Annotated in this window: 29 protein-coding genes and 2 pseudogenes; 21 read left to right on the top strand and 10 right to left on the bottom strand. The window is 58.2% G+C overall.

Going from position 1 to position 42,301, the window contains the following annotated elements:
- Positions 1-68: 68 nt before the first annotated feature.
- Together B3C38_RS00780 and B3C38_RS00775 are read right to left on the bottom strand one after the other, a co-directional pair.
- Positions 69-326, bottom strand: coding sequence for a hypothetical protein (locus tag B3C38_RS00780; protein WP_022331825.1), 258 nt, complete (start codon positions 324-326; stop codon positions 69-71).
- A 140-nt stretch (positions 327-466) separates the two neighbouring features.
- Positions 467-649 carry a hypothetical protein gene (locus B3C38_RS00775; RefSeq protein ID WP_286724290.1) on the bottom strand — a complete coding sequence of 61 codons (183 nt, stop codon included), beginning with the start codon at positions 647-649 and terminating at the stop codon, positions 467-469.
- Between the two features lie 668 nt (positions 650-1,317).
- Between B3C38_RS00775 and B3C38_RS00770 the strand changes: the two genes are divergently transcribed.
- From B3C38_RS00770 to B3C38_RS00730, 9 genes are all read left to right on the top strand, one after another.
- Positions 1,318-2,568, top strand: a complete 1,251-nt coding sequence (locus B3C38_RS00770) for an IPT/TIG domain-containing protein (RefSeq protein ID WP_286724297.1) — start codon at positions 1,318-1,320, stop codon at positions 2,566-2,568.
- Between the two features lie 33 nt (positions 2,569-2,601).
- On the top strand, positions 2,602-5,709 hold the full coding sequence (locus B3C38_RS00765) for a SusC/RagA family TonB-linked outer membrane protein (protein ID WP_286724288.1): 3,108 nt from the start codon (positions 2,602-2,604) through the stop codon (positions 5,707-5,709).
- Between the two features lie 30 nt (positions 5,710-5,739).
- Complete coding sequence (locus B3C38_RS00760; protein WP_286724285.1) at positions 5,740-7,740, top strand: RagB/SusD family nutrient uptake outer membrane protein; 2,001 nt, start codon at positions 5,740-5,742, stop codon at positions 7,738-7,740.
- Between the two features lie 22 nt (positions 7,741-7,762).
- Positions 7,763-8,752 carry a BT_3987 domain-containing protein gene (locus B3C38_RS00755; RefSeq protein ID WP_018694625.1) on the top strand — a complete coding sequence of 330 codons (990 nt, stop codon included), beginning with the start codon at positions 7,763-7,765 and terminating at the stop codon, positions 8,750-8,752.
- 18 nt (positions 8,753-8,770) lie between these two features.
- The gene (locus B3C38_RS00750; protein ID WP_018694624.1) at positions 8,771-10,153 is read left to right on the top strand and encodes a DUF5005 domain-containing protein; all 1,383 of its coding nucleotides are present in this window, start codon (positions 8,771-8,773) and stop codon (positions 10,151-10,153) included.
- A 72-nt stretch (positions 10,154-10,225) separates the two neighbouring features.
- Entirely contained in the window at positions 10,226-13,111 is a 2,886-nt protein-coding gene (locus B3C38_RS00745; RefSeq protein WP_286724272.1) for a discoidin domain-containing protein, read from the top strand.
- A 26-nt stretch (positions 13,112-13,137) separates the two neighbouring features.
- Complete coding sequence (locus tag B3C38_RS00740) at positions 13,138-15,855, top strand: alpha-L-rhamnosidase (protein WP_286724269.1); 2,718 nt, start codon at positions 13,138-13,140, stop codon at positions 15,853-15,855.
- Between the two features lie 192 nt (positions 15,856-16,047).
- The gene (locus B3C38_RS00735; RefSeq protein ID WP_117507167.1) at positions 16,048-16,542 is read left to right on the top strand and encodes a hypothetical protein; all 495 of its coding nucleotides are present in this window, start codon (positions 16,048-16,050) and stop codon (positions 16,540-16,542) included.
- Between the two features lie 12 nt (positions 16,543-16,554).
- Positions 16,555-17,541 carry a DUF4961 domain-containing protein gene (locus tag B3C38_RS00730; protein ID WP_117507168.1) on the top strand — a complete coding sequence of 329 codons (987 nt, stop codon included), beginning with the start codon at positions 16,555-16,557 and terminating at the stop codon, positions 17,539-17,541.
- Positions 17,542-17,768: 227 nt separating this feature from the next.
- Here the strand turns inward: B3C38_RS00730 and eno are convergent, their stop codons facing one another.
- Positions 17,769-19,070 (bottom strand): phosphopyruvate hydratase, encoded by a 1,302-nt coding sequence (eno, locus tag B3C38_RS00725; RefSeq protein WP_237957528.1) that lies wholly within the window; start codon positions 19,068-19,070, stop codon positions 17,769-17,771.
- A 196-nt stretch (positions 19,071-19,266) separates the two neighbouring features.
- Here eno and B3C38_RS00720 point away from each other — a divergent pair, with 196 nt between their 5' ends.
- Both B3C38_RS00720 and B3C38_RS00715 read left to right on the top strand, forming a co-directional pair.
- Complete coding sequence (locus B3C38_RS00720; protein WP_286724262.1) at positions 19,267-20,451, top strand: sodium:proton antiporter; 1,185 nt, start codon at positions 19,267-19,269, stop codon at positions 20,449-20,451.
- 51 nt (positions 20,452-20,502) lie between these two features.
- A complete protein-coding gene (locus B3C38_RS00715; protein ID WP_286724260.1) occupies positions 20,503-21,003 on the top strand; it encodes a DMP19 family protein in 501 nt (166 codons plus the stop codon).
- 101 nt (positions 21,004-21,104) lie between these two features.
- Here B3C38_RS00715 and B3C38_RS00710 read toward each other — a convergent pair whose 3' ends face one another.
- The 3 genes from B3C38_RS00710 to B3C38_RS00700 all read right to left on the bottom strand — a co-directional run bounded on the left by B3C38_RS00710 (position 21,105) and on the right by B3C38_RS00700 (position 25,399).
- Positions 21,105-21,578: a YbaK/EbsC family protein gene (locus tag B3C38_RS00710; protein ID WP_055204208.1), complete on the bottom strand. Its 474-nt coding sequence runs from the start codon at positions 21,576-21,578 to the stop codon at positions 21,105-21,107.
- 55 nt (positions 21,579-21,633) lie between these two features.
- On the bottom strand, positions 21,634-22,845 hold the full coding sequence (locus tag B3C38_RS00705; RefSeq protein WP_286724215.1) for an S-adenosylmethionine:tRNA ribosyltransferase-isomerase: 1,212 nt from the start codon (positions 22,843-22,845) through the stop codon (positions 21,634-21,636).
- 232 nt (positions 22,846-23,077) lie between these two features.
- Positions 23,078-25,399, bottom strand: coding sequence for a family 20 glycosylhydrolase (locus B3C38_RS00700; protein WP_286724212.1), 2,322 nt, complete (start codon positions 25,397-25,399; stop codon positions 23,078-23,080).
- 191 nt (positions 25,400-25,590) lie between these two features.
- Between B3C38_RS00700 and nadB the strand changes: the two genes are divergently transcribed.
- Positions 25,591-27,159, top strand: coding sequence for an L-aspartate oxidase (gene nadB, locus B3C38_RS00695; protein ID WP_286724211.1), 1,569 nt, complete (start codon positions 25,591-25,593; stop codon positions 27,157-27,159).
- A gap of 171 nt (positions 27,160-27,330) precedes the next feature.
- A complete protein-coding gene (locus B3C38_RS00690; RefSeq protein ID WP_286724208.1) occupies positions 27,331-28,914 on the top strand; it encodes a peptide chain release factor 3 in 1,584 nt (527 codons plus the stop codon).
- Positions 28,915-29,117: 203 nt separating this feature from the next.
- Here the strand turns inward: B3C38_RS00690 and B3C38_RS00685 are convergent.
- The 4 genes and pseudogenes from B3C38_RS00685 to B3C38_RS00670 all read right to left on the bottom strand — a co-directional run bounded on the left by B3C38_RS00685 (position 29,118) and on the right by B3C38_RS00670 (position 34,484).
- Positions 29,118-30,143: pseudogene (locus B3C38_RS00685) on the bottom strand (family 43 glycosylhydrolase).
- A 179-nt stretch (positions 30,144-30,322) separates the two neighbouring features.
- Positions 30,323-31,036 (bottom strand): pirin family protein, encoded by a 714-nt coding sequence (locus tag B3C38_RS00680; RefSeq protein WP_286724207.1) that lies wholly within the window; start codon positions 31,034-31,036, stop codon positions 30,323-30,325.
- A gap of 90 nt (positions 31,037-31,126) precedes the next feature.
- Positions 31,127-32,227 (bottom strand): acyltransferase family protein, encoded by a 1,101-nt coding sequence (locus tag B3C38_RS00675; RefSeq protein ID WP_032135381.1) that lies wholly within the window; start codon positions 32,225-32,227, stop codon positions 31,127-31,129.
- Between the two features lie 160 nt (positions 32,228-32,387).
- On the bottom strand, positions 32,388-34,484 hold the full coding sequence (locus tag B3C38_RS00670) for a KamA family radical SAM protein (protein ID WP_286724205.1): 2,097 nt from the start codon (positions 34,482-34,484) through the stop codon (positions 32,388-32,390).
- 663 nt (positions 34,485-35,147) lie between these two features.
- On the opposite strand from B3C38_RS00670, the gene B3C38_RS00665 reads away from it, so the two are divergent.
- The 8 genes and pseudogenes from B3C38_RS00665 to B3C38_RS00630 all read left to right on the top strand — a co-directional run.
- Positions 35,148-36,422 carry a site-specific integrase gene (locus B3C38_RS00665; protein ID WP_281511971.1) on the top strand — a complete coding sequence of 425 codons (1,275 nt, stop codon included), beginning with the start codon at positions 35,148-35,150 and terminating at the stop codon, positions 36,420-36,422.
- 40 nt (positions 36,423-36,462) lie between these two features.
- Positions 36,463-37,230 carry a type IV toxin-antitoxin system AbiEi family antitoxin gene (locus tag B3C38_RS00660; protein WP_286724201.1) on the top strand — a complete coding sequence of 256 codons (768 nt, stop codon included), beginning with the start codon at positions 36,463-36,465 and terminating at the stop codon, positions 37,228-37,230.
- On the top strand, positions 37,223-38,128 hold the full coding sequence (locus B3C38_RS00655) for a nucleotidyl transferase AbiEii/AbiGii toxin family protein (protein WP_286724199.1): 906 nt from the start codon (positions 37,223-37,225) through the stop codon (positions 38,126-38,128). The genes B3C38_RS00660 and B3C38_RS00655 overlap by 8 nt, the downstream gene beginning before the upstream one ends.
- A gap of 754 nt (positions 38,129-38,882) precedes the next feature.
- A complete protein-coding gene (locus B3C38_RS12560; protein WP_349677379.1) occupies positions 38,883-39,233 on the top strand; it encodes a helix-turn-helix domain-containing protein in 351 nt (116 codons plus the stop codon).
- Positions 39,230-39,661, top strand: a complete 432-nt coding sequence (locus B3C38_RS00645) for a DUF6291 domain-containing protein (protein WP_286724197.1) — start codon at positions 39,230-39,232, stop codon at positions 39,659-39,661. The genes B3C38_RS12560 and B3C38_RS00645 overlap by 4 nt, the downstream gene beginning before the upstream one ends.
- A gap of 96 nt (positions 39,662-39,757) precedes the next feature.
- A complete protein-coding gene (locus B3C38_RS00640) occupies positions 39,758-40,741 on the top strand; it encodes a PriCT-2 domain-containing protein (protein WP_286724195.1) in 984 nt (327 codons plus the stop codon).
- Between the two features lie 438 nt (positions 40,742-41,179).
- Positions 41,180-41,512 carry a hypothetical protein gene (locus tag B3C38_RS00635; RefSeq protein WP_286724193.1) on the top strand — a complete coding sequence of 111 codons (333 nt, stop codon included), beginning with the start codon at positions 41,180-41,182 and terminating at the stop codon, positions 41,510-41,512.
- Between the two features lie 28 nt (positions 41,513-41,540).
- A pseudogene (locus tag B3C38_RS00630) lies at positions 41,541-42,301 on the top strand (hypothetical protein); the annotation flags it as partial.

Here is a 42,301-nt window from a genome sequence, read left to right as displayed (position 1 = left end):
AACCGAGAAAAATCTAAAATAAATAATTTTAGTTATTCGAGCGATATTGCTCACTAAAATTTACGCAATTAATTGCGGTTCAGGTTAAAAGAGAAGTCCCTTAATTCTTCGCGCGTGGAAAGTCTGCAAAACAGGTATTCGGCGGGCAGAAAAGTCCAATGATTATACTTTTTCAGATCCGCCGAGGAAGTTTCCAGACAGATGCGGCCATCGGTGTCCCGGTCGTTGACGATTCCCCACAGCGACGTTCCGCTTTCGCAACCGGGGTCGGTCGCATGGAACAAATAGACATCGCCAATACGAAATTTGCAGGTTTTTATAGTCATATCAGGTTCGTTAGATTTCTATGGCGGCAAAGGTGATAATCATAAAACGAATCTCCAAGCCGTGTAGTAACTGTAACGATATTAAAAGGAGCGAGGGGGTTAAATGAAAAATCCGGATGCGAATTGCATCCGGATTTTTATTATTCGGCCGACCATCTGCGATTGAATTCTTCGGTCAGGCGGACGACCTGCCCAAACAAGAGCGTCAATTCCTGAGTATATTTCTCCAGCCGTGCCAGTAAACCCACAGCACGGCGGTCGTTGAAATTGGTGTGGATGGCTTTGACGGTCTGGTTGTAGTTGACCCCGACTCCTTTCCCCAAGCTGCGCAGGCAAGAGGCCAAAATTGCAGTCGCCCCGGTGCCCGGACAATAGCTATCAGTGTCCGATCCTCCCAATCCCACAGGCGGGGCAAGCCGTCAAAACGCCGGATATTGAATCCGCATACCCAGAGGCAACTCTAATTCCCGTTTACCAAAACGGCAAACAGCCGAATACTCAACGCACTGAAAAACAATATGTTGTTTTTCAGTGCGAGTTAACATACATCTCATTTCAACCCCGGCGGACTTGAATTACACCCGCAATTAGGTAATTTTGTATGAGCACAAAAAACTCCCGGCGAACGAATGCTCCGACGGGACTTGCGGAACTTGCGAAACGAATGAACCTGACCTACCAACCTGCGGAGAAACCGTCGATGCAGCTCATACGCCCTTTCCCGAGCGGCGGGACGACCCGTTCCGCATCGGGTTCGGGCCGCATCTCCCGCACCGTGGGACACACCCGGGGAATTCCGGATAAAAACCACCGCAAACCACGCGTCAACCTATTAAATATATACCCTACTAAAACCAACATTCATGAAAAACTTCTACTGCAAATGCCGGTTACACTTATGGCTCGCCTGCCTGACGGCAGGAATCGGGCTGTCAGCGTGCTCTGACGGCGACGAGGGGGGGGGAATTCGGGATACCAGCCCGACAAACCCATCGAACTCGAATCGTTCTATCCTAAAACCGGGCCGATAGCGACCCAGGTAATCATCAAGGGCAAGAACTTCGGCACCGACGCCAAAGCCCTCAATGTCTATTTCAACGAAAAGCGCGCAGCCGTAATCTCCTCGACGGGAGACCGCATGCTCGTCCTTGCACCCAAGCTCCCGGGCGAAGAGTGCGTCATCTCGGTCTCCGTGGGTGAGAACGAGCAGAACAAGGTACAGTTCGACGAACTGTTCGACTACATCATCCAGACCAATGTTTCCACGATCGCCGGGGGCATGAAGGGCACTACCATGCCCGAAGGAACCACCTCGCTGATCGGGTCGTATTTCTCGTCGAAGCCCGAATCGGGAATCGCCGTCGACAAGCACGACAACCTCTACGTCCGCTTCAGCATAGACGACGGAGGCAAGCACCGCATCTACATGATGAACGAGGAGGCCGGAAATATCAAAGTCCTCAACGATTTCGGCATCCTCGTAACGGGTATCCTCCTGAGCACCGACCTGGCCACAGGCAATGTATATTGGTACCACACCAACATCGGGAACAAGGGATACGGTTATTTCGACCCCGTCGCCGACTACGCCAACACGAACATGGGAGACATCAAGTGGGATCACGACCTGTTCTATACCGACGGCAATTTCGCTCCCGTGTGGAATGCCATCCAGACCTTCACGATGTGCCCAGCCGACAATAAATTCTACTTCTACACCAACGAGGGCGTCGTGGCCCGCTGGGATCCCGCCACCGGAAAGGGCGAGGATCTCACGCCTCCCGGCCGCTTCATAGACTCCCAGGGCGACATCATGGGCGTCGTCTTCGATCCGCGCGACCCCAACATCGTCTATTTCGCCAACCAGGGCCAGCACTGCATCTACAAACACGACATCGCCGCTGGCACCATCGAATTGTGGGCCGGGCGGAAAAACACGGCGGGCTATCTGGACGGGCCGCTCGCCGAGGCGCAGTTCAACTACCCCTGCCAGATGTGCGTAGACCCCGAAGGCGAGGCCATCTACGTAACGGACAGGGAGAATCACTGTATCCGTAAGATCACGCTCTCGAACGGCTACGTCTCCACGTTTGCAGGGACGCCCAAATCGTCCGGCTATGTGAACGGCCCTGCCGACGCGGCCAAATTCAACAAACCGGTCGGCCTGGCCATCACCGCGGAAGGCAACCTCTACATCGGCGACAGCGAGAACTATGCCATCCGCCGCATAGCCATCGAATAAGTAGGTTTATTCACCTAACAATCCTAAACAGACATGAAGCGAATTCTATTGATATGCGCCTTCCTGTTCGCCCTCGCGGTGCAGGCAGGTGCCCAGAGCAAACAGCAACAGCAGCAGCCGGTCGAGGTGAACGGACTGGTCGTGGATTCGGACGACGTTCCCATCGTCGGCGCCACGGTCTATATCAAGGACGAGCCGGGCATCGGCTCCATCACCAATTCGGAAGGCCGGTTCAAACTCACCGCCAAACTGTACAATACGCTGGCCGTATCGTTCATGGGGTACGAAACCGCCGAACAGATCATCACTTCGGCGGCCGACGTCAAGATCACCCTCCGGGAAGGCAACCAGATGGAAGAGGTCGTCGTCATCGGTATGGGTACGCAGCGCAAAGTCAGCGTGACGGGCGCCGTGGCGGTGGTCGACACCAAAGACCTCGAACTGCCCGCGACGAATATCGTCAACACGCTCGGCGGCCGCGTCCCGGGCGTGATTTCCATCCAGTCGAGCGGTGAGCCGGGGCGGAACATCTCCGAATTCTGGGTGCGCGGCATCGGCACGTTCGGCGCCAACAGCGGCGCCCTGGTGCTGATCGACGGCCTGGAAGGCAACCTGAGCCAGATCGACCCGGCCGACGTCGAGAGCTTCTCGGTGCTCAAGGACGCCGCCGCAACGGCCGTCTACGGCAGCCGCGGTGCGAACGGCGTGGTGCTCGTGACCACCAAGCGCGGAAAACAGGAGCAGCTCAAAATCACCTTCCGCTCGAACTACACCATCTCCGAGCTGCGCCGCCTGCCCCGCTACGTGGGTGCCACGCAGTATGCCGAAATGGCGAACGAAGCAGCCGTAGCCTCGGGCATGAGCCCGATCTACAACGACACGCAGATGGACATCATCCGCTACGGGCTGGATCCCGACCTCTACCCCGACATCGACTGGCAGGACGTGATCCTCAACCCCACCTCGTTCCAGCACACGCAGTATGTCAGTGCACAGGGCGGCGGCAACATCGCCCGCTATTTCGCCAGCCTGGGCATGTCGCAGGAATCGTCGGCCTACAAGAGCATGGACGACAGCAAATACAACAAGGGTGTCGGCTACGACACCTATAATTTCCGCACCAACATCGACATCAACCTGACCAAGACGACGCAGATCTACCTGGGTGCCATGGGCTTCATGTCGGTGAACAAGCGTCCGAGCATGGGTAAGAAATACAGCCGCACCGACACGTCGCTCACCGACTGGATCTGGGATTCGCAGTCCAAAACGACCCCGCTGATGTACCCGCTGCGCTATTCGAGCGGCGAGCTGCCCGCCTCGGGTTCGGACAGCGACATCCCGCCCCACGTGCTGCTCAACTACACGGGCAACACCGTGGAGAACAAAAGCCGCACGCTCTTCAACATCGGCATAAAACAGGATTTGTCGATGCTCACCGAAGGGCTGAACATCGAGGCCACCGGTTCGTGGGATTCCCAGTCGCTCTACGGCGAAAGCCGCTACTCCATGCCGGCCCTCTACCTGGCACGCGAGCGCAACCAGAAAGGCGAGCTGATCCTTTCGGAACAGGTCACCGAGGCTTCGGTGCAGTATAACTCCGAGGCATGGAACTGGCGGAAACTCTATTTCGACGCCAAAGTCAACTACGACCGCACCTTCGGGAACCACCGCGTAGGCGGCTTGTTGTTCTACTACCTGGAAAGCACGACCGAATCGGGTGCCGACAGTTCGATGAACGCCATCGCAAGGCGTTACCAGAGCCTCTCGGGGCGCTTCACCTACGGCTTCAAGGATACCTATTTCCTCGACGTGAACTTCGGCCTGAACGGTTCGGAGAACTTCCAGAGCGGCCGGCAGTACGGATTCTTCCCGGCCGTGGCCGTGGGCTGGGTTCCCACGCAGTACGAATTCATGAAGCGGATCAAGTGGATCGACTTCATGAAGATCCGCGCCTCGTACGGTATGGTGGGTAACGACCGGATTTCCAGCGTGCGCTTCCCCTACCTGACGATCATCGAAGAGAAGACCGACGGCACGCCGTGGGGCGGTTCGGGCGTACTGACCGAGAACCGCGTGGGCGCCGACAACCTGGCGTGGGAGAAAGCCAAGAAATTCGACATCGGTATGGATCTCCACCTCTTCGGCGACCGCTTCACCATGACGGTGGACTATTTCCGCGACCGCCGTGAGGGCATCTTCCAGGAACGCGCCCAGATTCCGGACTACGTGGGCGTCATCAGCATGCCCTACGGGAACGTCGGCAGCATGACCAGCTGGGGCGGCGACGGAAACTTCGAATATTTCCAGCCCCTCGGCAAAAACTTCCACTTCACGCTGCGCGGTAACTTCACGCTCTCGAAGAACAAGATCAACAACTGGGAAGAGGCCACGCAGCCTTATCCCTACCTGAGCAAGACCGGGTTCTCGAACGACGTGCAGCGGGGATTCATCTCCCTGGGACTCTTCAAGGATCAGCAGGACGTGGACATGAGCCCCGAGCAGTTCGGCACGGTACGCCCGGGCGACATCAAGTACAAGGACGTGAACGGCGACGGCGTGATCACCGACGACGACAAGGTGCCCCTGTTCGCCTATTCCGGCATCCCGCAGTTCATGTACGGATTCGGCGCCGAAGTCCGCTACAAGAACTGGACGCTCAACGTCCTGTTCAAAGGTACGGGCAACAACTATTTCCTCTACGGGGACAAGGACGGCTCGAAATTCGACGGTTACATTCCCTTCAACGGCGGATACAAGGGCAACGTACTGGCCCTGGCCTACAATCCGGCCAACCGCTGGACTTCGGCCGACTACTCGGGCAACCGGGCGACCGAGAACCCCAATGCGCGGTTCCCGCGCCTTTCCTACGGCAACAACGCCAACAACACCAAACCCTCGACCTTCTGGAAAGGCAATGCCCGCTATCTGCGCCTGCAGGAGCTGAGCCTGAACTACAACCTGCACACGCCGGGACTGCGCAAAGCGCTCGGCCTGCAATCCATCGACTTCCAGATCATGTGCGAGAACCTCGCGGTATGGGACGGCGTGGAGATTTTCGACCCCGAGCAGGCCATGCAGACCGGGCACGCCTACCCGATCCCGCGCCGCTTCTCGTTGCAGATTTACCTGAACTTCTAACCCGAATCTCTCCTAAGAACATAAACTACCATGAAAAAATCATTCATCATACCCCTCGCGCTGGTCGGCCTGCTCACCGCGTCGTGCAACTTCCTGAACGTGGACGACTACTTCGAGGACACCTTCTCCGAAGAGCGTATCTTCGAGAGCCAATACAACATCGAGCGCTATTTCAACGGTGCGGTGAACCAGCTGCCCAAAGAGGGCCGCATCTACTACTGGTGCAGCGTCCCCGGCGCCACCGGGTCTGACGAGGCCGTCAGTTGCGGGACATTCTACAACGGCATCCTGGACGTCTCCTTCCCCGGCACGGAGCTGACCACCGACAAGATCACCGACACCGAGACGGGCGGCTGGGACTGGAATTTCAATGTCTGGCCCAACTGCTACAAGGTCATCCGCAAGGTGAACACCATCCTGCCCCACATCGACGAGGTGCCCGACATGAACGCCTTCGACAAAATGGAGTTCCGTGCACGCGCACGTTTCCTGCGGGCTTATGCCTACTACTGGATACTCCAGAACCAGGGCCCCATGATCCTCGTGGGCGACCAGGTTCTCAACACCAACGAAACGCCCGACTATTACCAGGCCGAGCGCAGCACCTACGACGAATGCGTGGATTACATCTGCTCCGAGCTCGAAGCCGCTGCGGAAAGCCTCGAAACCGAGCAGCCGTTGGATCTCTTCGGCAGCCCGACCAAAGGCGCCGCGCTGGCGCTGGTCGCACGCCTGCGCCTGCAGGCCGCGAGCCCGCTCTTCAACGGCGGCGCCGCCGCACGCCGTTATTTCGGGGCTTTCAAGCGTAAATCCGACGGGGTGCACTACATCTCCCAGACCTACGACGAAAGCAAGTGGGCCGTGGCAGCCGCCGCGGCCAAGCGCGTCATCGACCTGGGCATCTACCGCCTGCATACGGTTCCGGCCGACGAATACACCCTGCCACTGCCCTCGAACGTCCCCTCCGATCCCTTCCCTGCGGGTGCGGGCGGCATCGACCCCTTCCGTTCCTACTCGGAAATGTTCACCGGCGAAACGACGAACGTGACCAACCCGGAGCTGATCTGGGGCACGATGCAGAACATCACCGACCAGCAGGACGTCGTATTCCCGCTCAAGTTGGGCGGCAACAGTTCGATCAGCATCCCGCAACGCATCGTCGACGCCTACCGCATGGCCGACGGCCGCGACATCAACAACGCGAGCGCCGAGTACCCCTACGAGGATCGCCCCTACGACCAGACCTGCGTCACCGCAGCCGACAAGCAGATATCGAAGAACTACACCCTGCCCGGCGGCACCTACAAGGCCTATGACAACCGCGAGCCGCGGTTCTACGCGAGCATCGGTTTTTCGGGTACCCTGTGGCAGATGCAGTCTACGACCTCGGAAGAGATGCGGAACAAGATCGTCGAGTACTACAACGGCGCCAATGCCGGTAAAAACCAGGCGGGCGTAACCAACATCTACAACCTGACGGGATACACCTGCTACAAGTACGTCCACCCGCGCGACGCGCGTACGGGCAGCAACGCCCGCACGGTTCAGAAGACCTTCCCGCTGATCCGCTACGCCGAAATCCTGCTCTCGTACGCCGAGGCGCTGAACAACCTGACGAAGACCCACGAGATCAACGGCCAAAGCTACTCGCGCGACCTGACCGCCATGGCCGGGGCTTTCAACCAGGTGCGTTACCGCGCCGGGCTCCCGGGCGCCGATGCCGGCGAACTGGTGGACGCCACCAATTTCAACGAGCTGATCCGGCGCGAACGCATGGTCGAGTTCCTCCACGAAAACCGCCGCTACTACGACATCTGCCGCTGGGGCATTTTCGAGGAACTGGAACGCGAGCCGCTGACGGGACTGAACGTCGATGCCGGGAAATGGGAGGGATTCTACGCCCCGACGGTCATCTCGTACCGTACGATCCGCGAACGGACATTCAAGTCCAAGTACATGTTCATGCCGCTGCACCGCAACGAGCTGCGCAAAGTACCGAGCCTGGATCAGAACCCGGGCTGGGAGAAATAGTCAATTCCAAAAAATTCAGAAGATGAAAGCATTCAGCAAAATAACGATACTCGCCGCCGCGGCCGCCTTCCTCTGCTCCTGTGAAATGGAGTATTACAAGGAGGAGCTTTACCGCAAGGAGATATTCATTGTCAGCGGCGAAAACAACATCCTCGGGCAGGAGTTCGAATACGGCGAGAAGGGCTTCCAGGGAGAGCTGGCCATCTATGCCAGCGGCACGACGGGGCTCGACCAGAATGTCACCGTCAAACTCGGGCTGGACTTCGAGGCAATCGGCGAGTACAACAAACGCAATTTCGACACGAAGTTCGAGGAATACGCGATGGAGCTTCCCGCCGAATACTATACGATCGACCCCATGAGCGTCGAGATGGAGGCCGGCAGCTGTTCGGCGAGCCTCCCGATCAACGTCAGGGTCGACGAGCTGCTCCCCGACCAGACCTATTTCATTCCGCTGCGCATCGAGTCCGTATCGTCCTGTATGCCCTCGGCCACCAAGAATTTCGTACTTTTCGAGATCCAGCGCAGGAACGACTACGCCACGACCAAGAGCAGCACCTACTACACCATGACCGGCACCACGCAGACCGGCTGGATCGTCGACAACATCTTCGGCTCGAACACCCGGCGCCAGGCGATCAACTCCTCGAAGCTGGTCATCCCCGTGGGTGAGCGCTCGGTGCGCATCCTCCCGGGCGCCACGGCCGCCAACGACAAGGTGACGACCCGCAACAACAGCCTGCGCGTGACGGTCGACCCCGAATCGTGGGTGAACGTCCCCGTCTACGTCGAAGGCGAAATCACGGACGAGGTCGTACCCATGCAGCGAGTCTCCATAACCCCCTATCTCGACAGCCAGGATGCCATCCGGGTCTCGGCCTCGCCGCTCAACGACTCTACCTACGACCCTGCGACCGGCACGTTCTACCTCTACTACCGTTACCAGCTCGCCACCGAAAGCGGGAATACCTGGCACGAAGTACGCGAGACGATGACCCGCTCCCAATACTAATCCTTATCGCAACGAACCATGAAAAGAAATATCATAGCATTCTGCATATTCTGCCTGTGTACGGGCTCCCTGGCCGCGTGCAACGACTTCGACAACCCGGCGATCCCCGACGACGAGGCGCCTGAAGTTACCCCGGCCCCCGTTCCGCCCGCCATCGACCCGTCGTGGAATTTGGTACAGATGCCCGACGAGGGAGGGCAGAATCCCCGCGTCTTCGTCTACAAGGACAAGAAATACGATGCCCTCTTCACCCGTACGCTGGGCTGGAACGGCGGCGACGGCGTGCTCACCACGGCACTGCCCGGCGGCCATGTCTTCTGGTCGTTCAACGACAGTTTCTACGGCGTGGTGGACGGCAAGACCCGCGCCCGAGGCAGTTGCAGCTTCCCGCGCAACAGCCTGATGATCCAGAAAGGGGCGACGATCGCCTCCGGACAGGAGAGCGACGACGACCTGGTATGGCTGGCCGACTACGTGCAGACGGACAACCCCTCGGGCGAACGCTACTACCAGGCCCGCACCCACATCCGCCATCCGAAAGCCTCCCTCTCCGATGCCGAGATCCAGAAAGGCGAAATCGACCAGGACTACTGCTACTGGGCCGGCGATGCCGTCGTATATGACGACCCCGCGCACGGAAAAATCCTGCAAATGCTCTGGACGGGCGTGGAACCCGGGTCGCTGAAAAACATCGACGGATGCCTGCGCGAGTACAGCCTCGAAGGCGAGCCGGGCGACGGGCAATACATGTCGGTGCTTTCGACCGACTACAATTTCAAATCCGACGGCCTGGGTTACGGCTCGACCATGTTCGAAGACACCGAAGGGGGACATATCTACCTCTATACGACCAAACAGGTGAACCTCGTTTCGCGCGTGCTGGTGGCCCGCACAGAGACGCTCGACCTGGGCAGCCCGTGGTCGTACTACATCCGCGACCTGAGCGGCGACTACCATTGGCAGAGCTCCGTGCCGAGCAACGAGGAGATGGAACGTTCCTACATCACGGCCGAATCGGGTTCGATGCCGTGGGTCTTCGAAAAAGACGGCGTCTACTACATGTGCATGGAGGCCTTCCCCTTCGGCCGCGACATCTACCTCTTCCGCAGCCAGACGCCTTACGGCCCCTTCACCGACCGGACGCTGCTTTTCACGCTGCCCGCGACGCTCGACAAGCTGGGCAGTCCCTACCACCAGCGCTGGTACATGATCAACCTCCACCCGGCGCTTTCGCGCCAGGGCGAGCTGGTATTCTCGACCAACAGCGACCCGGCCAACTTCTGGGACAATTTCAACCGCGTCGGCAGCGCCGATTTCTACCGGCCCTACTTCTTCCGCGTATATAACTGGGAACACGTTTACGACTCGGACGACGATTCCGGCACGGGAACGGAGGAATAGCGATCCGCGCGCACTCCGTTCCCCCGCCGGAGCGGAGTGCGCACCCTCCCCCGTCCGAAAAAAACGCACGCCATGATAAAACGAATTTTCGCACTCTGCCTTTCGCTGCTCGCCGCCGGCGTCAGCGCACAGGAATGCATCCCGCTCGACAGCCGCAGCGGACATATCCGTTGGGAGGTACGGCCGTCGGAAGGCGACGCCCTGCCCGCCGTCCCGGCCATCGTGCCCGGCTGCGTCTTCGCGTCGTACGTTGCGGCCGGCGTGGAAGCAGACCCCAATTTCGGCGACAACGCCTACCGCACGGACAAGAGCCGCTACGACCGCAATTTCCGCTACACGGGGCTCTTCCCAACGCCCCCGGTCGGCGAAGGCCGCACCCTGTGGCTCCGCTTCGAAGGGGTGAACCGCAAGGGTACCGTCCGCCTCAACGGCCATCAGTTGGGGCACCTCGACGGCTTCATGCAGCCGGGGGACTACGACATCACCCGGCTCGTGGCACCCGACGGGGAGAACCGCCTCGAAGTCGAGGTCGAATGGGTGGGATACCCCGTGCCCAATTTCCGCAGCCCGACCTATATCTCCAGCGCCGGGTGGGACTGGATGCCCTATGCCCCGGGGTTGCTGAGCGGCATCACCGACGATGTCTACCTGTCTCTCTCGGGCGACGTACGCCTCGTCGAACCGTGGGTGCGCACGAAGGTTCCCGACCGCGAACATGCGAAGGTCGAACTCCTTACCGACGTGGAGAACCGCTCTGACAAGGCCTGCGAGGGCGTGCTGCGGGGCGAGATCCGCCCCGGAGGCATCGCCTTCTCGCACCCCGTCCGCCTCGAAGCGGGCGAACGGCGGACGATCCGGCTCACGGAGCGCGAGGTTCCCGGTCTGGCCGTAGAGCATCCGCAGCTCTGGTGGCCCAACGGCATGGGCGACCCCGCGTTGTACACCTGCTGCCTGGCGTTCGAAACCGACGGGCGGCAATCGGACGCACGGACAGTGACGTTCGGCATCCGCGAATACGGCTACGAGTGGCACGACGGCATCTTCCGCCTGAAGATCAACGGCGAACCGGTCTATGTCAAGGGCGGCAACTGGGGCATGAGCGAATGGCTGCTCCGCTGTCGCGGCGAGGAGTACGACACCCGCGTCGCACTCCACCGACACATGCATTTCAACATGATCCGCAACTGGATCGGCTCGACGACCGACGAAGAGTTCTACGATGCCTGCGACCGCCACGGCATCATGGTATGGGACGACTTCTGGCTCAACTCGCACCCCAACCTGCCGCACGACCTGGGGGCCTTCCAGCAGAACGCCGTGGAGAAGATCAAGCGGCTGCGCAACCATCCTTCGATCGCCGTCTGGTGCGGCGACAACGAAGGCGTACCGCAGGCCCCGCTCGACGACTGGCTGCGCGGCGACGTCGCCCACTACGACGGCGGCGACCGCCTCTACCAGTCCATATCCAATGCGCAGGGACTTTCGGGAAGCGGGCCGTGGGCCAATTTCCACCCCGGCTGGTACTTCACCGCCTACCCGATACCCTACGGTTACAAAGGCCGCCCGGCATGGGGTTTCCGCACCGAAATCGGCACGGCGGTATTCACGACGTTCGAGAGTTTTCGCAAATTCATGCCCGAGGAGTCGTGGTGGCCCCGCAACGACATGTGGGACAAACATTTCTTCGGCAAGTCGGCGGCCAACGCCGCCCCGGACAAATATTTCGAGACCGTGGCCGAAAACTACGGCGAGGCAGACGGGATCGCGGATTTCTGCCGCAAGGCGCAGTTGCTCAACCTGGAGGTCAACAAAGCCATGTACGAAGGCTGGCAGCACCACATGTGGGACGACGCCACGGGCATCATGACCTGGATGAGCCAGCCGGCCTACCCGTCGCTCGTATGGCAGACCTACGACTATTACCTCGACCCGACGGGTGCCTACTGGGGCATACGCAAGGCGTGCGAACCGGTGCATATCCAGTGGAGCCATGCCGACAATTCGGTCAAGGCGGTCAATACGACGCGCGAACCGCTCGAAGCGACGGCCACGGCACGGGTCTACGACCTCGACGGGCGGCTCCTGCCGCAATTCACGCAGCAGCTCAGGGTCTCGCTCGCGGCCAATACGACCCGCAGCCTGTTCGACCTGAATTTTTCGGAGGGCAACCTGGCCCGCAACCGGCCCGTGAAAGCATCCTCATCATCGCCCGACGGCGCAGGTGCCGGGGCTCTCACCGACGGCAACGATTCGAGCCGCTGGGCGAGCGAGTACAGCGACGACCAGTGGATCGAGGTCGACCTGGGCGAGCGCCGCGCCTTCACCGAAGTCGTGCTCCGCTGGGAGGACGCCCACGCCGCAGCCTACAAACTGCAACTCTCGGACGACGGCCGCACGTGGCGCGACGTCTATGAAACGCAGGACGCGCAGGGCGGCGAACAGACGATCCCGCTACCGTTGCAGCAAGCCCGCTATGTCAGGATGCTCGGACTCCGGCGTGCCACGCAATGGGGCTACTCGCTCTATGAAATGGAGGTCTACCGCCGCGACGCGAAAGCGCCGAAACTCTCGCCCGTGCATTTCATCCGGCTGGAGCTCACCGACCGCGACGGGCGCCTGCTCTCGGACAACTTCTACTGGCGTGCGACCCGCCGCGGCGACTACACGGCGCTCAACACGCTCGCCCCTGCCAAGCTGCAGGTACGTTCGCAGCTGACCGCCGCAGGCGGCCGCAAGGTCATCCGCACGACAGTCAGGAACGTCGGACGTTCGGTGGCCTTCGCCGTGCACGTGCAGCCCTACCGCCGATCCGACGGCGAGCGCATCCTGCCCTACGTGGCCGACGACAACTACTTCACGCTCCTGCAGGGCGAAAGCCGGCAGATCGACTTTGAATTCGATGCCGGCCTGCTTCCCGACGACCGCTACACGGTTCGGGCCGAGGCTTACAACCGCTGAAAACGACAGCACAAAATTTCGAACCCATGAAAAGAACCCTGCTATACCTGCTCCTGCTGCCCGCGCTCCTTTCCGGCACCTGCCTCCTGGCGGCCGATCCGGCCGGCAATGCCGGGCACGGCGCGAAGCCCTGCCTGCGGCGGCTGACCTGCGAAGGGCTGACCGATCCGCTCGCCATCGACACGGCGACACCCCGCTTCGGGTGGCAGCTCCGCTCCGGGCGCCGGGGCGATGCCCAGCGCAGCTACCGGATCGAGGTTGCCTCGGACAGCCTGCAGCTGCTGGCCGGAGACGCCGACTTGTGGGACTCGGGCTGGGTACGGTCGAAGCGTTCGGTGGGAGTCGCCTACGAGGGGCTTCCGCTGACGGCCCGGACGCAATGCTGGTGGCGCGTCACCGCGCGCACCGAAAAGGGCAACCGGAAAGCCGTCTCCCCCGTCGCCCGCTTCGGCATCGGCCTGACCGACCCGGCATCCGTCTCGGGTGAATTCATCGGCTGCGCGAAATCGGGCACCACGGCCGTGCTCCTGCGCCGGGCATTCACCCTCCCGGCATGCGGAGACGAAGCGTTGCTGCACGTCAATTCGCTGGGATACCACGAAATATGGGTCAACGGCCGCAAAGTCGGCGACGCCTGCCTCGCCCCCGCCCTCTCGCAGCTCGACAAACGCTCGCTGTGGGTGACCTACGATGTCCGTCCCTACCTGCTCGAAGGCGACAACGAGCTGGTGATCTGGCTCGGGCAGGGTTGGTACAAGCGCGGCACGTTCGGACGCTGGCAGCCCGACGAACCCTACACCGAACCGCTTGTGCGGGCACAGCTGGACATAGGCACCGCAAACACCTGGCAGACCGCCTGCCGCACGGACACCGCATGGCGTGCCGCGCTGAGCGGCTACCGCGACACGGGGTCGTGGAACGCCCTCGACTTCGGAGGCGAAGAGATCGACGCCCGGCGCAACCCGCGCTCGATGTCCCCCTCCGACCTGGACGCGCTGGCATGGCAGCCGGTAATCACGGCCCGGAAGCCCGGGCACCGGGCGACGCCGCAAATGGTCGAGCCCGACCGCATCCAGGAGCGGCTGACCGCCCGCGTGCTGGACGAGGCGGCACCCGGCGTATGGCGGATCGACTTCGGCAAGGTCGTCACCGGCTGGCTGGAGGCTCATTTCTCGGGGCTTCCGGACGGGGCGCGCGTCGAGATCGAATACAGCGACGAGACGGACGGCGACGGCAACCTCATCGACCAGCGGCAGCGCGACACCTACATCGCCCGCGGCGACGGCCGGGAGCGGTTCTGCAACAAGTTCAACCACCATGCTTTCCGTTACGCCGAGGTGCGCGGACTGGCGCAGAGGCCCCGCCGGGAGGATTTCCGGGCGCTCGCCATCCACACCGACTACCGGCCCGAGGCGACGTTCACTTCGTCGGATAGCGACCTGAACGCCATCCACGACATGATCGCGCACACGCTGCGCTGCCTGGCCTACAACGGGTACATGGTCGACTGCCCCCACCTCGAACGCGCCGGATACGGCGGCGACGGTAACTCTTCCACCGAGATCCTGCAAACCCTCTGCGGTGCGGCCCCGCTCTACCGCAACTGGGTGCAGGCATGGGACGACGCCATGCGCCCCGGAGGCAGTCTGCCGCACGTAGCCCCCAACGCCGGGGCGGGAGGCGGCGGCCCCTACTGGTGCGGGTTCATCGTCATGGCCCCCTGGCAAACGTGGCTCAACTACGGCGACCGGACGCTGGTCGACCGCCACTACCCCGCCATGCGGGAATGGATGGGCTATGTCGAACGGTACATGAAAGACGGCTTGCTGACCCGCTGGCCCGACACGCCTTACCGGGACTGGTTCCTCGGCGACTGGCTCGCCCCGCACGGGGTCGACACGGGCAGCGAGGCTTCGGTGTCGCTGGTAAACAACTGCTTTGTCAGCGACTGCTACGCCAGGATGGCACAGATGGCCCGGCTCACGGGGCACGACGACGAGGCGGCCGCATTCGAAGCGCGGCACGAGGCGCTCAACCGCACGATCCACGCCCGGTTCTACGACCCGGCGACGCACACCTACGCCACCGGCTCGCAGCTCGACATGACCTACCCGATGCTGGTGGGCGCCACGCCCGATTCGCTCCGCGCCGGCGTGGAACAACGGCTTTTCCGATCGACGCACGACGTGATGAAGGATCATATCGGCGGCGGACTGGTCGGCGTACCGGTCATCACCCGCTGGGCGGTCAGATCGCACAACCCCGAATTCATCTACCGGATGCTCAAGCAGCGCGGCTACCCGGGCTACCTGCATATGATCGACCACGGTGCGACGGCCACCTGGGAGTATTGGAGCGGCGAGCGCAGCCGCGTGCACAACTGCTACAACGGCATCGGCACGTGGTTCTACCAGGCCCTCGGCGGCCTGCGCACGGACAGCAGCCACCCCGGCTACGAGCATGTATTCATCGACCCTCAGATTCCCGAAGGAGTCGAGTGGTGCCGGATCAGCAAGGAAACCCCCTATGGCCGGATCGACCTGGGCTGGGAGATCGCGGACGGCGAACTCCGGATCGACGTCACCCTGCCCCCGGGCGTCACGGCCACGGCGATCACACCCGCCGGCGTCTGCCGGGGGCGGCTCGACGGCCGCAGGCTGACCCCGCAATCGCCCGGGACGAAGATCGCAAGCGGCCGCCACCGGCTGGTCTTCGGCCTCGCCCCGCAAAACGAAGAGCAATGACCCCAAAAGCCACGCACGGACGAAAACCAGCCGACAATACGAAAAACCGCCACCGACCCATAAACGAACCCTAAAAACCGCTTTTGCCTATGACGCAATGAACAGACACCGGAATTTCCCCGTTGCACACCGGATCGGCCCGCCGACCCGAAACATCCGATTCAACCGAACACCTAATAAACCCATCATTTTATGAAAAAATACGCAATCATCCTTACCGCCGCGCTCTTCGTGTGCGCATTCTCCGGATGCGACGAAGAGGCAACCCTCCCCTACATCCCGGTCGAAAAGCCGGACGACAACACGCCGCCCGAAGGAGACGACCCCGACACCTATACCGTCGCCTACCGGCTCGACAAGGTGCTGCTGTGCGCGCCCGAGAATCCGAACGGCACCGACATCTACGGCAAACTGGACTATTTCCCTTCGCTGCGCATGACGCTCAACGTGTCGCCGCTCGCAACCACCGTCACGTTCGACAACGGCGACATCCCTTTCGTACCGTTCCCCGAAGCGCTGTCCGAAGGCCCCATCCAGTGTGTGCTGGACAGCAACGTCATCCCCAACGTGCTGCGAGTCAAAGGTTCGGACACGGTCATCGCCACCTTCGACGCGGACGGTTTTACGACCCAGTTCCAACTGGACAGCAAACTCCTGACATACAAATACAAATTCAAGAGACTCTAATACCATCCGACCATGAAAAAACTCAACAGACATAAAATACTCTCCGCGGCGTGCATCGCCGCGCTGCCGCTGCTCGTAGTCGCCTGCCTCGAATTCGACGGCATCATCCAGCCGGGCCGGGCCCTGACCGACTCAGAAATCGAAGTGACGGCCCAGCTCCGGGTCTCGCCGGGCGAAGACGGCTCGGGAAAGGTCGTATTCGCCGTATTGGCCCCCAAGGCATGGAACCTCCGCGACAATGCCACGCTCTATTTGACCACCAAGGACTACAACGCGATCCAGAACCAGCCCGAAGTTGTGAACGAACAACTCACCCTGATGCCCGCCGAGGAAAAAGACCCCAAGAACGGCCTTTCGTGGGCGGACTCCTTCATGAGCGTCATCGGCCGCGGCGGCAACGACCCCCAGACGGCAATGGAGTGGGTCGTATGGCGTTCATCGACCAAATTCATATTCGATGACAAGATCGAAGTGGACGGACAGGAAGTCGAGACGGCCGACGTGCATGCCGACGTCAGGATCAAAATGAAGACCGGCGCCGTTCCCCTGACCTGCGAACTGGGTTACTCGTATTGCTACGACACGTTCGGCCTCAAACGCGACGAACAGCGTTTCGCCGAGGCATTCAAGCCCATCGAAACCTACAACCAGGTGTTTACCACCACGCCCTCGGTATTCCGCTACGGCGACGTCTTCGGCATCACCTTCTCCTACGGGGGCACGGCACTGAAAGACGCCGGGGAGGTATATCTTTGCGGCACGGCAATCCATGACGGCGGGCAGAAGGCCGAGGTCTCGGCCGCAATCCCGCGCAACCGCATGGAACTAATCAGTTCCCGTTTCGAGAAATACCTCTACCCGAAGGATTTCTTCGGTCTTCCGTCCGACGCCGTGATCGAAGAACTCTACTTCTATTTCATCAATGCCGACGGCAGCATCGTCGTCAAGGACGATGAAAACGGCGGGCAGGAGTTCTTCGTCGAACAGTCCGACGAATAACCGCCCGCCCGGGATACCACCCCTCAGAGACGCGAAGCCTGTGCCGCACCTTGCGACACAGGCTTCGCCCGTTTCCAGCCCTGAAAACGGCGGCGGAATCCCCCGTCCCCACGCCTAAGGGCAGCCCTGCCGCCCCACCTGACGGCGATCTGCCGGGACAAAAAAATCCCCGGGCGGCGATGCCACCCGGGGAAAATCATGCGGCACGAGCGACCGCCCGTCGCAAATTACTTGCGGTAGATCTTCGTGTAACCGTAGATCGCCTCGTCACCGAGCTCCTCTTCGATGCGCAGCAGCTGGTTGTACTTGGCCATACGATCCGAACGCGATGCCGAACCGGTCTTGATCTGACCCGAGTTGGTTGCCACGGCGATGTCTGCGATCGTCGAATCCTCGGTCTCGCCCGAACGGTGCGACGTAACCGACGTGTAACCTGCACGGTGAGCCATCTCGATGGCGTCGAGCGTCTCGGTCAGCGTACCGATCTGGTTTACCTTGATCAGGATCGAGTTGGCGCAACCGGTCTCGATACCCTTCTTCAGGAAATCTACGTTGGTCACGAACAGGTCGTCGCCCACGAGCTGGCATTTGTCGCCGATCTCGGCGGTCAGCAGCTGCCAGCCTTCCCAGTCGTTCTCCGACATACCGTCCTCGATCGAGTCGATGGGGTATTTCGCTACGAGCGACTTGAGGTACTCTACCTGCTCCTTCGAGCTGCGCTTGGCACCCTTCTCGCCTTCGAACTTGGTGTAGTCGTACACGCCGTCGGCGTAGAACTCCGACGAAGCGCAGTCCATGCCGATCGACACGTCACCGCCTTCGCATTTGCGGCCAGGCTTGTAACCGGCCATCTTGATTGCCTCGAGGATCGACTCGATAGCGTCCTCCGTACCGTTCAGCGCGGGAGCGAAACCGCCCTCGTCACCGACCGCCGTCGAAAGGTTGCGCTTGTGGAGCACCTTCTTCAGGTTGTGGAATACCTCGGCGCCCATGCGGATAGCCTCCTTGAACGTGGGGGCACCCACGGGACGGATCATGAACTCCTGGAATGCGATCGGGGCGTCCGAGTGCGAACCGCCGTTGATGATGTTCATCATCGGGACGGGCAGCGTCTTGGCGTTCGCGCCGCCGATATAGCGGTAGAGCGGCATGCCGAAATAGTCGGCAGCGGCACGTGCAACGGCCAGCGACACGCCGAGGATGGCGTTTGCGCCGAGCTTCGACTTGGTAGGCGTACCGTCGAGCGCGATCATGGCCTTGTCGATACCCACCTGGTCGGCTACGTTCATGCCGATGATGGCCGGGGCGATCACCTCGTTGACATTCTTGACGGCGTTCAGTACGCCCTTGCCCAGGTAACGGCCCTTATCGCCGTCGCGGAGCTCGAGCGCTTCGTGCTCGCCCGTCGATGCGCCGCTCGGAACGGCTGCGCGTCCGAATGCACCCGAAACGGTGCGAACTTCGACCTCGATGGTCGGATTGCCTCGCGAGTCGAGGATTTCCCTTGCGTGAATCTCTACAATCTGCATAGTTGTAAACGTTTGAATTTATGGTTTGAAATAATGACTTCCTTTTTTGCACCGCAAAGGTACAAAATAATTGTGAATTGAGGTTTCCTAATTGTTATTTTTTTCACGAACGGCGTCTCGGGTTTCGGGGGAATCCCATAAATTATTATCTTTGTCCCCAAAAGCACCCCATATATCTCTAAACAACTATCAATTAATGCGAAAAGTCCTTTCCTTTTCCTTATTCCTGATGCTGGGACTCGTCATCTCCCAACTCCTACCGGGGGCGCTCGGTGCAGGATACGCAAGCTTCAAAACCTGCTCCGACACCCTGCTTTACGTCTGCCTGGGGTTCATCATGATCAACGTGGGGCGCGAATTCGAGATCGACAAATCCCGCTGGCGATCCTACACGGCCGACTACTTCATCGCCATGGCCACCGCGGCGCTGCCCTGGATACTCATCGTACTCTACTATATTTTCGTCCTGCTGCCGCCCTCGCTGTGGGGCAGCGGCGAGGCCTGGAAAGAGAACCTGCTGCTGAGCCGTTTCGCAGCCCCGACCTCGGCCGGCATCCTCTTCACGATGCTCGCGGCGCTGAGCCTCAAGCAAAGCTGGATCTACAAAAAGATACAGGTGCTGGCGATTTTCGACGACCTGGACACTATCCTGCTGATGATCCCCTTGCAAATCCTGATGATCGGCCTGCGGTGGCAGATGTTCGCCATCATCGCCATCGTCGTCGTGCTGCTGGCCGCCGGCTGGCGCTGGCAGGCGCGGTGGAACGTACGGCAGGACTGGAAAACCATCCTCGGGCTGGCCGTCGTGGTCTGCGCCCTGACGCAGGCGGTCTACATCGCCACGGCGAAGCTCTACGGCCCCGAAAACAGCATCCACATCGAAGTGCTGCTCCCGGCTTTCGTCGTGGGCATGCTCATGAAACACAAGCACATCGACACACCGACGGAGCAACGCGTCTCCACCGGCATATCGTTCCTCTTCATGCTGCTGGTAGGCCTCAGCATGCCGCTCGTCACGGGCGCCCCGGCCGACACCGCGGCCGCCGCCTCGGTCACGGGATCGCAACCCATGATGCCGTGGGGCACCCTCCTCCTGCATGTCGTGGCGGTATCCGTGCTTTCGAACCTGGGCAAGCTGGTGCCGCTCTTCTTCTACCGCGACCGTAAGATCAGCGAGCGCCTGGCGCTCTCGATCGGCATGTTCACCCGCGGCGAGGTGGGCGCAGGCGTAATCTTCATCGCCCTCGGATACAGCCTCGGCGGCCCGGCGCTCATCATCTCGGTGCTCACGCTGGTGCTGAACCTCATCCTCACGGGCGGCTTCGTGGTCTGGGTCAAGAAACTCGCCCTGCGCAGCTACACCCCCGAACCGGAAGCATAACACGCCCTCCGGGAAGGCTCCCGAAAATACTACGGACTAAAAACGACGACTTTGATCGAAATTACAGACACGGCCCTGCAGACGGCTGCCGCCGAAGGGATGGACGCGTTCCTCCGGGCCTTTACCGACAAATACCGCGAGGCGCTCGGCGGCGACCCCACGGCCGAGACGATCTCCCGGCTCAACGGCGAACAGCATTCGCTGCTGGCCTACCGGATCTTCCGCGACGAAGTGACCGAAGGCGGGTTCTGCCAGCTTATCCAGAACGGTTACGGGGCCTACATCTTCGGCAACCCGTTCGCCAGGGTAATGCGCCTGTGGGGCGCGGAACGGTTCTCGAAACTGGGATACGCCGCAAAAAAGATCTACGACGCCCACCGCGAAGACCTCGAAAGGGAGCGCACCGACGAGGAGTTCATGGCCATGTACGAACAGTACGAAGCGTTCGACGAACTGGAGGAGGAGTTCGGCGAGATGGAAGAGGAGGTGACCGAAACGCTCGCCCGCTATGTCGACGGGCACCTGGAACTGTTCGCCACAATAGTCGGATAGACACCCCCGCAGGCACCGCAGCGATGCCGCGGGCGCCGCACCGCTACATCGCTACATCACCTCTCCGCCGCAAACGGAAGGCGGCAGGGACGTTTGAGGCGCTATTGTCCGATCCTTTTGCAGACATCCACCCACTCCGCACACCGGGAATAGCGTTCCAGCTCCTCGATGGTGAGTTCGATGGCGCTGTTGCTGCTCCCGCATGCCGGGAAGACGGTTCCGAATCTCCGTAAGGATTCGTCCAGATAGACCGCTACCCCGTCGTTCACCCCGAACGGGCAGACTCCGCCCACGGCATGGCCGATATGCTCCTCCACCTCCGGCGGGGTCAGCATCCGGGCCTTGGCATGGAATTTCGCCTTGTATTTCGCGTTGTCGATCTTACAGTCACCGGCCGTCACGATCACGATATACCCCTCCCCGACGCCGAACGACAGGGATTTGGCGATCCGGCCGGGTTCGCACCCCAGCGCTTTGGCCGCCAGCTCGACCGTGGCGCTCGACACGCCGAATTCCAGCACCCTGCCCGCAGCGCCGTATTGTTCCAGATAAGCCCTGACCCGTTCTATTGCCATATGATTCTCCGATTTGCTGTTTTCGTATATCCGTCCGCCCGCTGCCCTGCGCCCGTCAGCGCATCAGCACCGACGAGTCGCCGTAGCTCAGGAAGCGAAAATCATGCGAGAGCGCATAGTCGTAAATGCGCCGCCAGTCTTCGCCCGCGAATGCCGAGACCAGCAGCAGCAGCGTCGACTTCGGCTGGTGGAAATTGGTGATGATGTTGCGCACGATGCGGAACTCGTACCCCAGCGGCGCGATCATGATTTGCGTCGCGGCCTTGATCCGGTCGAGCCCCTTCGCATCCATATAAGCGAGCAACTCCTCCAGCGCATCGCGCCCGGTGTAATCCGCCGGAATGTCGTACAACTCCCACTGCCCGACAACCCGCCCCGTATCGGGGGTTCCCGCCGTGCGGATACGCCACGCCAGCGCCGGAAGCGATTCAAGCGTCCGCACCGAGGTCGTCCCCACGGCCGTGACCGCGCCCAGCTTGGCGAGCAGCGCCACGACGGTCGCACGCCGTACCTCGAAATGCTCGGTGTGCATCGGATGCTTCGCGGCGTCCTCGTCCTTCACGGGCAGGAACGTCCCCGCCCCGACGTGCAGCGTCACCTCCTCGAATCCGAAGCCGCGCGCCTTCATCCCCCCGATCAGCTCCGGGGTAAAGTGCAGCCCCGCCGTAGGCGCCGCCACCGATCCCTCGAACTTGGAATAGACGGTCTGGTAGCGCGTATAGTCGATCTGCTCGCTCTCGCGGTTCAGGTAGGGCGGGATCGGAATCCGGCCGAGGTGTTCGAGCAGTTGTCCGAAGGTCATCGCCGCCGACCATTCGAAACGCACGGTGTGTTCGCGGCCGCGGTTCTCTGCAATCCATGCCCGCAGATACTCCGGACGGCCTTCGTGCTCGAAATTGATCTCCACGTAGCCCTCCTTCCATTTCTTGAGGTTGCCCACGATGCACGACCATTGGCAGGTGCCCGTGACGGCGAACGCCCGCTCGTAGTCGGCCGGGTCGCGGGGTTCGAGGCAGAAAACCTCGATCCGCGCCCCCGAAGGCTTGTGCATGATGATCCGCGCCCGGATCACCTTCGTATTGTTGAATACCAGCAGCTGCCCCTCGGGCAGCACGTCGCCCATGTCTGCGAAATGCGCCTCCGAGATCTCCCCGCCCCGGTACACGAGCAGCTTCGAAGAGCTCCGCTCCGGAAGCGGGAATTTGGCGATCCGCCCGTCGGGCAGGTCGTAGTCGAATCGGTTTATGTCGATATGTCGTTCAATCATGGGCACAAATGTACGTTTTTTTTAAATCGGACGGACACCTGCGCCCGAAAAACCGCCCTTGCAAAACGACAGGGGCCGTACGAAAATACCGCACGGCCCCTGCCGAAACTTATCCGAACGCCCGGGCTATCCGTCCTGCCGGCCACCCGGGCAACGCCCCGAAGGCCGCACAGGTACGCCCCGAATGTCCCGCCGGAAACCTCCCGGACACTGCGGCGGGCACCCGTCGCGATTATTCCACCACGATCTCGTCCACGAACAGGAATCCCTTGCTGCCGGCGCCCGGGTGCCAGGCCGGGATCGCAGCGGCATTCTGCGCGACCACCTTCAGGTAACGGGCCGACGTTTCGGGGAACTGCATCCGGTAACGCCCGATGCCGTCGGCATCCCCGGCCTTCGCTTCGGGCACCGCGACCGAGGCCACCTCGGTAAAATCCGTCCCGTTATCCGAAACCCACACCGTAACCGACGAGGGCGGGAATATCCAGTCGCCCTTCTCGGCGAGCGTCTCCAGCTCCACCGACCGATAGGACTGCTCCCCGCCCATGTCGATGGTCACGTCGAGCGGCTCGTCCAGATACCCCAGCCAGGCACCGCTCGTAAAGACCGGGCGGCTGTGGTAACCGTCGACCAGCAGCGAAGCCCCTTCGAAGGTATAGCTGTCGTTGGGCTTGGTATTGAGCACCGCAGGGCGCCCTGTCGACTTGCTGAATGCGAACTCCCGCGAATAGGAAGCGTTCTCGCCGCCCTCGCGCAATGCCGTCGCCCTGAAGCGGGCGCTCTTGCCGATCTCGACCGGCCCCGTGTAACGCGGGCTGGCGGCCGTGGGTTCCGAGCCGTCGAGCGTATAGTGGATCGGGACGTCGCCCTGCGTGGTGAGGGTCATCACCACGGCGCCCTTCTGCGGGTCTACGGCATACGATCCCTTGATGCCGAAGATATGCTTGGCGAATACGTACCCCATCTGCGAATAGATCCTGTCCATGCGGAACCCGTCGCGGAAGCGCACCCAGTCCTTCACCCCGGGCTGGCACCACTGCACCTCGCTCAGCGCCGCCAGACGCGGCAGGAGCATGTATTCCAGGTGGTCGTCAGAAGCGATGTACTCCGTCCAGAGGTTTGCCTGCACGCCGAGGATATGCGCCTGCTGCCCGGGTGTCAGATCGGCCATCGGGTCGAACGAATAGACTTTGTCGATGGTCACGCAGCCCCCGATCCCGAAGGGTTCGGCATCGGCGTCGGGCGACTGGTAGTAGTCGAAATAGAAATGCGAATTGGGAGTCATGATCACGTCGTGGCCGAGCTTCGCGGCCTTGATGCCGCCCGCGCTGCCGCGCCACGACATGACGATGGCGTCCGACGGCGCCTGTCCTTCGAGTATCTCGTCCCAACCGATGATGCGCCGGCCGCGTTCGGCCAGGTATTTCCCGATGCGGTCGGTCACGTACCCCTGCAGGTAGTGTTCGGCCGTATAGCCGTCCTTGTCCCTGAGCCCCAGCTGGCGAATACGCGCCTGGCAGCGGGGGCACTTCTCCCAGCGCACCTTCGGGCACTCGTCGCCGCCGATATGGATCAGCTCCGACGGGAACAGGCCGACCACCTCGTCCAGCACGTCCTCCAGGAATTCGAAAGTCTTCTCCTGCCCGGGGCACAGCACGTCGTCGGCCACGCCCCAACGACCCCAGACCTCGTACGGGCCGCCCGTACACCCCAACTCGGGGTAGGCGGTCAGCGCCGAAAGCATATGGCCCGGCAGGTCTATCTCGGGGATCACCGTAATGGCGCGGTCGGCCGCATACGCCACGATGTCGCGGATCTCGTCCTGCGTATAATAACCGCCGTAGGGCGTATTGTCGTAGTTGTCCCACTCCTTGCGGATCATGGTTTTCTTGCGGATGCTGCCCACGGTCGTCAGCTCAGGGTACTTTTTGATTTCGATGCGCCACCCCTGGTCGTCGGTCAGGTGCCAGTGGAAGCGGTTGAGCTTGTGGATCGCCATCACGTCGAGGTAGCGTTTCACCTCTTCGACCGAAAAGAAATGGCGCGCCACGTCGAGGTGCATGCCCCGGTAAGCGAAACGCGGGGCATCCTCGATGCTCACGCACGGCAGCACCCACTCCTCGCCGGGCGCAGGCTCCGTCCCGTAAACCGCCGCGGGCAGCATCTGCCGCAGGCTCTGCACGGCGTAGAAAAAGCCGGGGAAACGCGACGCACGGACTTCGACGCCCTTCGGGGTGACATCGAGCCGGTACCCCTCTTCCGGCAGCGTTTGGTCGAGGACGAAGCGGATGCCCGAGGCGGGAAGCTCGTCGGCGACGGTCACGGGGTTCTCCCCGCCGGAGGTTTTCGCCAGCTGCGCGGCGAATTCCGCCACGGCGCGCTGCGTCCGCTCGTCGGCACGGCTGTCGCACACGACGCCTTCGCCCTTGACGGCGAACGTCCCGTGCCCGGGTTCGAGGTGGTTGGGATAAGGTACGATCGAGATTTTTGGATCGTGGGTGGCGCAGGCGGACAGACACACGCCTGCGGCAAAGGCCAGTAGCAATTTTTTCATAGAATAATCAGGGTTGTATCGTGACAAAAGTAGGAAAAAATCCGGATATGGCCCGCTGCGGAGGGAAATATAGCCGACAGAAACGGGCATCCCGGGGAGATCGCCCTGTTTTTGCACAGGTTTTTCCCGGCGGAAGACCCGATTACCGGGCATTTTTTATAACTTTGCGTCGCATAATTGCTCACAAAACTATGAAAACCGACTTTCTGGTTATCGGTTCCGGCGCAGCGGGGCTTTCGTTCGCGCTCAAGGCCGCGGCCCACGGGCATGTCACGATCGTCACGAAGGGCGAAATAAACGAGTGCAATACCAACTACGCACAAGGCGGCATCTGCTCGGTGACCTATGCTCCCGACACCTTCGAAAAACATATCCGCGACACCCTGGTCTGCGGAGCCGGCAAATGTGACGAGGCAGCCGTCGAGCTGGTCGTGAAACGTGCTCCGGAGCTGATCCGCGACCTGATCGAATGGGGCACGCGCTTCGACAAAACCCCCGACGGCCGGTTCGAACTGAACCGCGAGGGCGGGCATACCGAACACCGCATCCTCCACCACGAAGACCTCACGGGCGCCGAGATCGAACGGGCGCTGGTCGAGTCGGTTCGCCGGCACCCCGGCATCACGGTGCTGGAACACCATTTCGCCATCGACCTCCTGACGCAGCACCACCTGGGCGAATTCGTCACGCGCCATACGCGCGGGCTGGCCTGCTTCGGCGCCTATGTGCTCAACCTCGCCACCAACGAGATCGAGACCATGCTCGCCAAGTTCACCGTCGTGGCCACGGGCGGCTGCGGCAATATCTACTCCACGACCTCCAACCCGGTCGTCGCCACGGGCGACGGCATCGCCATGTGCCACCGCGCCAAGGCCATCACCGAGAACATGGAGTTCATCCAGTTCCACCCCACGACGCTCTACAACCCCGGCGAGAAACCCAATTTCCTCATCACGGAGGCCATGCGCGGTTTCGGTGCCATCCTTCGCCTGCCTTCCGGCGAGGAGTTCATGGACAAATACCACCCGATGAAATCGCTGGCGCCGCGCGACGTGGTGGCCCGCGCCATCTACCGCGAAATGACCAAGCGGGGCTCGGACTTCGTCTACCTCGACGTCACGCACAAAGACCCCGGAGCCATCCGCAGTCACTTCCCCAACATCTACGAAAAATGCCTTTCGATCGGCATCGACATCACCCGCGACTGGATTCCCGTGACGCCCGCAGCGCACTACTGCTGCGGCGGGGTGAAGGTCGACACCAACGGCGAGACCTCGATCAGGCACCTCTACGCGCTGGGCGAAACCTCCTGCACGGGGTTGCACGGAGCCAACCGCCTCGCTTCCAACTCGCTGATCGAAGCGGTGGTCTATGCCGACCAGGCCGCACGCCACGCTGCGTCGCTGCTCCCCAAGGTCGACATCCAGGAGGGCATCCCCGACTGGGACTTCGAAGGCACGCAGCACACCGAGGAGATGCTGATGATCATCCAGTCGAAGCGCGAGATGCAGACCATCCTGTCCAACTACGTGGGCATCGTCCGCTCGAACCTCTCGCTCAAACGCGCCATGCGCCGCCTCGAGATACTCTGGCAGGAGACCGAGGAGCTCTATAACAAGACCAAGCCCAACCGCGAATTGTGCGAGCTGCGCAACATGATCGCCGTGGCCTACCTGGTAATCAAACAGGGCCGAGAGATCAAGGAGTCGGTCGGCTGCCACTACAACGCCGACTACCCGAACAAGGAAAAGGAAGTATAGATAATAAAGGAACTATAAATAACAGCGCCCTGTTCCGGCGTTCCGCCGGACAGAAGTCCCCGCCGAGGCGGGGATTTAGGGGTGGGTCAGACTTGTAAACACGGCCAAAGGCCGCGACGACAGCGCCCGGCAGCACCCCTGCGGTAACTATAAAAGAGACATTTCAGGTTCATGACATTACAGGAAGAAATCATACGCCGCCGCACCTTCGCGGTCATCGCCCACCCCGACGCGGGTAAAACCACCCTCACCGAGAAGCTGCTGCTCTTCGGCGGGGCCATCCACGTCGCCGGGGCGGTCAAAAGCAACAAGATCAAGAAAGGCGCCACGTCGGACTTCATGGAGATCGAGCGCCAGCGCGGCATCTCGGTCGCCACGGCCGTGATGGGCTTCGAATACAAGGGCACCAAGATCAACATCCTCGACACCCCGGGACACGAGGACTTCGCCGAAGACACCTACCGCACGCTGACGGCCGTCGATTCGGTCATCATCGTCATCGACGGCGCCAAGGGCGTCGAGTCGCAAACCCGCAAACTGATGGAGGTGTGCCGTATGCGTTCGACGCCGGTGATCGTCTTCATCAACAAACTCGACCGCCCCTCCAAGGAGCCTTTCGACCTGCTGGACGAGGTGGAAAAGGAACTGCGCATCCGCGTGCGGCCGCTGGCCTTCCCCATTTCGAACGGCCCCACGTTCCGCGGGGTCTACAACCTCTACGAAAAGAACCTCTCGCTTTTCACGTCGGACGAGAAACTCACGGCCGACGCCCAAACCGCCGAGATTTCCGACCTCGCGTCGCCGGAGCTGGACAGCTACATCGGCGGGAAATTCGCCGAACAGCTGCGCTCGGACGTCGAGCTGGTCGAAGGCGTCTACGACGAGTTCGACCGCGAGGCCTACCTGCGCGGCGAGCTGGCCCCCGTGTTCTTCGGCTCGGCGGTCAACAACTTCGGCGTGCGCGAACTGCTCGAATGCTTCGTCCGCATCGCCCCCTCGCCGCGCCCGGCGCCCACCGCGACCCGCACCGTGGAGCCCGCCGAGCCGAAGATGACGGGCTTCGTCTTCAAGATCCACGCCAACATGGATCCCAATCACCGCGACCGCATCGCCTTCCTGAAAATCTGCTCCGGGACGTTCGAGCGCAACCATAACTACCTGCACGTACGCAGCGGCAAGCAGCTCAAGTTCTCCTCGCCGACGGCCTTCATGGCCGAAAAGAAATCGGTCATCGACTTCGCCTACCCGGGCGACATCGTCGGCCTGCACGATACGGGCAACTTCAAGATCGGCGACACCTTCACCGAGGGCGAGAAGCTCAAATTCACGGGCATCCCGTCGTTCGCCCCCGAGCAGTTCCGCTACATCGAGAACGCTGACCCGCTGAAATTCAAGCAGCTCGCCAAGGGCGTCGACCAACTGATGGACGAAGGCGTGGCGCAGCTGTTCGTATCCTCGCTCAACGGCCGCAAGATCATCGGCACGGTCGGGGCGCTCCAGTTCGAAGTCATCCAGTACCGACTCGAACACGAATACAACGCCGCCTGCCGCTGGGAGCCGATCTCGATCTACAAAGCCTGCTGGATCGAGAGCGACAACGCCGCGCAGCTGGCCGATTTCAAGCGCCGCAAGCACACCAACATGGCCGTCGACAAGCACGGCCGCGACGTCTTCCTCGCCGACACGAGCTACGGGCTGGCGCTGGCGCAGGAGAATTTCAAGGACATCCGCTTCCACTTCACCTCGGAGTTCTGATCCGGGGGGGGGCTGTCCGATCCGTAAAAATCCCGGCAGGAACCCATGTGGGATCCCGCCGGGATTCTCTCTTCCTGCCGGCAATACGCCCGCCCCGGCCGCGTCAACCGCGATGCCGCAGGCAGGTCGCAGGTACGGACGGCGCAGACAGGTCACAGGCATGGACGCCGCACGCACGGACATCGCACGGCTTGCCAGCCGGGCTACTCGAAAACGGGAGCTTCGGCACTCCGGGCGGGTACGTGCCCGCGCACCTCGGGCCACCCGTCATTCCATTCGATCCGGTCGAGAATCAGGTAACGCGGCCCGCCCACCTCGAGCCGGGTATGGTACAGCATCCAGTCCTGCCCCTTATCATCGGTAACGAATTCCGCATTGTGCCCCGGGGCGACAAACCCGTTGCCGTTGCCCACGACCAGTTCGTGGTGCACGCCGAGCATGTCGCGCCCCGCACGATCGACATAAGGCCCCATCAGCGACCGGCTGCGGCCGACGACCACATGGTAATCCTTCATGAAATCGCCCGTCGAGACGATCAGCTAATAGTATCCGTCCCGCTTGTGGATGTAGGTGCCCTCGTACTGGTCGCCGGCGATCTTACGCTTCCCGGCCCCGGGTTTGAGCGATAACCCGTCGTCCGCAAGTTCAATCGCCCAGATGCCCCGGAAACTTCCCCAGAACATGTACTTGTGTCCGTCCTCCTCGATGTAGAACTGGTCGATCGAAATATCGACCCCGATCTCGTCGCTGCCGATCAGTTTCCCGTGGTCGGTAAAGGGCCCGACAGGCGAGGGGCCCGACGCCACGCCGATGGCGTGCTTGTTGTTCTCCCCCGGCTGGGAATAATACAGCACATACCTGTCGCCGATCTTGTTGATGTCCGGCGCCCAGAGGTTGGCCCCGGCCTTGTCGGTTATCTGCGGATGGTTCTCCGCCGTAAAGACCTCGCCGACCTTCGTCCAGTTCACCAGGTCGGACGAGCGCAGGATGGGGATGTTGTTCTTTCCGCTCTCGGTCGCATAGAGGTAGAAATTCCCGTCCTCGGCGCGTATTACCGTGGGGTCGGCCACGAGGAATTCCCGGAAAACCGGGTTCTTGTAGCTCTTTGCCCCGGGGTTCCCGGGCAGGGGATCCCCGTCCCCGCTGCGGGCGGGTTCGGGCGTGCCGCAGGCACAGGCCACGGGCAGGAACAGCGCCGTGAAGGCGAGTGCGACGAAATAATTTTTCATAGCGTATCTCATTTACGAATTCAACGATATTTTGCCGGAACCGACAAACAAAGATACGAAAAATACACTGTCTTCGGCCGGGCGGAAGGGGATTTCCGTTTCCGCCCGGCCGGTGCGGCACGGCAGCAATAAAAAAAGCCTGCTGGTTTCCAGCAGGCTTTCACCTATATATCCGCCCGTTAACGCATCGGCACCTCGATGACCAGCACCTGGGCGTCGGCCGAAGCCCTGATCCCGAAGCCGTCGGTATCCCAGACCCCCATGCCGTCGCGGCGGCCGAGCACTTCGCCGTCCACCTCGGCCAGCCCTTCGATCACGAAGACATAGGCCCCGTTCCCGGGCGTATGCATCCGGTATTCAACGTCATGCCCCTTGTCCAGGTCGAGCGTCGAGAACCAGGCATCCTGATGGAGCCAGCCCGTGTTTTCGCCACCGCGGCCTTCGGGAGCCACGATCGTCCTCAATTCGTTGCGCTTTGCCGGCGCCAGCCGGATCTGGTTGTAACGCGGCGTATGGTTCTCCGCATCGGTCAGCACCCATATCTGCAGGAATTTCACGGGCTTCGTGTCGCTGGCGTTCATCTCGCTGTGCGTAATGCCCGTCCCGGCCGACATGACCTGAATCTCCCCCGGACGCAGCTCCTGCATGTTCCCCATGCTGTCGCCGTGGCGGAGCGCACCTTCGAGCGCAATCGACACGATCTCCATGTTATCGTGGGGATGCGTCCCGAATCCTTCGCCCGGGGCGACCGTATCGTCGTTGAGCACCCGCAGGGCGCCGAAATGGATTCGCCGGGGATCGTAATATCCGGCAAAACTGAACGTATGGTAGGTATCGAGCCAACCGTGGTCGGCGTGTCCGCGCGTCTGTGCGCGGTGAATCGTCTTATTCATAGCAATGATTTTTTATTATACGCCCCGTCGGGCGTGAAGCAAACTCCGCGCCAGCCGCGCCTGCGCGCAGTACCTGACGGAATCCGCAGGCTACACCTTCAGAAAGACGTTCTTTCTGTAAAGGAAATAGAGAAACAGCCAGCAGACGGCCACATAGCCAGCACTGTCAACCACGGCGGCAAGTGCCTCCGGGCATTTCGACGCCACGCCCCCGAGGAAGAAATCGGATATGCGCCCGAAGCCCACGATACGCTGGGCCAGATAGATCGTGATCGAATTGAGTCCCACGACGCGAAAGAAGAGCGTCCAGCGGCGCCATCCCCTGACGTCGATCAGGTAGTAGAACAGGGCGAACATCGCCAGCGAATAGGCAGCCACGACACATACGAACGTACTCGACCACAGCGATTTATTCACAGGCACCACCCCGTTGAAAGCCAGCCCTGCGACCAGCAGCGCCACGGCCGCCGCAATCATCCACGACGCCTTGCGGCCGCCCGACAAGTCCTGCCGCCGCACGAATTCCCCCGTAAACATGCCCAGCATGGCCGTCACCACGGCGGGCACCGTACTCAGCAGCCCCTCGGGGTCGAACGTCTTGCCATACAACTTACCCGGCAACAGCAGCCGGTCGACATACCCTGCCAGGCACCCCTCCCGGGTCAATGGCCCTGCGCCCGCGACGTCGGGTGCCGCCACCAGTGCCGACAACAGGCCGTAACCGACCAGTATGGCTGCAGCGATCGCAATGCGCGCCTTCACCCCGAAATTGAGGTACAGCACCGCGGCTATGCCCCATGCAAGGCCGATACGCCCCAGTACGCTGGCAATACGCAGGTTTTCGAAATCGAGCCTGAACAACCCGTTGTAAACCACCCCCAGCAACACCAGCGTCAGCGCGCGGCGGACAATCTTCGCATAGATCGTCCCGGTCGACAACCCCAGCGAACGCTGCTTGGAAAGCGAAAAGGGGAAGCTCACCCCGGCAATGAAGAGGAACAGCGGAAAGATCGTATCGTGGTGGGTGAAGCCGTCCCAGCTGGCATGCCCCATCTGGCTGGCAATGCTGTCGGTCACAGCGTTGGGCCACAGGCCGCACACGGCGACGACGAGCGAGGCGAACCCCATGATAAAGAGCATGTCGAACCCCCTCAGGGCATCGAGCGACTGCAATCGTTCGGACGGTTTCATAATTCGGGTGCTGTTCTTCCGGCCCGATCCTTGTCAGTGATCCTTCTTCGACCGGCCCTATTATACTTTACACAAAGATAATAAGAATTTCTGATATATCCAAATATATCGGGGCCCGGCGGAGCGCATCCGGCCGGGCCCCTGCTTTTTCCACCGGCAACTACTCCAGCTCCAGATTGCTCACCCGGCCGGTCACCCCGAACGGGAAGTCGGGGTAGACGTACAGCCCGAAACGCGGCTCGGTCTGACCGTGCGTGTAACCCCAGATGCTGGCGTAATCCTCCGCGTCCTCGCCCATCTTCTCCAACTGGCGCAGATAGGCTGCCACCGACTTGTTCTCCACGATGTAGATCTCGCCCATACGGTCGATGATCGGGCTGTGGCGGCGCGTACGGTCGTGGTCGAAGCGCAGGATACGCTTCCCCTCGGCCGTGATGCCCACCAGCCGGAAGGTCATGCTCTTGCCGATGGCCGGCAGGTTCAGCACACTGCGGTCGGTGGCCAGGAACGGCAGCCGGTGTTTCTTCATGAAGCGGCGGATGCGCCCGGCCGTGTCGCCCTCGCCGGTCAGCGCCGCATCCAGTTCCGCGGTCTGCTCCGCGGTCATCCGCCCAAAGAGCTTCTCTTCCTGCTGCTCCTGCATCGAGCGGCTGTTGGGCGTGAAGACGGCATAGTTTTCGCCGAAGCCCTTCACCGAGAAGGTATAGTAACAGACCACGCCCAGCGAGTTGAGCACCTGCCTCAGCCGGGTGGTATGCCCGCGGCGCGATGCCGCGACGGTATATACCAGCTGGTTGGTGATGAGCCACCCGGCGGAAAGTATCTTCCGGATAGCCTCCCGCGCCTCGGGCGTCACCTCCAGCGGCGACTGGAAATGCGTCTGGATGACGAACTGCTTCACGCCGACGGCCGATGCCTTCTCCCGGAACTCCTTCAGCACCTCCACCAGCTGGTCGTCGATGCGCATCGGCAGATAAGCCGGCAGGCGCGACCCCAGCCGCACGCGCTGCAACTCGGCATATTTTTCACCGTCGGGACGCGCCTGGTTGGCCTTGCGCTTGCGGCAGGCCATGCGGTAGACCGCCTCGAGGATATTGCGCAGCGTCTTGTTCTGGCTCATCAGGGCGTCGCCGCCCGTGATGAGGATATCGCGCAGTTGCGTGTCCTCCTCGAAATAAGCCATCAGGCGGCGCAGTTTGTGATCCCAGCTCTCCTTGGGGCGCAGGCTCTCGAACTCGAAATTGAGCCGTTCGCTCTGAAAGTCGTACATCCGCTGGCACGAGGCGCACAACCCGCCGCAGGCACGCCCCATCGTATCGGGGATCAGGATCGCCACTTCGGGGTAACGGCGGTGGATATTGTGCCCGTCGGGCAGCAGCCACCCGGCCGCATTGGGTTTTCCGGCCTCGACGACGTCCTCCTTCTCCCAGGCGCGGATATTCCCGTAGGTCTCGACCAGCTGCGGCGAATAGAGGATATAGCTGCGGATCGCCTCGTCGTCGTACGCTTTGCCGGTGACGTCCAGCAGCGAGAGGTAATAAGGCGTGGCGAAAAACGGCATCCCCTTCTTGCGGGCCTTCGACAGCAGGTACATGGTCTCCGCCGAAAGCGAGTTGCCCAGAAACCGGTTCAACTCCGAAGGGCTCTTCACGGCCATCGCCAGGTGGAACCGGAAATCGCCCCACCAGACGCCTACCTGACGGTATTTATCCTCGTAGGTCATCCCTTCCTCGAAACGGAACCGCGAAGGGGTCGACTTGCGGTTCTCGATCTTCTGCACCAAGAGGTGGAGCATACGCTCCCTGTTCCGGGCGCGCACCTCCGCCACCTCGGGATCGAGCCCCGTCGGCCAGCGATCGCTGCGGATACGGACGCGCTGCGGCGTGAGCGGCTGCAACTCCAGCCCCTCAAGGCGCTTGAACAGGAAAAACAGGTCGATGAACAGGTCGCAACGCATCTCCGGGTTCTCCAGCCGCCCCGTGAGGAACTGCCACAGCAATTCCAGCGTCCGCACGGGCATCTGCTCACCGGTCGAAAGTTCGCTCACCTCCCGCCCGTCGTAGCCGATCAGCAGGCGAATCTGTTCCGCCGCCTCGCCCTGCGCCGCCGCATGCCGGGCGACGAACTCTTCGAGCCGGGCCCGGAACTCCCCGGCATCGCGGCTCGCATCGGCCTGGGCAACAAGTCCCGGCAGCTCCTGGCGGAAAAGCAGCCCGAGCTGGTAAAGCGTGAATGAAAGCATTTTCCTTTGTTTCATAAGCACTATCGTTTATTTTTCCGTTATAATTTTCGGATGCGGGCGGCAATGTCCCCGGTACGGTCGTCAGCGTACAAAAAAAGGCACGGCGCAATAAAATCACAGATACACCCGGAACCGCAGGCTCCCCTGCAAATTCCTCCGCATTCAGACGATATACCCGGGAAAAATAACAGCCCTCCGGGCGAATATCAACAGCCGCCGCTCACGGGCGAGCCGGCAAGAATCGGCGGCCTCAAGGCAAAAAAACGACGGCCGCCATACGGAATCCGCTACAAAGATAAGAAAAAATTTGAAACCTCCCGTCCGCGGCCTTCCGGGTTTCCCGCACCGCCCGCATCTTCCGTATCCCATAAAATAACGTATTTCCCCGCAGAATCGTATTCCCCCGCCCGCACAGCCCTACCCATACGAACAGATACAAAAACAAGAAAGCCTCGACAATCATCAGATTATCAAGGCTTTTCGAAAAGTCGGGGTGACAAGATTCGAACTTGCGACCACGCGCCCCCCAGAGGTGAAATTTATTTTTTTCGATAAAAGTAATTAACTTTATTTTAGTATATTTACATCATGTACAGAGAATTGCGATTTTGACTTATTGTCATCTATTGCGATTTTTCTTGTACCACTTTTGTACCACCAATTATTTTGCATCGGAAAATGGCCTACTCTGTTCGCATCGTTTTACGGAAATACAAACCCAACTCAATGGGGTATCACATTCTCCAATTATGCGTCACTAAAAATAGCTGTCGCAAGCGCATCAGTCTGAAATTATACGTCGATCCGGCCTATTGGGACAATTCGGCCGAACGACTTATCATCGAACGGAATCTGAAAGGCGAAAAGCAGCGGGAGGCCAATAAGAAACGGATTCAGGACAATGCCTTTCTGGATAAAGTCAAGGCCCGCGCCCGCGAGATTATTGAGAAATTCGAGATAGACGGCATTGACTGGACGCTGAATCAATTTGAGGACGCATTTTTGAATCCTTCCAAGCAGGGCAAATTCTGCGCATATCTTGAAAATCATGTCCAAACGCTCCGGGATACCGGACATACGGGCAATGCTAAATGTTATTTCGAGACGCTTCGATTGCTTAAATACTATGACAGCAAGTTGAATCAACGGCTATTTTCCGACATCGACCTACGTTATGTACGCAATTTCGATACGTTCCTCCAAAAACGGGGTTGCAAGGGCAATACCCGCAAATATTATTTCAAAGCATTGCGGGCAATCTTGAATCAAGCGAACCGAGAAGGCATCGGTTCGGAAGCAGCCTATCCGTTCGGGAAAGGCGGCTTCGAGATCGCCAAGTTGGAAGAAGCGACGGAAAAACGCTACCTTCCGCCTCAAGACTTGCAAAAACTCAAAGATACGCCTGCACAGAATCCGCAGAACGAATACGCACGACAACTCTTTCTGTTCTCCTATTATTGTTACGGAATGTCGTTCGTCGATATGGCCTACCTTACGACCAATCATGTTCAACGACTGGCAGACGGGAATTATATCGTCTACAAACGCAATAAGATTAAGCACCAAAAGAACGTAACCGCCATCCGAATCCATATCACGCCGGAGATTCAAGGATTGATCGAACGGTTGAAATCTGCCTCGCCAACCGTCGATAACTATTTGTTACCGATCATTACCCGTTCCGGCTATACGGGCGAGAAGCTATACAACCACATCCGAAGCCGTTACGCCAAATATCAAAAATACTTGAAATCGTTGGCCGAAGAACTCAGCATCGACTATCATTTGACAAGCTATGTGAGCCGTCATACAATGGCAATGACCTTGCAATACAATAAAATCCCGCGTGAAATCATTTCACAGATGCTCGGCCATGCCGACCTCGAAACGACCAATACCTATCTCGACAGTTTCGACAACAAGGTAATCAATGAGGCAGCGAAAGTTTTGTAATAGGCCAACAACAGTTTAATATTTTTTGTATATTTGTACTATGAGTACGACACCGCAAACAAAAATAAACCAGCTATTACAGTCCCTCCCACCCGGAGCAGTCTATTTGTCGTCATGGATGAAACTCAAAAACATCTCCAACGACTTACAGCACCGTTACATAAAATCCGCATGGCTGACCCCCATAGGCACGGGAGTAATGATCCGCACGGGCGATACGCCGACATTATACGGAGCCATATACAGCCTCAATACGCAGACCGGCAAACACCTAACAATCGGAGCCATGTCGGCATTGGAGATACATGGCTATTCGCACTACCTCCCGATGGGCAGGCCGACCGTTTCGCTGTCTGCTCCGCAAAAAGAGTATTTACCGCTTTGGTTCAGAAAATACGACTGGGGCGTTACGCTCCGGCTATTTACCACCGAAATATTCAACTCCGACACCGGAATCACTACTACCCAACAAGGGGTTTTCGAGTTACCGATCTCTACCCCGGAGCGGGCATTTATGGAGTGTCTGCACCTCGCACCACAGTATTACGACATTACCGACCTCTATTATGTGATGGAAATGCTGTCGATACTCCCGCCGAAGAAGGTGCAACGACTGTTAGAGGAGTGCCGTTCCGTCAAAGTGAAGCGGCTGTTCCTCTTTATGGCCGAAAAGGCCCGTCATGCGTGGTTCGAGGCCCTCGACCTCGACAAAATAGACCTCGGCAGTGGCAAACGGGTAATCGCCAAAGGGGGCGTTTACGATAAGAAGTACCAAATCACAATCCCGGCAGAACTGAAAAATGATTAACCAAGAGTACAAAGAGCGTGTACGGCTGTTGCTCCGCATCATCCCGATTATTTCGACGGAAGAATGTTTGGCCGTTCACGGCGGCACGGCAATCAATCTGTTCGTGCAAAATCTGCCGCGCTATTCGGTAGACATCGACCTGACCTATATTCCCGTCGAACCGCGGGAAGCAAGCCTCGCCCATATCAAAGAACGGCTGAAAGCGGTTAAAGCCAAAATCGAGGCCGCAATACCGGGCATTGCGGTACGCGAAGTTCCCAACAAACTGATCTGCACCCATAACGGGCATTTCGTCAAAGTGGAGGTAAACGACGTGAAGCGCGGCATCATCTCGCCGCCCGTCGAATTACCCTTATGCGATCTCGCCCAAGAAGATTTCGGCGTATTCTGCAAAGCCCGCATCGTGCCGCTGTCACAACTCTACGGCGGCAAGATCACGGCGGCACTCGACCGCCAGCACCCGCGCGACCTGTTCGATGTAAGCCTGATGCTCGATTATATTAAAGACTTTGACCAGATCAGGCGCGGTTTCATCTTCTGCCTGCTGGGAAGCGACCGCCCGATCTTGGAATCGCTTAACCCCAATTTCAACGACCAGCGCGACGCCTTGACCAACCAGTTCGAAGGAATGTCCTCGACACCGTTCACCTACGAGCAGTACGAAGCGACCCGCCGCCGACTGGTCGAGTATATCAACCACCATCTGACTCCGACCGACAAGGCGTTTCTACTCGGATTCGAGGACGGAACGCCGGATTGGGACGCATCGGAATACCGGGATTTCCAGCATTATCCGTCGATTCAATGGAAGCTACTGAACATCCGAAAACTGAAAGGAAAAAATCCACAAAAGCACGAGGACGGCATAATCAAGTTGCAAAATTATTTTGGATTCTAATGTACGACGACATAGTAGATTACGATGATTTCTCAGAAAGAGTAGGTTCTGAAAACGACATCCTTGACCTAATTTACGATACAATTTGGAAGAGAGCATATTGCCCTAAATGCAAAAGATTCAATACCCACAGCAGAAGCAAATACGCTTCAAAAAATATTTTTTGTCATCATTGCAGTATACAATGGTCTACCCTACAAGAGACAATATTTTTCAAGACACGCATCGATTTAATTAAATGGTGCTATGTCATTTATGCAATATCGTTTTACCCCCGAAAAGTATCTGTTAAATGGCTCATGGCCGAATTGAAGATCAACTCCTATAACACGGTCTGGCATATGGCAAACAAAGTTAAAACTGCTGCCAACCATAGCCCAAAAGACAAATATATTTTCAGAGAATTAGAAAAAATATTCCGCCGGCACAGATTTATATAGCAGGATATAAAATTCACATAACAGGATAAATTATATAAACAACACGAGAACCGCATAAAAAAAGTAAAAAAACTTCAGCCAATAGTATCTTTTTCTACATCACATCTAAAAAATCACTAATAATCAATATAATATGACTGATATTTTTCAGTCATATTTTTTTATTCAATCTATAAAAAGCGATATAAGCCACTCAAAATGGAAAAGCGCAAAATGCTGATAATTAGAGACTATAATAAATATTTATAATAAAATAAAATTACCCTCAAAATATCCATTCGTATTAGGAGTGCATAACTTAATTTTTTAAGCTTATGCATAATAATTCTTACTCAAAATTCGGGGATGATTTCCCCATCGCAGCTCTTACTGTAAAACAGTTCAAAGAGCTTTATTTCTCTCTTAATCTCAAATCCCAACCTGCGCCGATTCGCTCCGATGTAATGTGTATCGATGAGGTAGCTAAGCTCTCGGGCTATGCCAAGGCCTCGATCTATAAGTTCACGCATCAACGGCTCATCCCATTTCATAAGCCCGCCCATGGTGGACGACGCCTTGTATTCATCCGGCAGGAAATCGAAGAATGGATGAAACAGAATACCTGCCCCTCTATTGAACAAGAGTGTAATTACCGAATCGAGAATATAACCACTCACAGATCATGAACAACGAAATTAAGAAACCACAACCCCCGAGGCAAATATTAAGGGCCGGAATATATGCTCCAGTTCCGACGTTCGAAGAAGTCTTCAAAGCTTCAACAAAAACAGCGGAACCCGATATTGATGCTGATGATGACCTTGACAAAAGTTATTTTCGATTCTATTATTCATATTATAATTCAATACAGACTTTATCAAAAGAAAATCAATTTTTAGCCTTTAAGGCAATTGTTGAATATGCGTTCACCAATATAAAAAATGAGGACCTCCCTAAACCTGTATTAGGAATCCTGCGAACAATTCGACCGTTCATTAAAGCACAAAAGAAAAGACAGATTGCAGGCATGGCTGGCAAATCATTCGGGAAATTAGGCGCACCATATGGCAAAAAGGGTGGAAGACCGCGCAAAAAAGAGACAAAAACAGAATAGAACTGACTCAAAACCACATCGAAAAAATTGGCCTATAATACAAATATAGGCCAATTTACAAAAAAATAGAAACCCCCTAAAATAAAAATCAAACACATGAAAAATGAAAAAATAAATTATAATCAGAAAATAGACAACGATTGTGTTGAAATCGTCCCCTTCACTCAAAAGGTCTATGTTTCGGCCTTCAAAAACTGCTACACACCTCAGCCTGCCGCATATGGGAAATTAATTTATTGGCTGGTAATGACGCGGTTTAAAGATAGAGTCATTGCATACAGAAAATGTAAAGACCCCCAAAAACGGCAAGCCATGAAACGCAATTTACCTGCGATCACTCCCAGCGGATTATTTAGAGGGAAACGGTGCAAGGAAAATTTATTCCGCCATAGTTGCATGGTCTGCATTGATATTGACGCTGACCCCAACAACCCTCGAAGTGGAACAGAGTGGCATAAACAAATCAAAATTATTGCAGACCATTTCGACAGTTTATTCTATGGCGGATTATCATTAAGCGGTCATGGCATTTACCTGATATTTCGTATTGCAGATCCCACCAAACATTGGGAACATCTTAACTCTCTCATGATCGAAATCGAAAACCTAACAGGATTAAAAGCAGACCGAAGTTGTATGGATGTAACTCGTCTACGAATTGTCAGCTACGATAGACAGGCCTATCTTAATACACAAGCAAAAGCATATTCAAAAACAGTAAATAGAGAATACGAAATTTCACTACAACAAATATATTCAGAGCGTCCCGTTTCCTCAAAAACGGTAGCCGAGCGGCATAAAACTTATGAACGAGTAATAATTCTCATCCATAAACTGAAACGTAAAAAAATAGACATCACTCGAAACTATAACGAATGGTTCGACATCGGATGCGCACTCGCCTCTGAATATGGCGTTAAGGGATTGCCGTTATTCCAAGCCATTAGCAGTTTACATCCGAACTACAACCCGGACAAATGCGCAAAGCAGTATCGGCAATGCCTGAGACACAATTATAAAAAAATTCAAATAGCAACCTTTTTTTATATTTGCCAAAAATATGGTGTAACATTCAAGTAGACCAACCATTTGATAAATGGAGCCGGAACCTTATCGAGGGGTTCCGGCTTCTTTTTATTATATCTGCATCCCTGCGTAGATAATACCCGAAAGCATGTTTGGCGAAATTTGCACAACAAGGCCCCGATGGGTGTCGTCAATTGCGAAATATTTTTTACCTTTGTCTTGTCGCGCAAGCGGCGTATATTGGTGAAAGTGTTTCGATTTAACCTCGAATAGGAATCTGGAAAATTCAATTTGCTGAGGGTAAACGACGGCACTCATCACTTGTATTGGTATGCGAGATCATAATCCCCATACTATACAGGTGTGGGGTCTTGTGTCAGTTTATTTCAGCAAAGGTATTCCAGAACCTCTATTCGAATAAACCGGGCAGCTCCACACTTTCTTTTTGTAATCATGCCAAATCGGGGCTGGGTGGCGCAAACACTTACCGTCATGGAGAAAATTACAGCCTACTCGATTCTCAAAGAATTAGGTAACGATGCGTTGTACAAGTACATTTACGAGGACATCGCCGAACCTACCTTTGACTCGCACCGGGTCACCAATCCTTTTCCGCAAGATTTCAAAGACTATTACGAACGTATGTTGATCGCACATGCGGACGAAGGCGACATCCGGGCTAGGAATATCATTATCGCAAGGTTTATAGGCAATTATCTCGGACATAACAGCCGAGCTTTGCAAATTGAGAAGATCGGAGAAGTTACGTCTACAAATATGAACGGAGAAGAAACTCCGACTTCGCTTTGGAGGAAACTGGATTAGACTATAAAATTACATCGAATAACTTATCATGAAACGTCTGCTTTTACTCGCAATCCTAATCGGCTCACTGTTCTCCGTCCCTAACAGCTTCGCCCAATCATCCAAACCCAAACACGCCACCATTAAATATGAGAATGGGGTAAAATATGTTGGAGAAATCCGGAAAGGCAGTCCCAAGAAATATTCAGAATACGCCCTAATCAATAAAGTTTTCATTGGCAAGAAAAAAATCAAACATGGCAAGGGCATTATGTATTTTGCCAACGGAGATCAGCTCGACGGAGAATGGAATAATGATCAATGTAAACGCGGAACCTATAAATTTGCCAACGGAGATGTTTTCGAGGGCGAAATTACTACGAGTTCTATTCGGGATGGAAAAATGATTTTTTCTTCTAATCACGGAACAATGACGTTTACACTTGAGGGCGTTATCAGATTTAGCTATAAAACATGGACCTACCCGGCTAATTGTAGTTTTACTGGAACAATCAAAGATAAAAAGCCTTATACAGGTACTTTTGATTGCACATTAACAACAGAAGATGGCGACCGCTTTACCGGAAGGCTGTCCGACGGGCATTTCGGGTACGGTAAAATCGAATATGCCAATGGCGACTCGTTCGAAGGAAGCTTCATATCCGATGCCCCGTCAAGCGGCAAATATTACTACGGAAGCATCACGGAAATAACAAGAGTAAATCACAAATGGGAAATTCCAGCCGGATGCGTTTTTGAGGGTCGTATAGTCCCATTTACAGGAATAGTCAACATGGAAATCACCAATGC

This window comes from Alistipes sp. UBA1686, from assembly GCF_002320215.1.
Classification (GTDB): domain Bacteria; phylum Bacteroidota; class Bacteroidia; order Bacteroidales; family Rikenellaceae; genus Alistipes; species Alistipes onderdonkii.
Note: the sequence above shows the minus strand (reverse complement) of the source record. Positions and strands in the feature narration are given on the sequence as shown.

What these genes read in the sequence shown, in the direction of transcription:
- B3C38_RS00780 (WP_022331825.1), bottom strand. Translation starts at nt 326, where the DNA reads ATGACTATAAAAACCTGCAAATTTCGTATTGGCGATGTCTATTTGTTC.
- B3C38_RS00765 (WP_286724288.1), top strand. Translation starts at nt 2,602, where the DNA reads ATGAAGCGAATTCTATTGATATGCGCCTTCCTGTTCGCCCTCGCGGTG.
- B3C38_RS00760 (WP_286724285.1), top strand. Translation starts at nt 5,740, where the DNA reads ATGAAAAAATCATTCATCATACCCCTCGCGCTGGTCGGCCTGCTCACC.
- B3C38_RS00755 (WP_018694625.1), top strand. Translation starts at nt 7,763, where the DNA reads ATGAAAGCATTCAGCAAAATAACGATACTCGCCGCCGCGGCCGCCTTC.
- B3C38_RS00750 (WP_018694624.1), top strand. Translation starts at nt 8,771, where the DNA reads ATGAAAAGAAATATCATAGCATTCTGCATATTCTGCCTGTGTACGGGC.
- B3C38_RS00745 (WP_286724272.1), top strand. Translation starts at nt 10,226, where the DNA reads ATGATAAAACGAATTTTCGCACTCTGCCTTTCGCTGCTCGCCGCCGGC.
- B3C38_RS00740 (WP_286724269.1), top strand. Translation starts at nt 13,138, where the DNA reads ATGAAAAGAACCCTGCTATACCTGCTCCTGCTGCCCGCGCTCCTTTCC.
- B3C38_RS00735 (WP_117507167.1), top strand. Translation starts at nt 16,048, where the DNA reads ATGAAAAAATACGCAATCATCCTTACCGCCGCGCTCTTCGTGTGCGCA.
- B3C38_RS00730 (WP_117507168.1), top strand. Translation starts at nt 16,555, where the DNA reads ATGAAAAAACTCAACAGACATAAAATACTCTCCGCGGCGTGCATCGCC.
- eno (WP_237957528.1), bottom strand. Translation starts at nt 19,070, where the DNA reads ATGCAGATTGTAGAGATTCACGCAAGGGAAATCCTCGACTCGCGAGGC.
- B3C38_RS00720 (WP_286724262.1), top strand. Translation starts at nt 19,267, where the DNA reads ATGCGAAAAGTCCTTTCCTTTTCCTTATTCCTGATGCTGGGACTCGTC.
- B3C38_RS00710 (WP_055204208.1), bottom strand. Translation starts at nt 21,578, where the DNA reads ATGGCAATAGAACGGGTCAGGGCTTATCTGGAACAATACGGCGCTGCG.
- B3C38_RS00705 (WP_286724215.1), bottom strand. Translation starts at nt 22,845, where the DNA reads ATGATTGAACGACATATCGACATAAACCGATTCGACTACGACCTGCCC.
- B3C38_RS00700 (WP_286724212.1), bottom strand. Translation starts at nt 25,399, where the DNA reads ATGAAAAAATTGCTACTGGCCTTTGCCGCAGGCGTGTGTCTGTCCGCC.
- nadB (WP_286724211.1), top strand. Translation starts at nt 25,591, where the DNA reads ATGAAAACCGACTTTCTGGTTATCGGTTCCGGCGCAGCGGGGCTTTCG.
- B3C38_RS00690 (WP_286724208.1), top strand. Translation starts at nt 27,331, where the DNA reads ATGACATTACAGGAAGAAATCATACGCCGCCGCACCTTCGCGGTCATC.
- B3C38_RS00680 (WP_286724207.1), bottom strand. Translation starts at nt 31,036, where the DNA reads ATGAATAAGACGATTCACCGCGCACAGACGCGCGGACACGCCGACCAC.
- B3C38_RS00675 (WP_032135381.1), bottom strand. Translation starts at nt 32,227, where the DNA reads ATGAAACCGTCCGAACGATTGCAGTCGCTCGATGCCCTGAGGGGGTTC.
- B3C38_RS00670 (WP_286724205.1), bottom strand. Translation starts at nt 34,484, where the DNA reads ATGAAACAAAGGAAAATGCTTTCATTCACGCTTTACCAGCTCGGGCTG.
- B3C38_RS00665 (WP_281511971.1), top strand. Translation starts at nt 35,148, where the DNA reads ATGGCCTACTCTGTTCGCATCGTTTTACGGAAATACAAACCCAACTCA.
- B3C38_RS00660 (WP_286724201.1), top strand. Translation starts at nt 36,463, where the DNA reads ATGAGTACGACACCGCAAACAAAAATAAACCAGCTATTACAGTCCCTC.
- B3C38_RS00655 (WP_286724199.1), top strand. Translation starts at nt 37,223, where the DNA reads ATGATTAACCAAGAGTACAAAGAGCGTGTACGGCTGTTGCTCCGCATC.
- B3C38_RS12560 (WP_349677379.1), top strand. Translation starts at nt 38,883, where the DNA reads ATGCATAATAATTCTTACTCAAAATTCGGGGATGATTTCCCCATCGCA.
- B3C38_RS00645 (WP_286724197.1), top strand. Translation starts at nt 39,230, where the DNA reads ATGAACAACGAAATTAAGAAACCACAACCCCCGAGGCAAATATTAAGG.
- B3C38_RS00640 (WP_286724195.1), top strand. Translation starts at nt 39,758, where the DNA reads ATGAAAAATGAAAAAATAAATTATAATCAGAAAATAGACAACGATTGT.
- B3C38_RS00635 (WP_286724193.1), top strand. Translation starts at nt 41,180, where the DNA reads ATGGAGAAAATTACAGCCTACTCGATTCTCAAAGAATTAGGTAACGAT.